This is a genomic window from Synergistales bacterium (genome assembly GCA_021736445.1).
Taxonomy (GTDB): domain Bacteria; phylum Synergistota; class Synergistia; order Synergistales; family Aminiphilaceae; genus JAIPGA01.
In genome coordinates this window covers 1-42661 of the sequence record JAIPGA010000012.1, presented here as the reverse complement: position 1 = coordinate 42661, position 42661 = coordinate 1, and the positions used below count along the sequence as shown (strand labels likewise).

The following is a 42661-nucleotide window of genomic DNA, read 5'->3' as shown; positions in this document are numbered from 1 at the left end:
GATTCAATGCCCGAGCGATGGATTTCCCCAGAGATGTCTTCCCGACACCAGGCGGGCCTACAAAGCAGAGCACTTGCCCTTTCACACCTTGTCTCGCCTGCTTCCGGATGGCCAGAAACTCCAGGATCCGTTCCTTGATCTCGTCGAGTCCGTAGTGGTCTTCGTTTAAGACTTTCTGCGCCCGTGATATATCCAGGATGTCCTTGGACTGCTTTTGCCAGGGGAGGGAGGTGAGCCAATCGATGTAGGTGCGGACCACGGTTGCTTCTGCAGACATTCCAGGCATTTTGGACAGGCGTTCCGTCTCTTTGTAGGCCTTGCGTTCCACATCTTTTGGCATTTTGGCCTTTTTGATATGTTCCTTGAATTCCTGGATTTCCGATGAGCCTTCGCCTGTGCCAAGCTCGTCCTGGATGATCTTCAGCTGTTCCCGCAGATAGTATTCCCGCTGGCTGTGCTCCATCTCCTGCCGGACTCGGTCATGGATGTTATGCTCAAGCTCGAGGATTTCCACCTCGCCCATGAGCAGCTTGAGCAGCTCTTCCAGTCGTTGTTCCGGTGTACCGATTTCCAGAAGACGCTGCTTCTGATCGACCTTTAAAAGGGCATGGGAGGCGATGATATCCGCCAGCTGATCCGTATTGTCAACAGAGCTGACGGAGGCGATGACCTCGTTCGGGATCTTCGGGTGCAGCGAGACATAGTGCTCAAATTGCTCCAGCGCACTCCGTCGGAGAGCTTCCATCTGTCCCTCGTCGTCATCCTCTTCTCTTCCTTCCGCTTGGTCGCCGTTTTCGGGAAGGAAGACCTCATAGTAGTCCCTTTCCAGGGTGTAGTCTTCGGCTTTTCCGCGATACAAACCTTCGACGAGTGCTTTTGTAGAGCCATCGGGAACGCGCGTCATCTGGAGAACCTGACATACGGTGCCCACGGTGAAGAAATCCTCCGGGCCTGGTTCATCCACCTGCATGTCCCGCTGTGCGACGATGAAGACCTTCTTGTCTTTGAGCATGCACTCTTCAAGCGCTTTCAGGGAACGCGGCCTTCCCACAAAGAGCGGGGCAATGACCCCGGGGAACAGAACAATGTCACGTACGGGCAGAACCGGCATCCGTTCGACAGGCTGTTCGCCGGCCATTATCAGGCAACCTCCCTGTTGTTGAGAAACTGCCTCGCTGGATGCTCGGGATCTTCGACCGTATGTTCATCAATCACGATTTTGTTGAGCTTCTTTTCCGATGACGGGATTGTGTACATCAGATCCAGCATAATCTCTTCCATGATGGACCGCATCGCCCGGGCACCTGTATTCTTGCCGGCGGCCTTTCTGGCGATGGCGCGCAATGCTTCATCGGAGAATTCGAGCTCGACGCCCTCCAGTTGAAATGTTTTGATGTATTGCTTGATCAGCGCATTCCTGGGTTCAATCAGGATGCGAACCAGATCTTCCTCGGAGAGGGCCTCTAAGGCGGCGAATACGTGGAGTCGCCCGACAAACTCGGGAATGAATCCATAGCTCATCATGTCCTCCGGTTGGACCTGTTGCAGCAGCGAATACCGATCCTCCCTGGAATTCCCCGTCACCTCGCCGCCAAAGCCGATCACGCGCCGGTCCATGCGGCGTGCGATCTGATCGTCAAGCCCATCAAAGGCCCCGCCGCAAATGAAGAGAATGTTGGAGGTGTCGATCTGAATGAATTCCTGGTGCGGATGCTTTCTCCCCCCTTTGGGAGGGACATTGGCCACGGTGCCTTCCAGCAGGCGCAGAAGAGCCTGCTGGACCCCTTCACCCGATACGTCTCTGGTGATGGAGGTTGACTCGGACTTTCGTCCTACCTTGTCGATCTCGTCGAGATAGATGATGCCGCGCTCAGCGGATTGCACATCGTAGTCGGCTGCCTGCAAGAGGCGGACGAGGATGTTCTCCACGTCCTCGCCGACATAGCCTGCTTCGGTAAGGGTTGTTGCATCGGCCATTGCAAAGGGCACATTCAGCTTCTTGGCCATTGTCTGGGCCAGAAGGGTTTTCCCGCATCCGGTGGGGCCGATGAGCAGTACATTGCTTTTTTGCAGCTCCACGTCATCGGCTTCGCTGGACTGCTTTTGCAGAATCCGCTTGTAGTGGTTGTAGACTGCCACCGAAAGGACTTTCTTCGCTTGATTCTGTCCAACTATATATTGATCGAGGAAGTTTTTAATGTCCTGAGGCCGTGGAACATCCTCAAAATCAGGTTCCGTTGCCGTGTCCTGTGGTTCCGTCGATTCCTGTTCTTCTTTGAGAATGAGGTTGCAAAGATGTACACATTCGTTGCAGATGTACACCCCTGGGCCGGCGATGATCTTTTGCACCTCTTTCTGCCCCTTGCCACAGAAGGAGCAACGGATGCCTTTGTGCTTTCCGTCCCGATTATCCCCATCAAACTGAAACATGAACATCCTCCTTGACGCCGTTATCTGCTGCCAACGGTCTGAATCTGTATCCTAGCGCAAAACGCTTTTCGTCACAATAAGTAACAGGGGAGCAGAGGCTCCCCTGTTGGCAGGGTAACACAAAGGGCTACCGTGGAGGTCTAGCGATTCTCGATTACACTGTCGATAATATTGTATTTTTGCGCTTCCTCTGCCGACATGTAGAAATCGCGATCCGTGTCGGTGGTCACCCGTTTCTTTGTCTGCCCCGTATGGTGGACGAGGATTCTATTCAGGGTTTCCTTGACCCGCAGGATCTCTTTGGTCTGGATTTCAACATCCGTGGCCTGTCCCTGGGCACCGCCAAGCGGCTGATGGATCATGATCCTCGCATGGGGAAGTGCGTATCTCTTCTCCTGGGTACCGGCTCCCAGAAGGACGGCGGCCATGCTGGCGGCCTGGCCGACGCAGATAGTAGAAACAGGACACTTTATGTACTGCATCGTATCGTATATGGCCAGTCCCGCGGTGACGGAGCCACCCGGGCTGTTGATATAGATATTGACGTCCTTGTCAGGGTCCTCGCTCTCCAGAAACAGCAGCTGCGCGACGATCAGGTTGGCTACGTGATCGTCGATATCCTCGCCCAGGAAGATAATTCGGTCTTTGAGGAGTCGGCTGTAGATGTCGTAGGAGCGTTCGCCTCTCCCCGTCTGTTCGATTACATAGGGTACAAGCATCAAGTGCGGTCACCTCTTTCCTTGCGCTGCGGCGGAATGCAATGGGTCGATTGGGGCCGTCAACTCTCTTCCTCGCCGGAATGCGCTTCCTCCGGCGGGGTTTCCTCTATGTCCACCACTTCCATTACCTTGTCCATCGTTTTGTGCATACGGAGTTTATGGACCAACTCTCTGAGCATCTGCTCGTTATCACGGTACGCTTCATACACCTTTTTCAGCTCAAGCCCATTCCGTCGCGCCATGCCGTGGAGGGCACTGTCGATATCGTCCTGGAGCACCTCTATATCAAGGGAGTCAGCCAGGGCATCCATGATAAAGCCATTCCGTACCTGAGCCTCGGCATTGGTCTGCAGGTCGGCTTCGTATTCCTCCCTGCTTTGACCTTTCTGTTCGAGGTACTGTTCGAGTGTCATGCCTCCTTCGTTTTTGAGGCGGTTTTTCTCGTTTTCCTCTAACTGTTTGCGTTGTTGCTCGACTTTGTTTTCAGGGATGCTGTCGATCTCTGCTCTCTCGGTGAGGATCTCAAAGGCTTCGTTGCGAGCGCTCTCCATCGTTCGCCGTTCGCTTTCTTCGTGCAGTTTCCTGGCAACCAGCTCCCGCAACTCCGCTTCCGTTGATGCCTCGTTGTTGGTGAGCTGCTGTATGGTTGTTTCATTGAGTTCCGGTACAATCTCTTCCTGTACCTCATTGACTGTGAAACGGTATTTGGGCTCTTGGCCATCCTCTGTTCCGTCAAGCTCTACAAGGACCTCGTCTCCTGCAGAGGTTCCGATCAGCGCATCGCGGACTTCCTGGCGAAGCTGCGGGGAATTGAGCTGGATCGGGGCGGTTTGTCCTTCTGCCTCCTCCCCTGCTTCAGCCGGAGTGTAGGACACCACTACCGTGTCGTTCTCCTCGGCTGCCTTGCCTTCAACGGTCTTCCCTTCCGCTGCGTTCTGGAGAAGTCTCTCGATAGCCTGGTCGATATCCTCCTCTGTTATCGAGACACCCGGTTTTGTTACGGAAATGTCTTCAAGAGCAGGAAGAGTGATCTCGGGGCGGACTTCGAAGTCTATGTCAAAAGAAAGGGGTTCTCCTTCCGTGACTTCCTTAAAGTCGAAGGAGGGTTCTTCCAGGAGCACCAGTTCGTATTCCTCCACCAGCTGCTGGACTGCCTGGGGGACCACCTTCTCCAGTGCTTCGTTATAGATGGCCTGTTTGCCGTAGTTCATCTCCAGCACCTTACGCGGGATGTGCCCCTTGCGGAAGCCCTTGATGTTGGCTTTCTGGGAAAGCTCACGAACTGTACTCTCCACTGCACGCTGGAACTGGTCGGCAGGAATCTCGGCGTGCAGCCGTATTTGGTTGCTCTCTTGTGAAATGATCTCGGATCGCATTGTGGTAAACCCCTTTCAGATCTCTTCTCTACCAAAATCCAAAGCTTGTTCGGAGAGATCTTGGTCAGAGATGTCCCTATCCGCTGGATAGTAGGCTTTTTCACTATGTCTGTCAACTGGCGATTCCCGAATTATTCTGGGTTATCCTGCCCATAATCTGTGGCCGCGGATTCCGGACGCCAGCTGGATGGATGGAATAACGAGATTCCCTGGAACGGGTCTGGACGAGCTCTGGTTGCGATGGTCAGTTCCTCCTCGGTGAGGACCAACTGCTTGAGAAAGACTGGAAAGGGAAACCGATCCATATCCAGGAGCGGCTGTAACCGCTGGATTGCTTTTCTGGCGACAAACTGAGGCACTGATCGATTGTTGACCGAAAGTGTGTAGTCGGAAAGCCATATTTCCTTCCCTCTTTCCAGCGTCAGTTCACCTGTCAACTCGAGGAGGACGTCGAAGGTAAACAACCAGTCAACTGTAATTAACCCTTTAGCGTAGAGAGATTCCGAGCCAAAGTCAAACAACAGCTCCTTCCATTGATCTTCATCGTTTTCGAACTGTTTCTTGTGGACAGAGTCATTTAAGTCTTTTTCGGTCAATTTGGCGAAGCAATATGTCAGGAGCGTGCTTTCAATTTTATATTTGTTGGGAGGAGCGCCCTGCTTCCGGTCGTTTTCCACCGGAGCAAGCTGGACGTCCATGGCCTCCACCTCGAGGGAGGCTATCCGCACCCCTCCGAGTTCGGCATTCTTGGCAGCAAGGTAGAGATGTCCGATCACATTGCTGCCGTTGGGCGGATGATCAACAATCACGTGGAGTCTTTCAGGTTTAATTTCTTCTACAAGCAGTTGCAATAAATCTTCTGAAGTGGCTACAGCGGGATCAGTCGCTCTGTTGTTGGCCATTATGGGCAAGGTTGAAAAAAAGCATACATGAAAAAAAATAATTATTATAGCTACTTTAGTGTAATTAAATAAACGCGACATTTGCGCCCCCCTTTTAACAAAGAGCGAGTCTCAATAGATAGATCGGTCGCCAGCGATGCCGGCGACCGATGTGTTCTAACGATAGTTTATATACCGGTTCTGCAAGGGTATCTCCCTGGTGCGAGAGGGGGGACTTGAACCCCCACGGCTAAGCCATAGGATCCTAAATCCTACGTGTCTACCAATTCCACCACTCTCGCAGACATTCTGGTGGACCGTATAGGAATCGAACCTATAACCCCCTGATTAAGAGTCAGGTGCTCTGCCAGTTGAGCTAACGGTCCATTCACAAAACATTTGGCGGTAAAGCGAGACACGTCGATGCTCCTATGATAGGTAAGGTTTCGTTTCTGCTTAACCTCTAGAACGTGGCTATGCGTATTTCTTTGCAGATAAATGGTGGACCGTATAGGAATCGAACCTATAACCCCCTGATTAAGAGTCAGGTGCTCTGCCAGTTGAGCTAACGGTCCACATTGGCGCGCCCGGAAGGATTCGAACCCACGACCAACGGATCCGAAGTCCGTCGCTCTGTCCACTGAGCTACGGGCGCCTGTCTGTATACCTTGGGGTGAGCGAGGGGACTTGAACCCCCAGCCTCTGGAGCCACAGTCCAGCGCTCTAACCAATTGAGCTACGCTCACCATATCAAAGGTGCGGATTGGCGCGCCCGGCGAGATTTGAACTCACAGCCTACGGATTAGAAGTCCGTTGCTCTTTCCAGTTGAGCTACGGGCGCCACAGCTGATGTCAAAGCGCCCCTCACTATACTGAGCGCCCCCTGGGCTGTCAAGGGGCCGGAGCCAAGATGGAGCGGGAAACGGGAGTCGAACCCGCGACCTACTGCTTGGAAGGCAGTTGCTCTACCACTGAGCTATTCCCGCACACAACATCCATGGTCGGGGCGAAAGGATTCGAACCTTCGACCCCCTGCTCCCAAAGCAGGTGCGCTAGCCAGACTGCGCTACGCCCCGTATTGTTGGTGGAGCTGGGGGGATTCGAACCCCCGACCTTTTCCGTGCGAAGGAAACGCGCTCCCACTGCGCCACAGCCCCACGAGCGACGACGGTAATTGTAGAGAGGGAGCGGAACCTTGTCAAGGCCGGAATTGCATGCTAGGCTGATTTCTTCATGCACCCCTGCCTGGGAATCCCAGGGAACAGGGACTGTGCGGAGGAGGCGACTATGGCGCTTGGACCGGAACTTGTGACGCAGTGGTGCCGCGAATTGGAAGGGTGGTTCCCCAAACCCCGCAAGGTGCAGCGTCTTCGGGGCGGAGACCGCTGGGTTGTCCTTTCGTTTGCCGCTGAAAGACATCTCTTGCTCAGTTGGGATACAGAGGGATACGGGATTGCCGCTCTTCGACCTGAGATGATCGAGAAACTGGAGCGACACACCCCGGGTGTGTCCCCGCTGTTGCCTGCGTTGCGTGCGCATCTCCTGAGCACCCTGTGCACGGGATCACGGCAGCTCCAGCAGGACAGGGTGGTGGAACTCCACTTCCGGAAGACGATCGGGGCGGGATTTCAGAGCTCCCTGTATCTTATACTCGAAGCTACAGGTCGGTACAGTAATCTTATTCTTCTTGACGGCAGTCGCAACATCATTGAATCGGCCAAGCATGTCTACCCTGATATCAACCGCTATCGAAGCATCCACCCCGGCATCGGCTACACCCCTCCCCCACCTTTCGAAGGGACCCTTCTGGAGAACATTACCGAAGATTCCCCGGAAGCGTTCCTCTCTCTGAATGGATTCGGGAAACCCCTGCTCCGGCATATTCGTGCCTACTGGTCTGCATTCTCCGCGGAACGATGGTACGTTGCGCTGCAACGCACCTCTGATCCGGAGACCCCCTCGGATGCCCTGTTTCCGCAACTCTTGCCCCAGGGCTATCTCACCGCTTTCCCTGTTCTGCTGCCCCAGGCAAGAGTGGAGGAAAACGATGCCCTTTCCGAGAGTAGCGAGATAACAGCGGTCCCTATGCTTGATCGCCGCGCCCGGGCCTACAGGCAGGAACTGTTGCTTTACTTCAACAGGCGACACAGAGCGGTGGAGCAGCAACGCAAGGGACTGGCGAACAAAAGAAGGCGTTTCCAACAGAGTGAGACACTCCGTTTGTACGGGGAGCTGCTTCTGGCTCACAGCAAGCAGATTCCGAGGGGTGTCCGCGAGGTGGCGCTTCCCGATTGGAATCAACCAGGCAACGAGGTTTGCATCCCCATTGATGTCCAAAAAAGTGCCGTTGAAAATGCGCAAGGCTATTTCAGGAAATACAAAAAACACAAAAAATACGGCAAGGTCCTGGAAGAAGAGGAACAGCGGCTCAATAGCGAGATCACCGCCGTGGAGGAGGAAGCGTCTGTCGTCCAGGCGCTTGAGGATCCCGATCCCCTCCTGTCGCTGCGGAGAGAGGTGTTTGGAGCAGCAGCGGGAACGAAGAAGGGGAGTAAAAGAAGGGGGAAAAACAAAGAGCTCCCCCCGCATCTCTCCTACGAGTTTCCGTGGGGGAAGCTCTACATCGGGCTGTCGGCAAAAGGAAATCGCTATGTCACCTTTTCTCTAGCCAACCCAGAGGATATCTGGGCGCATGCCAAGGAGATCCCTGGGGCCCACGTTGTCGTCAAGCCTCACGGAAAGGACCTTCCAGCGGGCGCCGTCGAGCTGGCGTGCACCCTTGCGGCGCACTACAGCAAAGCACGGGAGAGCACACACGTGCCGGTGGACTATACGCTGCGGAAGCATGTCCGGCACATTCCAGGGGGCGGCCCGGCCTACGTTCGCTATGAGGACTACAGCACCCTGATTACCGAACCGACCGGAGCGCTCAAAATGCTTGAAGACGCTCAATCAGCTCCGGAGGGAGGGGCGATCTGAATTGGAGGAAGCGATTGGTTCGAGGGTGGCGGAACCCAAGTTTCCATGCATGCAGAAAAAGCCTTTCAAAATCTAGAAGCCGTGGGAACTCCGGTCCGTACAGTCTGTCCCCCACAAGAGGGTGTCCCTGTGCCGCACAATGCACACGGATCTGATGGGTGCGTCCGGTATGGAGCCTGCATTGCAGCAGGGAGGTTTTCCCGGCATAGCGCAATAGCTGGAATCCTGTTTTTGCGGCCTTTCCCGAGGAAATGACCGTCATCCTGATACGGTTGTGCGGGTCCCGTCCCAAGGGAAGGGCCACTGTTTTTTCCCTCCACTGCACACGCTTCCACGCCAGAGCGAGATAGTGCTTTTCCACCTGGCGGAGCCGAAAGGCCTGTCCCAGCTCCTCCTGGGCGTACTGATTCCGCGCGATGACCAGAAGACCTGAGGTTCCGGCATCGAGTCGGTGCACCAGACCGGGCCGTCGCAGATTGCCCCAGTCTTTTAGATCCGGGAAACGATGGAGCAGCCCCTGTACCAGCGTTCCATGCCAGTTTCCTGGGGCCGGATGGACGACAACACCGGCCGGTTTGTCCACAACGACACAGTCTTCGTCTTCATAGACAACCTGAAAGGGGACCTCTTCTGCTTCCAGCTGGAATTCGGACAGGAGGGGGAACTCGACGGTAACCCGGGTTCCAGAGGGGCATTTCAGTGAGGGCTTGACTGGAAACGCAGGGCTGGTGTGTACATTCCCGTTTCGGATGAGCCGGCCGGCACGGGAACGCGAGATCTCCAGCTTCTCTGCAACGACCACATCCAGTCGTTTTGTCTTATCCTTTCGACCCACAGTGAGGCCGATTTGCTCAAAGTCCTGAGCCTCCTGTTCCGATCTTCCGGTAGAATCGAAACCGCTTTCTCTTTCGTTTGTATTCAGCACAGAGCTGTCTTTTCCAACGAACGTCGTAGGATCTACCTCCTCTGCTCCCGTTTGCTCCGGCAGGAGCTGCAGTAACGGGCCCACGGCTTTACCCTCAGCCGCTCTTCACTGATCTCCTTGCGGCAGATTTCACAGTATCCAACCTCACCCGGTTTGTGAGCAATCTTATGGAGGGCGTGTTCGATTTCGCGGAGTACGTGCCTGAGTGTGGCGACATTACCTATATCGCTTTCCCTGCTGGCCAGGTAGGAGGCACCCTCTCCAAGATGTTCGGAATCAAGAAAGGGGGGATCCCCTGTGTCATCCGCTGCCACCTGCTCTTCAATTTGCTGCAAAAGTCCGTGATTGTGCGCATGCGCATGCTGCAGCCGTTGTTTCAGAGCTTCATAGTCCATTCGAGGAACGCCCTCCTCTCAAACTGCTAATGGGTACGGTATGCACCGTACCCATTATACGTCAGGATATCGTTGTACCAAGCGGTTTGTCACTCAGTCGAGCCGTTCTTCCGAAGAGAGCCTCTCCATGACTTCGGCACATCTCGGGCAGAGTCCATCCGCCGAGGCCTGTTCGGTAAATCGCCAGCAACGGGGGCACTTTTCGCCTTTTGCCGGGCCAATACCGATGATCAGGCCTGTCTGTTCGTCTTCAAACCTTTCCATTGATGCGGCGGGGGGCGCAAACGCCATCTGGGAAACGATGCACAGCTCTTCCCAGAAGCTGGGTTCCCGCCTCTGCATGGATGTCATTGTTTTTCCATCGCCGTCGATGGTAATCCTCGATTCGAGGGGATGTCCGATGATTTCCCGGCTTCTCGCTTGCTCCAGTGCTCTGCTCACCGCTCCTCGATAGGAAAGCAGTGTTTCCCATTCTTCTTCAAGTGCTCGGTCATCCGCCTGTTCCCAGATAGTGGGCCAATCCGCCAGAAGGACACTTTCCTGCATAGTCGGATCGATTTTGCGGAGATACTGCCAGATTTCTTCGGCGGTGAAGCTCAACACCGGGGCCAGCATCCGTGTCAGGGCGTCCAGCAGATACCACATCACCGTCTGAGCACTCCGCCTCCGGGTGTTGGAGGGGTGCTCGCAGTAGAGCCTGTCCTTTCCGGTATCCAGTAACAGGGAGCTGATTTCGTTGACACAGAACTGATGGATGATAAAGGTGGGCACATGGAACTCGTAACGGTCGAAGCTCTGTGTGCTCTTGCTGATGACGCGTTGCAACTTGGAGAGAATCCATTGGTCGATCTCCGTCAGCTCTTTGTAGGGAAGGATATCCGAGGGGGAGAAGCCGCGAAGGTTCCCCAACATAAAGCGCGCGGTATTCCTGATACGACGGTAGGACTCGACGAGGTTTTTGACGATGCTGTCCGAGATCCGGACATCATTGCGATAATCCGTGGACGCAACCCATAGCCTCAGGATATCGGCGCCGTATTTCTGGATGATCTCCTGGGGGGCGATGACGTTGCCCAGGGATTTTGACATCTTCCGTCCTTCACCGTCCACGATGAAGCCGTGGGTGAGAACGCTTCTGTAGGGTGCCCTTCCCCGAATCGCTACGGAGGTGAGGAGGGAGGTCTGGAACCAGCCTCTATGCTGGTCGCTCCCTTCCAGATACATATCAGCCGGCCAGGAGAGGTCGGGCCAGTTCTCCAGTACCGAGAGGTGACTGACGCCCGAATCGAACCAGACATCCATGATGTCCGTGTCCTTTCTCAGCTTCGTGGACCCGCAGGCCGGACAGCTGGCCAGGTCGCCCAGCAGATCCCGGGGACTCAACTCCCACCAGATATTGCTGCCTTCTTTGCGTACCCTGTCCGCCACACGTCTGATCCGGTCTGGCGTCAACACCAATCCGCCACAGTCGGAACAGTAGAACGCGGGGATCGGGACACCCCAGACACGCTGTCTGCTGATACACCAGTCGGACCGGTCCCGGACCATGTTCATGATACGGTCCTGTCCCCAGTGCGGGACCCACTGTACGTTGTCGATCTGTTGCAGCGCCTGCTTCCGGAATTGCGCCACCGAGACGAACCACTGTTCGGTGGCTCTGAAGATCACCGGCTGTTTGCAACGCCAGCAGTGTGGATAGGAATGGACAATCCTTTCTGTTCCCAGAAGACGGTTTCTTGTCCTGAGTTCATCGAGGATGACCTCGGCGCCATCGGAGAGATCCTTGCCGCCAACCAGTGGCGTATCGGGGAGGAATACCCCTTTCGAATCAACGGGATTCGCTACTACCAGGTTGTAGCGCATGCCTGTCTCGAAGTCTTCCACACCGTGACCTGGCGCGGTGTGGACACAGCCTGTTCCCTGATCAAGCTGGACATAATCGGCCAGAACGATGGGAAGCTCCCTGTCGTCGTAAAAGGGATGTCTTGTCATGGCCAGCTCGAGTTCTTTCCCCTTGACCGTGAGCAGAGGCTGGCCGAACTCCAGTCCGGAGATCCGCTCCATTTTTCCCTGGAGTTCCTTGGCGAAGAGATAGATGTGCCCGTCCTCTGTGGGGAAGAAGCCATAGGTGAGGGCAGGATGTATCGCAACAGCCTGGCTTGCTGGAAGCGTCCAGGTTGTTGTTGTCCAGATGAGTACCGATACCTCCTTGCCGGCCAGCGAAGGAAACCGATCCGAGATATCCAGAAGGGGGTAGGCTACATAGATCGAGGTGGACGACTCGTCTTCGTATTCTATCTCTGCCGCAGCGAGCGCCGTCTGGCAATCGGTGCACCAATAGACGGATTTCAAACCTTTGTAGATGAGCTCTTTTTCCGCCATATCGCTGAATGCTTCCAGCTGGGTCGCTTCGTATTCCGGACGGAAGGTGAGGTAGGGATTCCCCCACTCGCCAAGCACCCCAAGGCGTTTGAATTCCTCGCGCTGTACATCGATGTATTTCTCCGCATAGGCCTGGCACTGGGAGCGGAGGGTTGCCCCGGGGATTTCCTCTTTGGTGATGCCTTTCTCCCGTAACACACGGAGTTCAATGGGCAACCCGTGTGTGTCCCAGCCTGGGACATAGGGAGCGTAGTATCCGCGCATCCACTTGTATTTAGGTATGAAATCCTTCAATATTTTGTTAAAGGCTGTGCCAATATGAATGTTTCCGTTGGCGTAGGGCGGACCATCATGCAGTATGAAGGTTTCGTTGTTCGTGTTTTTTTCTCTCAGCTTGTTGTATATATCTTCGTTTTCCCAAAAACTCAAAAAATCCGGCTCTCTTTTAGCGAGGTTTGCACGCATAGGAAATTTTGTTTTGGGGAGATTTAACGTTTTTTTGAAATCTTGAGCCACTACAAGTCCCCCTCAGATTACGGTTAGCCGTCCCCTCAGGAGCAGAGGGGACGGCATGGAAGCGTTGGTTTCTTGACAGACGATGTCACTCATCGAGCCTTTGCCGTGCTTCTTGCGGCTGCGCGATCTGTGCGCAGTTATCCCGTTGTCGGCTTCGCCCGCTTTGCACGTAGTGTTTGGACGAAATGAACGATGACCAGGACGGAAAGCCCACCGATATCGCTCATCCAGCCGGGGATGAGAAGAGAGAGGGCTCCTGCCATCGCGATACCCCGCAGCCAGTAGGGGACATGAACCTTGTAGAACCCGATGGTGCTCATACCCAGGAGGAACACTCCGACTAAGGCGGTTATCAGGGCAACGGCAAAACGGACAGGCTCGACGTCCACCAGAACGAGCATAGGATTGAAGACATAGATGTATGGGATCAGGAATCCGGCGAGAGCCAGCTTTACCGCCGTTATCCCCGTTTTCATCGGATCATCACCCGCAATGCCCGCACCTGCGTAGGCCGCCAGTGCGACAGGAGGACTCAGGTCCGCGGCGATGCCGAAATACAGGACAAACATATAGGCCGCCATGGGCGGGACGCCGAGCTTGAAGAGTGCCGGAGCCGCCATGGTACTGGTGACAATGAAGTTTGCCGTGGTGGGCAGACCTGCGCCGAGCAGTATGCAGGCGACCATGGTGAGCATCAGCGTGGGGAGCATCAAACCGCCGGAGATCTGAACGATAGCATTGGCCAGCGCGAGTCCCAGACCCGTGAGTGTTGCGGTACCCACAATAATACCGACCGTGCCGCAGGCGCAGGCGACCCCCAGAGCGTTCCTGGCTCCCTGCTCCAGTGCGATGAGGAGTTTCTTGGGGGTCAGACGGGTGTCAGCGCGCAGCATGGAGATGGCTACGGTGATCAATATGCCGTTGAAGGCCGCTTTCAGCGGGGTGAGTCCGGTGACGAGGAAGTAGACGATCGCGATAACGGGAATCAAGAGGTGTCCCCGCTCTTTCAGCAGCGGACCAAACTTCGGCAGCTGTTCCCGGGGAAGGCCCCGCAGCCCCAGTCGCGTTGCTTCAAGGTGTACCTGTACGATGACGGCGAAATAGTACAGAAAGGCGGGAATAATGGCTGCCGCCGCGACCTGCAGATAGGGAACCTCCATCATGGAGGCCATGATGAACGCCGCCGCTCCCATGATCGGCGGCATGATCTGCCCTCCTGTGGATGCCACGGCTTCGACCGCCCCCGCAAAGTGGGGACGGTAGCCCACACTTTTCATGAGTGGAATCGTGAACATACCCGTTGTGCAGACATTCGCCACAGAAGAGCCCGAGATGGAACCCATAAAACCGGAGCTGATGACGGCCACCTTTGCCGGGCCTCCTGTTGAGTGGCCGGCCAGCGCCATGGAAAGGTCGATGATAAAGCGGCCCATCCCTGTCTGTTCCAGAAATGTCCCGAAGGTGATGAACATGAACACGAAGGTTGCCGACACCTGTAGCGGTGTTCCGAGGACACCTTCCGTTCCCAGGTACATGTGGTTGATAATGCGGAGCGTATTGTATCCTCGATGTGCGAAGAGAGCCGGGAAATAGCGTCCGTAGTAGCAGTAGAGGATGAACAGGATGCCGATCACAGGAAGGACCGGGTTTGACACCCGTCTGGTTCCCTCAAGTAACATGGCGATGGCCACGAAGCCCACAACAATATCGGCTGTAGTCGGCAGACCGGGGCGCATATTGAGTTCTTGATAAAAGAAGACATGATAGAAAAAGGCAAGAGAAGCGATTGCCGCAAGTACGAAGTCATACCATGGTATTTTTGCCGAGTTTGATTTTTTGAATCCGGGATACAAAAGAAAGACGAGCATCAGAATCATGCCTATATGGAACGAGCGTTGGATCTTTGCGGGATACAGACCAAAACCGGCTGTGTAGAGATGGAATCCGGCCAGGACAACACACAGTATGGTGATCAACCATGCTTGCCACCCACCCAACAACCGGTATCGCGCCTCAGTGTCAAATTGACGACGCAATTCGTCGAGGTCAATCTGATCCTCTCCCTGTTCGTGGAGAACCCCATTTGCATCGTATTTTTCCGTGCTGTCCGACACGCAACCTCACTCCATTCTGTATAAAGCTATCTATCCTGTACGCTTTCTCTGAAAGCGGGGATGATACCCTTCACAAAGCGTTCCTGTCTTTTCGAGAGAAGCGAAAGCCATTTTATTGGGCTGCTTCGAACAAGTTCTGCGTTCTTGCCCAGGGGAATACCTGATACCCTACGTCGATCCGAAGGAGCACATTTGGAATGCGCTGGTAAAGATCGTATCCGCAACACGGCGGTACAAAAAGTTTGTTTCGTCCTAGTTTCTCATTTCCAACTCTATAGTACAAGGGTGAAAACGTGTTTCCTCCCCCTCTGAAGATCATCCATTCATCGGTTTGTAGAAATGTTCCCTGAGGAGAGGCCTCGACGGGCAATCCGGCGTTATGGGAGACAACCCGTTCTTCCCACTGCCACAGGGTGCCGCCGGTCACCTTGTATTCGTCCTCCACTGGTGTCCTTTGTACGGAATGGATGTACCGGAGTACAATCGACTGTCCCGGTGCGATGGGGCGCCGGAAGAAGAGCTTCCCGTCAGGTGTGCCGATGGAAAGCATCGGAACGGGAGCTAGAACAAGAATGAGGACGCTCAACGCAACCGCAATAACAGCAAGGTTCCTTGCTCTGACGAACGGCACCTCAATCACACGCTTTCTGCTAACATGGTATTGTGCTTTTATTGAAAAACGGAAGAGGCCGAGGTACGCTTGGATCGCGATCTCAGCCTCATGTCTTTTCTCCCACTATTGGCGGGCCCGAGGCGATTCGAACGCCTGACCTACGGCTTAGGAGGCCGTCGCTCTATCCTGCTGAGCTACGGGCCCGTTTGGCATGGGTACTATAACGGCATGAAGCTTGTTGTGTCAAGCATCGCGGGCATTCTTTGCCCCGCAGGCCGTCGCGGTTCCAGGCCCCCCGGCGGAAAAGTGGCCGTGTCTCTACCGAAGCCCATTTTTTGGAGGGGGGAAGGTTGACATGACAGGCAGTGCGGCGCAGATTGTAAGCCTCCACGAGTGCACCATGACAGTAGACGAGGCCCTGGATGAGTTCCAGCTTGAATTGAGGGCGAACGGATACGCCCCGCGAACAATAGACGATTACGGCTGTCACGTGCGGCGCTTCTTTGGCCGGCACCACGAGGCGTGGAGCAAACACAAGGCCACGAGGCGGTATGTCCTGACGTACGTAGGCGAAGACGGCCTGGCCCCGGCTGGGGCAGTCACTGTCGTACAAGCTTTTCCGTGAGCGGGTTTTGAAAGGTGCGCCAATGGAGAAAGCTGTGCCGTGCTTGTCTGCAATCCCTTGCCATTTGTTCTTTGAGCTCATTGACGGATGTAAATCGTTGCTCGGGGCGGAGATGCTCCAAAAAGAAGATATAGAGGTGTTTCCCGTACAGGTTTCCATCAAAGTCGAGTAAATGAGCTTCCAGACGCAGGCTTCGGAGTCCCAAAAAGGTGGGATTGAACCCAACATTGACCGCGGCGGGGAGAAAGGATCCGTCAACGCCTGCCGCACAGGCGTATACGCCACTTGGTGGGAGCGCTTTTCCTTCCGGTACGAAGAGATTTGCCGTGGGGAAACCGAGACCGGCACCGCGTTGATCCCCTTCAACGACAGAGGAGTAGAGAAAAAAAGGGTATCCCAGAAACTGTTTTGCAGCCGTGACATTTCCTGAGGTCACAAGTTTCCGAATGCGGGTGCTGCTAATCTGCGTTCCCCCTACGACTACCGGGGAAATGATGTCCAGACTCCACTGGCGCTGCTGACAGGCAGAGCGCAGGAAATCAACCGTGCCAGATCGTCCCCGGCCGAAACAGAAATTGTGACCTACCACTAACCCCTCTACCTCGTGGTTGTGTTCGATGTATTCCAGAAAGTGTTCCGGCGTGCAATCCGCCAAACCCCGGGAAAAGGGGATGTACGCAACGCGGGGAACGGAAAACATGCGGTGAAGCGCTCTCTGTTCTTTGGGGAGGAAGAGGCGCTCGAAGGGAGAAGGCGAAAGAACTTCCTGAGGATGCGGGTCGAATGTGAGAACGCCCCACTCCTTGCCCTTGCGGGTTGCCATAGCACAGGCCCGGGAAAGCAGGAGTTGGTGTCCGAGATGGTATCCGTCAAAGGAGCCCAGGGCAGCAATCATCGCGCATGATCCCCTGCAAGGTGCAACACGGTCTCGGGCTGGAATGTGACGGTTGGTCCTGTTCTGTCGAGGGCGCCGAAGGCGTAGCAGTCTTCCCCTTCCACCACCAGCGGGGAATCAGAGGTCACCGATCCCCAGCCCTTTCTGGTCAGTCCCGAGAGAGGGATGGCCGATCCGTTCCGCAGCGGTTTCTGCCAGTTCCAGCTCGGTGCAAACCGGGTAAATTGGGACGCCAGGGTGTGAACCGGCAGCATGGAATGCTCCACTTCCCGGGAAGAACAGAGTCCATCAACGGACACCGCCTGACCGTTGCGGAATGCTCCTATGCTGGAACGCTCAAGCGACACCACATACCCTCCACATTGGAGCGCTTCTCCCAGATCCCGGGCGAGGCTTCGAATATATGTCCCTTTACCGCAGAGGACCCCGAGTTGCAGCGTCTCTGTTCCGGCGTTGTAGCCGAGAAAATCGATTCGGTTGATCGAGACAAGGCGGGGGGTAAGCCGGACGGTTTTCCCTGAACGCTGTAACGCATGGGCCCGTTCCCCTCCGACACGGACAGCCGAGATTGCAGGCGGCAGTTGTGCCTTTTCACCGAGGAAGGCAGGCAGGGTCGCTTTCAACCGCCGCAGCAGTTCTTCCTCAGGAGGGACGACGGTTGTTTCCAGTACCGTGCCGGTCCGATCGTCTGTATCGGTCACTGCTCCCAGCCGAATGGTGGCCCTGTAGTATTTGGGGAGTTTCATGACATACTGGCTCAGACGGGTTGCCCGTCCAATCAGGAGAATGAGCAGTCCCTCTGCCGGTGAGTCCAGGGTCCCCGCATGACCGACTTTGGTCTTTTTGGGAAGTCTGCGCCGCACCGAGGCAACCGCATCGGTGCTTCTCAAGCCAGCTGGTTTATTGAGGCAGAGAAGCCCGTTCAGCATAGTCCATCTCAATCCGATCACGCAGGGAGCTCCGTACTGTCTCGATAGGTGTGTCCGTCGAAAACGCCGCGGCCTGGAGATGACCGCCGCCGCCCCACTCGGTGGCGATCGCTCTTGCCGAGAGCTCTGTTCGTGAGCGGAGGCTTGCCCGGGTCTCGGCGCTGTTTTCGGTAAGAAGCAGGGCAAATTCAACCGAACGGAGACGGAATGCCTCGTTAACGAGGTTCTCGATGTCATCGCGTGTTGTCTGGGTTGCCTCGAAGTCCTCCTGACGCACCTCCATATAGGCAACCCTGCCCCCTGCCCACAGTGCGACACGTTCAAGCACGCGGCACCAGAGTCGCAATTTCCCGAGACTGTCCTGCGAGTAGAGGTGCTGTGCAATCTTTTCCGGCAGAACGCCGTATTGCAAAAGCTGCGCTGCAACCTGGTGTGTCCGGGGTGTGGTGTTACTGAAGGAAAATGCACCTGTATCGGTGGCGATCGCCACATAGAGCGCTTCAGCCTGGCTCTTCGAAACACCCCATCCTGCCTTTTCAAAGAGAGACCATATGATCTCTCCTGTTGCCGCTGCTTCCTTGTCGACATGATCCATGGTGCCGTACCCCGCATTGTCGCCGTGGTGATCAATCACGATGAGCGGCCTGCCCCCGCACTCCTCCGGGATTCCTGCAACGGCCCGGTCAGGGGTGCTGGTATCCACAACGATGATGCATCCCTCGGGGCCGGGGAAATCGCTGGGGAGTGTGGAGCGTTGTTCGTAACAGTCCACATGCCTGATGAAGGAAAAAACCGCAGGAATGGGGCTCTTCCCTATCCATCTACAGCCTTTTCCCATCATTTGCGCTGCTTCGTAGAGGGCAGCGGCGCAACCCAGGGTATCGCCGTCGGGTTTTTCGTGGCTGATCAGAAGCCAGGTATCCGCTGTTTCCATTGTTTTGATGATGGATGCAAGGTCAGATTGCTTGGGAGCATGCCTAGACATCTTCGTCGGTCTCCTCATTCTTGGAATGACTCTGCGTCTCGGGAAGGGAGTCAAGCAGCCTGTCGATTTCCCGGGCACGTTCCTCCGAAACGTCCACAATAAAGTGCAGTTCCGGGATTTGTCTCAGATGGAGATGTTCGCCCAGCATCCCCCGCAAGACACCGGATACCCCTTCCAGGGCCTGTTTGATTTCTCCTCTCCTGTGTTTATCGATGACAGTAAAAAACACCTTCGCGTGGGCGAGGTCTTTGGAGCATTCCACGTCGGTGATGACCGCTTCCTTAGCCGGCCCCTTCTTGATCCTTCTCTGCAGGGTTTCGGAGATTGCCCTCTGTAGCTGACTGTTGATCCGTTTCATTCTGAAACTCGTCATAACGGAAAACCCCTTGTTCTCTTCGGTACACTTCAAAATCCCCCTGGTCCTCGCGTCTGCCAAGGTACTCATCGAGTGCTGCGATTTTCTCCCGCAACGAAACCTCGGCACTTCCGGCGCTGACAATGCAGAGCACACCCTTTGTCACGGACTCGTCGGGACTCAGGTCGGCCACGGAGACATTCCACCCGCGTCTGAGATGGTCCGTCAAAGATCGTGTGATCTGCCGCCTATCCTTCCTGGTCTGTGCCCAGGGGACGGTGAACTCGGCAATATAGTACCCAAAGAAGGGTCGGTTCGATGCGGGGTGTCTCTTCATTCGAGATTGCGCTTCTCTTCAATCATCTCATAGGCTTCTACAACATCGCCTTCTCGAATGTCCTGAAAGTTTGCAAAGTCCATTCCGCATTCGTACCCTTGCGCAACCTCGCGGACGTCGTCCTTGAAACGCTTTAGGGCCGACAGGGACCCATCCCAGGTAACCACACCATCTCGGACAATGCGCACCTTTGCATTGCGGCGGATCGAACCGTTCGTGACGTAACAGCCCGCAACCTTGCCTGCCTTGGGCACCTTGAATACCGCTCTGATCTCGGCCTCTCCGATGATATGTTCCCGGACTGTCGGGGCAAGCATGCCCTCCAGGGCGCTCCGCACATCTTCGATCAGGTCGTAGATGACCCGATACAGACGTACCTGCACACCTTCTTTTTCTGCGAGTTTTTTTGCATTCGAGTCTGGACGGACATTAAACCCGATGACGATGGCATCCGACACGGAAGCCAGCTGGATGTCCGACCCGGAAAGCCGTCCCACGCCTTCGTGGATGATATTCAGGCCCACCTCTTCGGTCGGCAGTTTCTGAATGGACCCCTTCAATGCTTCCAGAGATCCCTGGACGTCGGCCTTGATGACCAGATTGAGCTGGGGTATCGACCCTTCCCGCATCTGTTCGTAGATCTGTTCCAGGGTTGGTTTGTTGGCCTTGACAACCTGCTGTTCGCGCTTCTCCTGCTGCATGCGGTTGACGGCATCCCGGGCGTCCTTTTCATGAGCTACCTTATGGAATCGCTCTCCCGCGTGCGGGACACCGTTCAAGCCCAGGATCTCCACCGGGGTGCTCGGACCTGCCGTATCCACAGGTGCACCCGTGTCGGAGATCATCGCTCGGATACGGGCCCAGGTGGTCTCCGCAAGGATAATGTCGCCGCGCATCAGGGTGCCTTCCTGTACGATTACAGTGCCGACGGCACCTTTGCCCTTGTCAAGCCGGGCTTCGATAAAAACACCTTTGGGATCTACCGTTGGATCGGCCTTCAGCTCTTCCATCTCGGCGGTAAGGGTGACCATTTCCAGAAGCTGGTCTACCCCGATCCCTTTTTTGGCGGATACCTCGATCATGATTGTATTGCCGCCCCACTCTTCCGGGATCAGCTTGTGCTCGGAGAGCTGCTGGCGGACCCTGTCCGGGTTGGCTTCGGGTTTGTCGATTTTGTTGATAGCAACAACGATGGGTACTCCGGCGGCTTTAGCGTGGTTGATGGCTTCCACCGATTGCGGCATCAGGCCATCCTCCGCGGCGACGACCAGAATGGCGATATCCGTCACTTGTGCTCCCCGGGAGCGCATTTCGGTGAAGGCCTCGTGTCCAGGCGTGTCGAGGAAGACGATTGTACCGCCTTCATGTTGCACCACAGAGGCCCCGATGTGTTGGGTAATGCCGCCGGCTTCGGCGTCAGCAACCTTTGTTTCCCTGATATAATCCAGCAACGTTGTCTTTCCGTGGTCAACGTGGCCCATTACGGTGACGATCGGCGGCCTTGGTCCAAGGTGTTCCCCCGATGGTCTCTCCTTCAGTGTCTTTGCCGGGGTTGCTTCGGTGCTTTCTTCCTCAGGGCCCTTTTTCGATTCAGCTGACTGGACCAGCTTTTTCCCGAAGGCATGGCTGAGCGAGCGGAGGATAGACTCGTCAACCGGAGCATTGGCCGGTACCATCATGCCATCCTGGATCAGTGTGTTGACAGCTTCCCCCGGGCTGACACCAAGGATGCCGGCGACATCGGAAACCGTGCTTTCCATAGGCACGGCGAGGGTTTCTTCCTCTTTTTGATGCTCTTTCACTACCGATGGCTTTCCTGCTTCAAGTACAGTGTCTTCCACAAGCTGTGCGGTTTCGGTATCAATGGAACTCATGTGACTCTTCACTTCTACGTCTAGCGAGTGAAGGATCTCCATAAGCTCCTTGTTTGATTTTCCTAACAGCTTAGCGAGTTCGTAAATGCGTATTTTACTCAAGGCGTTCGCCTCCCTCTGTACATAACGTCTTGATAGGGGATACCAGGTCGTGACCGTGCGGCAAACCTGCGATCTGTGTAGCCGACCTGCCGCGGGAGAGTAGGAGTGCATCCCGGCGTACTGGGAGTACCGTAACGGTGCAGACTCCCCGTTGCCTATACCCGTACAGCTTCCGATGCACATTGTCCGCGCAGTCCGTTGTCACGAACAGTTCGAGTTTCTTCCCCTTCCGGAGTGCCTCAATAACTCTATCTTGACCAATGATCAGGCTGCCGCTTCGTGTAGCAAGCTGAAGGTAGGAAAGAATCCTTTGTGTGTTATTGTTACTCATCCGGGCTTTCCTTTGCCCTGTTAGGGGCTGGACTTGTCATATAATGTTCTAGCAATATATTGTACACTTCCTGCGGCACCCCTGTTTTGAGGGCGCGCGCTAACGCTTTCCGCTTTCGAGCTTTCCTGACACACTCGGGATCGCGGCAAAGGTAGGTGCCTCTTCCCGGCGCTTTCCCTGTCGGGTCGATCCGAACCTCGCCTTGCGGGGTTCGAACTATCCGGATCATCTCTTTTTTGGAATGCTCGCTCCCGCAGCCGGCACAAGTGCGGGGGCGACGTTTTCTTACCCCTCTTCCTTGTTTTCCCATTCCTTTGAGGTGCCTCCCTTTACGATATCCTCAAAGAGGTCCTGCAGCGTGGGCATCCGTTCCGGTTCCAAAACCTTGATATCGATCTTCCAGGAGGTTAAGCGTGCCGCCAACCTGACATTCTGTCCGGCCTTCCCGATAGCCAGGGACAACTGATCGGGGCGAACGAATACACGAACCGCCTTTTCCGTTTCCAGCACAGGCTCCACTTTAACCACCTTAGCTGGAGAAAGGGAATTTTTGATAAACTGTAGTGGATCGTTGTTCCAGATAATAACATCCATGCGCTCGCCGCCGAGTTCCTCGCCGATTGACTTGATTCTGGCTCCCTTGGCCCCCACACAAGCGCCGACGGGATCGACATTTGGGTCAGTTGTATGAATGGCTACCTTGGAACGCGCCCCTGCCTCCCGTACAATCCCCTTGATTTCAAGCGTGCCCTCCTGAATTTCCGGAACCTCGAGTTCCAGAAGCCTGCGGAGTAAGCCGGGATGGGTGCGGGAGACAACGATACGGGGTCCCCTGGTTGTCCGTCGTACATCCAGGAGATAGAATTTCTTTCGGTGACCCGGAGCATAGTATTCTCCGACAATGCGCTCATCACGTGGAAGGATTGCCTCTGTTCGGTCGTTCAGGCGTACGAGGACATGTTCCTCTTCAGCTTTAAAGACAATGCCGTTCACCAGTTCTCCGACGCGTCCCGAAAACTCGTCGAAGATCACCTGTCGTTCGGCGTCCTTCAAACGTTGGATGATCACCTGCCTGGCTGTTTGTGCAGCGATTCGGCCAAAACCTTGGGGATACACCTCCATCCTGATGAGGTCGCCAGTATGGATGTCATTGTACCCCTTTTCCCTGGCCTCCTCTAAACTGATCTCCGTGTCGGAATGTTCAACCTCTTCGACAACCTGACGTACCTCGTGGAGCGAGAACTCCCCGTTTTCCAGATCGAGATGAACCTCAACATTCTGATTGCCGCCCTTGTGCTTTCGGTACGCCGACACGAGTGCGGCTTCCAGGCTCGCCTTGATGGTTTCTGTGGGCAGCCCCTTTTCCTCTTCTATTTGCCTTAACGCCCGAACGAAATCGCGACCTAAAGACATCTTTTCGTACCCCTCCTTCACCAGCGCTCTTTCGAGGGTTGCTCAAAAACAAGTCTGGCTTTGTTAATGCGACCGATCTCTATCTGTTCTTCTGTTCCGTCGTCGAGTTGCAACGTTATGGCTGTGTTGTCCGCAGCGACGATGACCCCCGTGAGGCGCCGCTTTTTCGGGCTGTCTTGTCTGGAGATGCTCAGCCTCGCCTTTTTGCCGGTAAAGCGCAAAAAATCCTTTGGTCCATGTAACGGTCGCTCTACCCCCGGCGAGCTGACCTCAAGGAAATATCGGGCCTCAAAGATCTCAGGTCTGGCGTCCAGGAAGGAGCTGATGTGTTTGGAGACGGTTTCGCAGTCCTCCACACCGACACCGTCAGGGGTATCAATCAATATGCTGAGCACCTTCCTGCCCTGTTCAGTGCGGGCCTTGATTTCTACACATTCATAACCCATTTCTTCAACCAGAGCAGATACTCTATCAGTAGGCAGTGGTTTTCGTGTCTTTTTTTGTTTCATCAGTTATCCCCCTACCGAGGCATATTGGGTGTATGCGAAAAAAGAAAGAGTGGGACGCGCCCACTCTTTCGATCGTTCCGCATTCCACCTGTGACCAATGAGGAAGTATAGCATGAAGGCTAGTGCGAAACAAGTTCCTCGATCCGCTCTGTGACCGGGCCGTGATCGTGTCACTTTGATCCGGAAGGGAGATGACGTCACTCTTTGACAGGGAATACTCGGCATCCTTCCAACCAGGCGGATTGTGTCTGAACCGGCGGATCGGCGCATTTGGCTTTAGGGAACGGACAATCTTTCACGGTTCGTGGCGACCATATAGCATGGCTATGGTATAATTCCGCTGATTTCCACTATATTGCAACACATTCCGGCTTGCTGGACTCAGACGCGGAAATCGTTGAGGTGGATGCATGCGGCAAAAGAGGACCCCTTCCTCACGCGAACAAGAAAGACACGCACAGTCGAAACCCCCCAGAAAACGCCGGGGTTTGCTCTCCGGCTTCCTCCTTATGATGCTTCTCCTTGTGTTGATCGCTATTGGAGCTGTGTCGGTATGGCTTGCTCTGTTTGTGAAGGAAATCAGTGCGGATCTTCCCACAACAGATGAAATCATCAAGCAGAAGCCGAGTCTTGCCTCTATCATTTACGACAGGGATGGTGAAGAGATAGCCACGCTGTTCCAAAAAAACAGGGTATGGGTGCCCTATCACTCCATTTCGCCCTGGCTGCGCAAGGCTGTCATCGCTGCCGAGGATGCCACGTTTTACGAACACGGCGGGCTTGATTTCTCCGGCATACTCCGTGCGCTCTGGATTGATATACAAAAGGGAGGAATACATCAGGGGGGCAGTACGATAACACAGCAATTGGCGAGGAATCTCTTTCTTTCCAGAGAGCAGACTATCACCAGGAAAGCCAAAGAGGCCATTCTTGCCATGCGGATCGAACGCCTCTTCTCCAAGGAACAGATTCTTGAGATGTACCTGAACACCATCTATCTCGGTCATGGGACCTGGGGTATTGGGGCTGCTGCCAAGCAATACTTCGGCAAGCCCGCCGGCTCGCTGACGCTGGCTCAAGCCAGCGTGATCGCTGGTTTGATCGCTGCCCCCGAGCGTTTCAGTCCCTTCAAGCATCCCGAGCGTGCACGGGAGCGGCAGCGTTATGTGCTCCAGCAGATGGTGGATATCGGCTACATCAATCCACAGGAGATGCGCCGTACCCTGGAACAGGATCTCCATCTCGTCCAGGAATCGAAGCGCAAGGTCGGACTGCTTTCTTCGAGAGCCCCTTATTTTACCTCCTATCTTCTTTTTAAAAAGCTGCTCCCCGCCTACGGGACCGACCAGGTTTACGAAGGAGGGCTCCGTGTTGAAACGACGTTGGATCTGGAGCTCCAGCAGGTAGCCCAGGAGGCAGTGAGCAAACTCGACTCGGAAGGGGCGCTGATCGCCCTTGCTCCCAGCACCGGAGAGATCCTCGCCATGGTTGGAGGGAAGGACTTTGCCGAAAGTAAGTTCAACCGTGCGATCCAGGCCTTCCGGCAGCCCGGCTCCGCCTTCAAGCCGATTGTGTACACGGCGGCGCTTCAGGAGGGGATACGTCCTATTGATCGCGTGCTGGATGCGCCTTTGGAATTCGGAAATGGTTGGAAGCCAGGTAATTACAGTGGGGAATTCCATGGCGAGATGACCATCGCCAATGGTCTCGTGCATTCCTACAACGCTGTCGCGGTTCGGGTGGCCAATCTCACAGGCATTGACAAGGTCATTACCATGGCCCGCAAACTGGGGATCACGTCCCCCCATCTCCCCCATGATCTTTCCGTGGCGCTGGGTTCCGCAAGTATCACGCCTCTTGAGCTGGCTCGATGTTACTGTGCCTTTGCCAATGGGGGGTACAAGGTGACGCCCTATGCGATCCAGAAGATTCGGACCTCGGAAGGGCAGATGCTTGAGCAAAACGGGCCTTCCATCGTGGCGGCCATTGATCCGCAGCATGCCGTCACGATGCGTTCGCTGCTCCGCCAGGTAGTGCTCCAGGGGACTGGAAGGCGGGCCCGTATCCCAGAACAGTATACCTTCGGGAAAACGGGGACGACCAATGGCTTTATCGATGCCTGGTTTGTAGGAGGGGCACCGGGGCTGGTCGTCGCCGTGTATGCGGGAAAGGACGATCACTCGAAGCTGGGTTACAAGGCTACGGGAGGGAAGATTGCCGCACCGGTATGGAAGGAGTTCGTCAGCCAGGCTATCGAGATCCTCGATCTCCCTTCCTCCTTTGTAGGTCAGGAGAGCATCGATGAATCCGTTTCGATCTGCACCGAAACCGGGTTTCTTGCGACCCCCCAGTGTTCATCGCTCCAATTGCTGCTCCCGAAGGAGGAAGTGCCGGAATCAAGCTGCCCCCTGCATGGAGGCGACTTCTTTCTGGCGGAGCAGGATACCAATGCACCGAAACTCTATCTTATCGATGACGACGACACGAAGATGGCCAAGTATTCTATCGAGGTTGCGCAGGCACCCAATATCCCGGCGGAACAGCGGCATGGACAGGTGCAGAAACAGGATATTCCGGACGATGCCGTTCCCTCTCTGCAACAGGATGCCTACCAATCCGATCCCAGTCCGGCTTCGCAGGTGGAAAAGCGCTATCAGGACCTGTTGCAGCAGTACGGGCTTTCCAACTAGACCCTCAGTCCGGGAACCGCTGTAGCGGCCAGGGGGATGGCATGGCGATCTGCTGGAAGTAGTGGAGAGCGTAACGGTCCGTCATGCCTGAAAGAAAATCGATGAGCTCCTGTATGGCCGTAGCTGTCTCCCTGCTCTCTCCCTGGAGGAGATGGAAAAACAGTGTCCGCAGGACGTGCCGCACCTTGGGGCGTTCCCTGTTGGCCCGTTGCCCCGAATAGACCTGTTCGTAGAGGAAATGCCGCAGCTGTTCGACGGTCTCCATGATCGGGGCGCTCATAGTTATGCCTTCCGCTCCGCTCTGTTGAATGATGTCGGTAACAATCGTATCGATCCGGTCGCCGTGACTGTCTCCCAGATCTCTGATAATCCCGGAGGGTACCTGGGCTGTACGCAGAATTCCTCCCCGCAGCGCATCGTCCAGATCGTGATTGAGGTAGGCCACCGAATCAGCAATGCGGACCACCCAGCCTTCGTGGGTTGCCGGAACGTTCTGCGTAAAGCCATGGCGCACGTTTATCTGACCTTTGGAATGGTAGAGGATTCCATTACGTACTTCCCAGGTGAGATTGAGTCCCTGTCCTTTCTTTTCCAGGTGTTCCACTACCCGAAGGCTCTGTGCGGCATGGCGGAATGGGGGGAGCCCATATTCCTCCGCAAGCTCCCGGAGCGTCCGTTCCCCCATATGTCCGAAGGGCGTATGGCCCAGATCGTGGCCCAGGGCGATGGCCTCGGTAAGGTCTTCGTTCAACCCAAGTGCCCTTGAGATGGTCCGTGCGATCTGCGCGACCTCCAGTGTATGGGTTAATCTGGTCCGGTAGTGGTCGCCCTCGGGGAGCAGCAGTACCTGGGTCTTATGTTTGAGGCGCCGAAAGGATTTGCAATGTATGATACGGTCCCGGTCACGCTGGAAGGCGGTACGCACCGTACATTCCGGTTCCTCGCGTGCCCTCCCGCGGGTCTCCGCGCTCTTTGTCCCCCAGGGGGAGAGGATCTCCGCTTCGAGCTGTTCCCACCGTGTCCGCAGATTCATCCTGCATATCACCTCATTGGCAGGGCCCGGGTACAACGGGCCCTGCGCGGTTTGCCTTGCTCATTGGCTTGCCGGGTTGCTCTGTTTTCCTATGCCGGTTCGGCGGCGGCCTGGGCGGCTGCAAGTCTGGCTACAGGTACACGGAAGGGGGAGCAGCTGACATAGTCGAGGCCCAGCTGGTGGCAGAATGTAATGCTGTCGGGGTCGCCTCCGTGCTCGCCGCAGATACCCAGCTGGATATCCTTGCGGGTCTGTCTCCCCTCTTCGACGGCAATCTGCATAAGGCGTCCGACCCCCGAAACGTCGAGGCTGTGGAAGGGATTATTGTCGAGAACGTGCTGTCTGACGTATTCGGCCAGGAATTTGCCCTCTGCATCGTCACGGGAGTACCCGAAGGTTGTCTGGGTCAGATCGTTGGTCCCAAAGCTGAAGAAACTGGCGAACTCGGCAAGCTCCGAGGCCACAAGCGCTGCCCGGGGTACCTCGATCATTGTTCCGATCAGATAGGTGAGGTCGGTGATCCTCTGTTCCTGCAGAACTGTCTTCACTGTCTCCTCTACGGCTTCCCGAAGGCGGCGCATCTCCTCCCGGGTTCCGATCAAGGGAAGCATGATATCGGGAATCACCTTCCGCCCCTCTTTATGCAGCGTGCAGGCGGCTGTCATGACCGCACGAACCTGCATCTCGTAGATCTCAGGGTAGATGATGCCCAGCCGGCAGCCCCGGAAACCGAGCATAGGGTTGGCTTCCTGCAACGTGAGGACATTGTCGAGTTTCTTCTGGAGTTCATTCCTCTTTGTCTCGGCATCCGCCGAAGAATCGTTTTCCAGCGAATGCAACTCTTCGCGGAGCTCCACCTCGTCGGGGAGGAACTCGTGCAGCGGGGGATCGAGCAACCGTACCGTTACGGGGAAGCCCTCCATGGCCCGGAAGATGCCGGTAAAGTCTTCCGTCTGCATTGCCTCCAGCTCATTGAGGTGGGTGATACGATCCTCTTTCCTGTCGGCCATGATCATCCGCTGCACCACCGGAAGGCGTTCCTGGGCCATGAACATGTGTTCCGTTCTGCAGAGCCCTATTCCAACGGCGCCGAAGTCCCTTGCCTTGGCGGCGTCATCGGGGGTGTCGGCATTCGCCCATACCTGAAGTCTGGCCACCTTGTCTGCCTCCCGCAGAAGCTTTCGGAAGTCTTCGTCGAAGGAGGGCTGGACCAGTGGCACCTCGCCGAGCATCACCGTTCCTTCGGTTCCATCGATGGTGATGGTTTCCCCCTTCTTGACGACCGTTTCTCCAACCGTGAACCGTTCGTTTTTCAGGTCGATTTCCAGCGCATCGCAGCCCGAGACGCAGGGTTTTCCCAGGCCTCTGGCGACCACGGCGGCATGGCTTGTCATGCCGCCCCGGCTGGTCAAAACCCCCTGTGAGGCGAACAGACCGTGGATATCGTCGGGTGTTGTCTCGGGGCGGACCAGAATGATCTGTTCCTCGGCTTCGCCCTGATTTTTCGCGTCATCGGGATCGAAGACCACCTTGCCGACGGCGGCGCCCGGTGACGCGGGAAGGCCTTTGGCGAGAACGGTGATGTCCGCATCGGGATCGACCTGTTTGTGCAGAAGCTGTTCGACCTGAGTCGGTGTCACGCGGTGGACGGCCTCGGCCCCCCGCAGCACGCCTTCGTCCAGCATGTCCACGGCGATCCGGACGGCGGCCCGGGCGGTACGCTTGGCGTTCCTGGTCTGGAGCAGATAGAGTTTGCCCCGTTCCACAGTGAATTCGATATCCTGCACATCCTTGTAGTAGCTCTCCAGCTGTTGTGCTGTCTGCGTCAGCTCCCGGGCCACCTCCGGCATCTCATCGCTGAGCTGCTGGATATCCTCGGGGTTGCGTATCCCCGCCACTACATCTTCTCCCTGTGCGTTGATCAGGAACTCGCCGTAGAGCTTCGGTTCCCCCGTCGAGGGGTTTCGTGTGAAGCAGACACCGGTTCCGCAGTCGTTGCCAAGATTTCCGAAGACCATGGAAACGATGTTGACCGCCGTACCCAGATCGTGGGGGATCTTGTTGATGTTGCGGTAGGTGTAGGCGCGCTGGGTGTTCCAGCTGTTGAAGACCGCCTCGATCGCCTTGTAGAGTTGGTCCCAGGGGTCCATAGGGAATGGCGAGCCTGTGTTGGACTTGACGATGGTCTTGAACTTTTCGATCAACTCTTTCCAGGCCCCGGCGGGCATCTGGTAGTCGAAGTCAAGCTGCAGTTCCCGCTTTTTCTGCGTGATGAGAAAGTCGAACTCCTCCGCGTCGATGCCCAGCACCACGTCGGAGAACATCTGGATAAAGCGGCGGTAGCTGTCGTAGGCGAATCGTTCGTCGGAAGCGACATCGGCAAGCCGTTGCACACTTTGGTCGTTCAACCCCAGGTTGAGCACCGTGTCCATCATACCGGGCATGGAGATCGCGGCGCCGGAACGCACCGAGACCAGAAGGGGCGTTCCTTCGCCGTCAAAACGTTTTCCCGTCTCCTTTTCGAGCTCACGAAGGTGGCTCTGTACGCCTTGCCAGATCTCCTCCATCAGGGCGTTGGGGTTTTCCAGGAAGCGGTTGCACGCCTCCGTGCTGATAATGAATCCAGGAGGAACGGGCAGGCCCAGCTGCATCATCTGGGCCAGGTTGGCCCCCTTTCCTCCCAGCAGCGATTTCATGGATGCGTCGCCCTCTGCAAACCGGTAGATATACTTGGTACGTGCACACATGTCTTTTCCCCCCTATGCAGGACTCTGCCTTCCGGCAGGCTCCAGAATCACATCGATGATCTCCTGTGCCGTCTCTTCGGTCGCTCTGTTGGTCACGTTCAGTACAGGGCAGCCGATGCGTCTGAATATGTTCTTGGCGTACCGCAGCTCCTCTTCGATACGTTCCCACTGTGCATAGGTCGATATGTCTGCTTCAAGACCCATGACACGGAGTCGTTCCCTGCGGATTTGCATCAGTTTCTCCGATCTGATGGTCAGACCGATGACGCGTTTGGGATCTACCTCGAAAAGCTCCTCCGAGGGTGTCATCTCCGGGAAAAGGGGGATGTTCGCCACCATAAATCCCTTTTGGGCGAGATACATGGAAAGCGGCGTTTTGCTCGCTCTGGATACACCGATGATGATGACATCCGCCTGACTGAGCAGTTCGGGGCTACGCCCATCATCACATTTTATCGCAAACTCTATCGCCTTGACTCTCCTGAAGTATTCTTCGTCCATACGCCGCAGAAGCCCCGGGGTCTCCAGGGGTGGGCTTTCGAGACGCGACTCGAGGATATCCAGGATCGGCCCCAAAAGGTCTACAAGGTCCAGCTCCAGCTCCTGGGCCTTGGTGACGAATTCCTGGCGCAGCTGCTGATCCACCAGCGTGCAGATGATCACAGGTCGCTCGGCAACGGCCTCCTCGAGCACGTGCTGCATTCGTTCCACGGTGTTGACATACTTGTACCGTGAAATGGTGGTGGCGCCCCGTCCGAACTGACTGGCGGCGGCTCTGGCGACATGTTCCGCTGTCTCTCCGGTAAAGTCCGAAACCACAAAGATTTTTAGCGACATACTCTTCTCCTTTCGAGTATGCAAAATAAAGGAGAGATGAAGCCTCAGCTACATCCCTCCCTATTGTAACGGTTCAACGGCGGTAAGAAAACAACGACTGAGCCTTCGCTGCGCTTATTTCGTTTTCATCCGCCCCAAGTCGCCAATCTGATCGAACAGACGTTTGACCCGATACAGGAGTCCGAGGCGGTTTTGACGTTTCGTTGCGTTCTGGTCCATCACCATGACCTCGTCGAAGAAACGCGAGATGTGTGGTTCCAGCTGGGCGAGTTGTTCCATGAGCAGCTGCCACCTGTTCTGCTCCACAGCCTTGTTGACCTCGTCGGCGACCTCATCAAGAGAGCTGTGGAGGGCCTGTTCCGCCTCTTCATCAAAGAGAGCGGCATCGTATTCCTGAGGTACGGGTTCCGCCTTGCTCAAGATATTCCCAACCCTGCCTGCCGAGAGAGCCAGGCCCTGGAACCACTCCTTGTCCCGCACCGATTCGAGTGTCTTGGCCAGGGCGAGGGTTTGGACAGGTCGCAGGGGGGCCACGGCGAGAGCTACTGTGGCGGAGTCATGGCTGATGTCCTTCTGTTTGATCTGGACAAGCAGTCTCTGTTGCAGAAAGGCACGGACCTTCTCCCGGGTTTCTGCGGAACCGCCCACGAGTGTGCAGGCTTCCTCGATCAGCGTCCCCAGATTCAGGTCGATATTCAGCCCCCAGAGCACCTCGTTGATGCATCTGGCTGCCCGCCGCAAGGCATAGGGGTCCTGTGAACCTGTCGGTTCCAGGCCGACACTCATGCATGCCACGATCGTGTCCATACGATCTGCGATACCGAGCAGTGCTCCCAGTTCGCCTCTGGGCAGCTCTCCTCCTGCAGCGGCGGGAAGGTACTGCTCGTAGAGAGCGGCGGCGATATCCCTGGGTTCGCCACTTTGCAGCGCGTACTCCCTACCCATGATGCCCGTCAGTTCAGGGAGTTCATAGATCATGCTGGTGACCTGATCGGCTTTGGACAGCAGGGCAACCCGATCCAGCTTGGACAGGAAAGCCGCGTCCCTGTCGAGAGCGCGCCCCACAGAAGCGGCCAGACGGCGGACCCGTGCCGTCTTTTCCCAGACCGAACCAAGCTTCTCCTGGTACACTACGTTTTTCAGCGCCTCGGTTTTCCCTTCCAGGGGGGTTTTGAGGTCTTCCTGCCAGTAGAAGGCGGCATCGGAGAGTCGGGCTTTCAGGACACGTTCGTTTCCTTCGCGGACCACCTTCATGTTCGAGGCTCTGTTGTTGCTGACGCCGATAAAGTAGTGCTGGAGATTCCCCTGATCGTCTTCAACCGGGAAGTAGCGCTGGTGGTGTTGCATGGTTATCTTCAGCACCTCCGGCGGCATTTCGAGGAACGCCTCGTCGAAGTTGCCGTAGAAGGGGACCGGGTACTCCACAAGAAAGAGGTTCTCCTGAATCAGGTCTTCCTCCAGTGATGCCCGTACTCCGAGTTCCTTTTCAATCGCGGCAATGCCGCTCAGCATCTTTTCTCGACGCTTCGCCGGATCTACGATGACATAGTTATCATACATGCGGTCGAGGTAGTCTCTGGGAGAGGGGATGGGGACCCGTTTTTTGCCCAGGAAACGGTGCCCCCGGGAGACATTGCCGGCGGTCACACCGGCGATTTCGAGCGGGAGCACCTCTTCCCCCAGGAGGGCTACAATCCATCGGATCGGACGGGCGAATCTGAAGGAAGGATCATTCCAGTACATATTCTTGGGGAAGACGAGACGCCTGATCATTGATTGCAGGATACCGGGAAGCACCTCCCGGGCCTCGGCCCCGGAGTGCCGAGCGTGAGCGAAGGCGAACTCGTCGTTCCCCACTGTTTGCATGACAAGATCTTCAACGCTGACGCCCTTGCTGCGCGCAAAGCCCTTTGCCGCCTTGGTGGGCATCCCGTGCGTGTCGAAAGCCTGGCTCCACCTGGGCCCCTTGAACTCCTCCACGGCATCCTCCTGACGGAGAGCGACACCTTTCACCATGAGGGTGATACGGCGCGGCGTGCCCGCGGTGGAGATCTCCCCGTGAGGGAGGCGCGACGAACTGAGCTCCTCCTGGGCCACTTCCTTGAGTGCTTCGAGCACCCATTCCATGTATCCGGCGGGAATCTCCTCGGTTCCGATTTCCAGCAAGACGTTTGTCTTTTCCATAGCGATCACCCTACCATCTATCCAATGAACTTTTCGGCAAGCGGGTGTTCCAGCTCCGCTCTCTGGTTGACATAGGCTTCACAGCAACGGGCGGCGATTGCCCGTACGCGGGCGATATACCCGGTGCGTTCCGTTACGCTGATCGCACTCCGTGCGTCCAGCAGATTGAACGTGTGGGAACACTTTAACACGTAGTCGTACGCAGGGAGGACCAGCCCCAGTTCAGCCAGACGTCTGGCTTCCTGTTCGTACTTGGAAAAGAGGAGAAAGAGCATCTCTACATCGGATTGATCGAAATTGTAGGTCGAATGCTCCACTTCACCCATGAAATGAACGTCTCCGTAGGTGATGTCATCAACCCATTTCAGATCGAAGATGCTGTCCACCTTCTGGACGTACATAGCGATGCGTTCGATCCCGTAGGTTAACTCAACAGGCACCGGATTCATGTCGATGCCACCAACCTGCTGGAAGTAGGTGAACTGGGTGATCTCCATCCCATCAAGCCACACTTCCCAGCCCAGTCCCCAGGCGCCGATCGTCGGTGACTCCCAATCATCCTCGACAAACCGGATATCGTGCTCGAGCGGGTCGATCCCGAGGGCCGTCAGGCTCTCCAGGTAGATCTCCTGGATATCATCAGGGGTGGGTTGCAGGATGACCTGATACTGATAGTAGTGCTGGAGTCGATTGGGGTTTTCTCCGTATCTTCCGTCGGTCGGCCTTCTTGAAGGTTCCACGTAGGCGACCTTCCACGGTTCCGGGCCGAGCACCCGAAGCGTTGTCGCAGGGTTCATCGTTCCGGCTCCGAGCTCAATGTCGTAGGGTTGTTGGATGATACATCCCTTTTCAGCCCAAAAGCGCTCCAAGCGTAGGATAATCTCCTGGAGATTCATACCCAGCCTCCTTATCGGTATATATAAATATAATGTAATGTTGCTTTTTTCGGATGCCTGTGTGCTTCCCCGGGCAGGTCTTATTGACTTTCCAGTATTGTACGGGCGAATCGCGACCACAAACCCCACTCTACGGCGAGCGCCCTGCATTGGTGGTGCCAATAAAAGAAATCCTGACGATTGAGTGTGGTCGCCTCTCGGAGTGCCTGGAGCGTAGCGGGGTCCACCCAAATCGCTTTGGCATGCCCAGGACACCGTTTTTTGCAGGGAGAACACACAAAGCCCTCCGTTGTCCAGTATCCCTTTTCGACCCTTTGACCACAACGGACACAACGCGTGAAGTCGGGTGCCACGCCCCATGCCTTCATCCAATACCAGAAAAAACGCCATTCCAGACTGGGGATATTTTCGCTTGAGCCAAGCATTGTCAGATGCCAGTAGAACTGGCCCAGCAATTCGTTGGTTTCTATGCCTGCAGGGAGATACCTGTCCATCATGGCTGCCCACGAGCATGCGACTCGGAGACGTTCCGGGGCGGATCGGACTCTCCACAACACGTCCTTTTCCGCCATATCCTGCAGGATTATCCCGCGCGGACTCCGATAGAGATAGAATTCCGCCCAGACCAGGGGTTCCGTCCCCCCTCCGAAACGCACCTTCCCCCTGGCGGCCCCGGGAGCGCGCACGTAGATTTTCCCTTTTTTGCGCACAACGAGGCAGATCCGCATATCCCCCTCAGGTGTGGTGGTCCGTTTGAGCACGACACCCTGAACGGCGAGAAACCCCTGTGGTTCCATGATTCCACTACTTTACAGGTACCCGAGTTCCTGGAGTCTCCGGGGGTTTGTTTTCCAGTCCTTGCGGACTTGTACCCAGAGATCCAGGTAAACCTTCTGACCGAATTGTTGCTCCAAAGCGGTTCTGGAGGTCTTCCCTATGTTTTTCAGCATAGCGCCGTTTTTGCCGATAAGTATGCCTTTTTGACCGGTTCGGCGTACCAGAATGGTGGCGCGTATGTACAGGACCCGACGTTCCGGATATTCCTCAGGCGATTTGAATTCTTCGATTTTGACTGCCGTGTCATGCGGTACCTCCTCTTTGGCTACGAGGAATATCTGTTCCCGGATCAGCTCCCCGGCGAGGAAACGTTCGCTCTGGTCGGATAACTGCTCTTCAGGATAGAGCGGAGGCGATTCGGGAAGATAGGCGATGCATTGACTCAGGAGTTCGTCGCAACCATCGCCACGCAGTGCCGATACGGCGACGACCTCCCGGGGGTTCAGTTCCGACCATGCTTTGCGTACCTTTTCCAGGAGGTCGCTTTCTGTACAGATGTCGATTTTATTGAGTATGAGCAGTACGGGAACCCTGACCGAACGCAGTGTCTCCCGGAGTAGCCGTTCTTCCTCTCCGCTTCGCGAACGTGTAGCGTCGAGGATGAGACCTATACAGTCAATGCCCTCGGTGGCAGTGTGGACCTGCTCTACCATGTGTTCCCCAAGGACGTGATGCGGTGTGTGGATACCAGGGGTGTCGATAAAGATGAGCTGGGCTTCCCCGGTCGTGATGATAGTACGCGCATTTTTCCTTGTTGTCTGGGGAACATGAGAAACGATGCAGGATTTCTCACCTGCCAGACGGTTGATCAACGAGGATTTCCCGGCGTTTGGGCGACCGATCAGGGAAATGAATCCGCAACGGAATGGGATACTCATGGACGAAATGGATAGGGGTACAGATCCTGCATGGGAAGAAGCAGCGGTTTCTTTCCGTTCTCCCAATCTTCGAGCAGGACCTTTACATCAGGCGCAAACTCCTGCAGAACCTGGCGACATGCCCCGCAGGGGTAACAGGGACCGATATCCGCGGCTACTATGGCTATCGCCAGGATGGGTGCATCGGATCTGCATCTCCAGTTTCCTATCGCTACGCGTTCGGCGCAGATCGTGAGACCGTAACTCCCATTCTCGATATTACAGCCGCCGAACACCTCCATTTTTTCGGTCAGGAGTGCTGCGCCAACGGGGAAGCGGGAGTAGGGCGCATAGGCCCGCTGTACAAGGCTGCGGGCTGTTTCCAGTAACTGTTCAGGCGATACAGCCCAAACAGAAGGCCAGTCGACATTGTTCTGCACAACCACTCCTCCTCTTTATTCCTTCTCTGCATTTTCGCCAGACTGAAACCGATCTTCGTCGTACTGCAGACGGAGCAGTTTGATCCGGTGGTCTTCCACCTCGAGAACCTCGATCACCCAGGGCCCGTAGTAGACAATATTCCCCTTTTCGGGGAATCGTCCGGTGAGGGAGAGAATCAGGCCGCCCAGGCTGTCCACATCCTCCGATTGAAAGGAGTAGCCCAGGCGCTCCGAAAGCTCCTCGAGATTTACATATCCCTCGGCCAGATAGCTGGACTCCGATTCCTTCTGTATGGCGGGGGCTTCCTGATCGTACTCATCCTGGATCTCGCCCACGATTTCCTCAAGCAGATCCTCCAGGGTAATAAGGCCGGCTGTTCCCCCGTACTCATCCACCACGATCGCCATATGGGTCCGTTCGCGTTTCATGAGCTCAAAGAGCTCGCTGGTCCGGACAACCTCGGGAACGAAGAGGGCCACACGCTGGATTTCGGAGATATGTGCGTCCATTCTTCCTCCCGAAAGCGCACCGATGATATCTTTCACGTAGAGGATGCCCGAGATCTTGTCCAAACCTTCTTCAAAAACAGGAATACGGGAATGCCCGTATTCCTGAAACACCGCCACCGCCTCATGGATGGTGCGTTCGGAAGATATGGCCACCATGTCCATTCTCGGCACCATGATTTCGCAGGCCCTGGTTTCTTCAAACGAGATGATGCCGTGGATCATCCTCCGCTCTTCCGTCTCCAGGGCACCCGAGGCCTCCCCCATGCGCACGAGTTGTTCCACCTCTTCCCGGGTTACAAACGTATGCTGTGGGGAGAGGTCGATGCGGGTTAGAATACCCAGGAATCTCACAATCTTCGTGAGGCCCCACAAAATCGGCAAGAACACGAGATAGGTCAATCGCAGTACAGGCAACGTAAAAAAGAGAATGTGCTCAGAACGGATGATGGCGACACTTTTGGGAAAGATTTCTCCAAAGATGACAATCAGTGTCGTCATGCCGATAATAGCGTAGAGTACACCCTGATTTCCAAAGAGCCTTACCGAGATGGTCGTTGCGAGAGCACTTGCAGCGATGTTGATCAGGTTATTTGCCACAAGGGTAGCCGTCAACGCACCCTGGGTGTCGTTCATCAACCAGCTGTAAAATCTTTTGAGTATTGGATGTCGCTCCTGAAGCGATGTCAGCTTTGCGCGACTTGTTGCAGTGATGGCCGTTTCGGTGCTACTGAACAGTGCTGAAAGAACGAGCAGAACAACAAGCGATGCCAGATTGCCGGTTATGTCATCTCCCACAGAGCCATCAGACCTCCCTATCACTGTGAGGGAACGTGAGGCCTAATTGCTTGCCTGCCTCGTCCAGGTATCTCTGCTGCACCTTCCACATAGCAGCCTCACGTTCTGAAGTATCGTGATCCCAACCCAACAAATGCAAAAAACCGTGTATCAGCACAAGCAGACTCTCCTGTACAAGCTGAACCTGATGAAAGGCCGCATTCTCCCGGATAACGGCGGGGCACAGAACGATATCCCCAAGCGGTACCTCGGCCCAATCCAGGGGCGGAGAAAAGCTCCCGTTATTTTCCCAAAGGGGGAAGGACAATACATCCGTCGGTTCATCAAATCCCCGGTACTGCTCGTTGATATCCTGTACTTCCGCCGGCGGGAGGATAACAAGCGCGACCTCCACTGTGGGTATCTGAAGAAGCTGGGGGTGCTCTTTACGTACAATGGTATCGTAGAGTGCCGCGATGTTGTCGAGGTGCACCCCGGCATCCTCCAGGCCTAGTTCGGCTTTATCCAGGTGCTCTATACAATCCAACTCGATATTCATTATACAACTCCCTGCTCTACCGATGCGGTTTCCTCTTTGCGTTCCTGCGGGAAATTCTGAATCTTCCTGGAATGATACATAGATCGGAGCGTATTGGTGAAGCTGAATTTTATGGCGGCGAGGTCGGCAAGGGTAAACTGGACATAGTCAAGCTGTCCTTCGGAGATCTTGGCTTGAACGACGTCATTCACCAACTCCTCAAGCTCTCCTACTTGGGCGATGGAGCTTCCAGCTCCACGCACCGCTGCCTCTACCGAGTCGGCCAGCATGACAATGGCTGTTTCCCTGGAGCGTGGCCGCGGGCCGGGGTAGGTAAACTGTTCCGGCTGGATGGAGACGTTCTCCAGCTTCGCCTTTTTGTAAAAGTAGGAGAGCATGGTTGTCCCGTGATGCTCCGTAATGAAATCGCACAATTTTGCCGGAAGCTTATAGTTCTTTGCCAGCTTTTCTCCATCGCGAACGTGAGCGATAATGACCAGCGCAGAGAGGGTCGGTGCCATTTCATCATGCGGGTTGGTTGTGAACAGCTGGTTTTCGACAAAATAGTCCGGGCGTTTTAGCTTTCCGATATCATGATAGTAGGCTCCAGTACGCACAAGCAATCCGTCCAGGCCCACCTCGTCGGCGGCATTTTCAGCCAATGTCCCCACCATGAGCGTGTGGTGGTAGGTACCCGGAGCCTCCAGCTGGAGCCGTTTCAGGAGTGCACTGCCCGGCTGGCTCAGTTCCATGAGACGTAAGGGTGAAAGCACGTCGAACATCTTTTCCCAGAGTGGCAAAAGTGCGATGAGCATCGTGTCCAGCAATAAGGCCAGAAAGGGATATAATAGGAGACGTAGCCACGACAGCTCTTCCCCCCGGGTCCATAGAGCGGCAATGGCCATCGCGACGGCGCCTACAGTGAGAAAAAAGAGTTCCTTCCATACCTGAGAGCGGCTCTGTATACTCCGAAACAGAACGAGACCGGCTCCGCTTGTCACTGCCGTCACCAGATAGATAATGGCGGTTGCCGCCAGGGAAAAGTCCGTGGCCACTATTCCGGCGATCAGCCCGCCACCGATGATCACCACATGTGCCAGCGAGTGAGGAAGAGTGAGATAGCCCCAGCCGGCAAGCAGGATCATGCCGAGCCCGTAGAAGCCGAATCTCGCAGAGGATATCTCCACACCCCATGTGATGCAAAAGAGTACAAGGGTAAAACTCCGAAACAGACTGCGCTGTTGCGGAAAAAGTGTTTTCCATCCGGAGATGAACCAGGAGGCCCACAGGAGCGCTACCGCAATGGCGAGCACCATATGCTCAACAGGGAAATGGCTCGGGGGATATCCCTGCCGTGCAAGGATTGTGCCGATAAAGGGGGTGACCGTTTCCCCTTTTTCCACAATTACGTCGCCAGGGTGCACGCTGCGTTCCACTGGTGGAACAGAACCGCGCAGCTCCTGCCTGACTTCGTCTGTCAGTTCCCTATCCTCTCTTTGAGCCTGCGTTACAAGGTGATCGATAAGCTGGTACGCAAGATTGCGCTGTGCCGGCGAGAGATCCCGTTTTTGGATACGTGACCAGACGTCGCGTTTGTCTTCATTGCTGTAGAGTCCCTGCCTGATCACCCCGGAGCCGATTGACGAAGCGGCTCTGAGGAGCGTGAGTCGATCCTCAGACGGCAACCGGTCCAAACGGAGCCGGAGTGCTTCCGGAAGCAGTTTCCCTTCCTCTTTCCTTTCTCCCCCCTGGCGGAGGTATTTCCCCTGGGAGAGAGCTTCCACGGAATCCGTAAACTGTGAGGGGCTTCTGATCACTACGCCGGCCACCCGGTCTGAGACATAGTCTTTGAGGATATTCGTGATCCGTTGATCGGGAAACCGCATTGAAGAGAGAGCCAGATAGGTTTTGGGGGCAGCCCTCCCAATCTGGAATCCGTTCTGTCCCGCACGAAGTTGCCAGTTCACGATAAGGAGTAACAGCGCCATCACAACCAGCACAAGGCAGAAGGTGCTGGTTGAGGACAGAAACTTCCGTGCTATAGAGAGCGAAGACGCCCAATGGGTTCTACCGTTCGAAGTTTTCATAGGCCTGAACTATCCGCTGCACAATTTCATGGCGCACGACATCTTCCTTATCAAGGGACGTGAACGCGATTCCCTCCAGCCCGTAGAGGATTTTATGCACGATTTCCAGTCCCGAGCCCTTTCCGGAAGGGAGATCAACCTGTGTGATGTCCCCTGTTACCACGACCTGGGAGCCGAACCCCATCCGTGTTAAAAACATTTTCATCTGCTCAGGTGTGGTATTTTGAGCTTCATCCAGGATGATGAAACTGTCGTTCAGCGTACGCCCTCTCATATATGCCAGCGGGGCGATTTCTATGACATTTTTATCTACATATCTCATGAACCGCTCGGGAGTGAGAAGGTCATAGAACGCATCATACAGAGGTCGCAAGTAGGGTTCTATCTTTTCTTTCAGATCTCCAGGGAGATACCCAAGGCTTTCCCCCGCTTCCACTGCAGGCCGTACCAGGATAATACGGCTGATCATTTTTTCCTTGAGCGCCGCGACCGCCATGGCCACGGCGAGATATGTCTTGCCTGTTCCGGCGGGGCCAATACAGAATACGACGTGATTTGCACGGATTGCCTGAAGGTAACGCTGCTGGCCGGCGGTTTGGGGTCGGACAGGCTTCCCTCTTGTGGTGAAACAGATGATTTCTTCATGCAGCGAAGCCAAGTCTAAAGCCTCTCCCTGAGCGAGGGTGTCCATGCCATAGCGCAACTCCGAGGCGGTGATACGGTGGCCCCGCTGCGCAACGGTTTTCACCTCTTGAATGAGGCGTCCTACAATGGCTACAGCATGCCGGTCAGGCCCCTGTATGGTGATCGTTTCTCCTCTCGCTACAATCTGTACGGGATACCGTTCTTCGATAAGCCGGAGATTCGAATCGTTTTGCCCCAATATCCGCATGAGTGGTTCAGCGGGGATCGATTCTACCCATTGGTAGGATCCGTCCACGTATTCCAGTTCTTTCTTTGAGTCTTCTCTGTGTGTCACGCCTACCTTCGCCTAACCCTGCACAACCGCCTTCACATCAGGCAGTTCCGAGATCAGGATGGCCTCTACGTGTCCACGTAACGTTTCCCGGGCAAATGGGCAGGAGCCGCAGGCTCCCGTCAGCTCTACCTGTACAACGCCACTCTGCTCGTCATAGGACTTAAACTCGATATCACCGCCATGGCTCTGCAGGGCGGGTCGGACCTTTTCATCGATGAGATTCACGATATCTTGCTTATTAATCATATAGGTTATCCTCCAATAGAATAATCTCTTCGCCTCTCTGTGGTGGTTGAACCTGTGTAGCGTACAACCTCACAGCCGCTTATGCAACGTTCGATACCACGGCAGGAAACCACCGGAAGGGCCTATTTCTGTTTGCTTTCTTTCCAATAGGCTTCAAGCTCTTCCAGTTCATGCTGTACCCATCCCCCTGCTGTTTCTTCCACTCTCTGTTCCACATATTCAAAGCGTTTGGTAAACTTTTCGTTGGCCTCCTGCAGCAGGAGTTCTGCATCCATGTCAAGTCGTCTGCTAAGATTTACAAGAGCAAAGAAAAGATCTCCGAGTTCCTCTTCTATGTGTTGTTGGTTCTCATGCTGCATTGCTTCCTGCACCTCTTGAAGCTCCTCTTCGATTTTGCCAAAAACGGCTTCCTGATCACCCTTTGGCCAGTCGAATCCAACTTTTGCCGCCCGTTCCTGCAGCTGGTGGGCGCGGATAAGGGCAGGAAGGGATTGTGGAATGCCACTGAGTCGGCTCTTCCGGGTTGTTTTTTTCTTCTCTTCAGCTTTGATCTCATCCCAATTCCTGCTGACGTCACTGCTGGTGTCCACGTTCACATTGCCAAACACGTGCGGGTGGCGTCGCACCAGTTTCTCTGAGATGGCGTCAAGGACACCCGAAATATCAAACCACTGGTGCTCTTTGGCGATTTGGCTGATAAAGATAACCTGAAGCAAGAGATCCCCGCACTCTTCGCGTATATCTTCTGCATCTTCTTTATTGATGGCCTGAATGAGCTCGTAGGCCTCTTCAATGATGTATGGTCGCAATGACCGGAGATTCTGCTCTCTATCCCAGGGACAGCCGTCGGGAGCACGGAGCTGCTCCATGATTCCCGCCAATCGGTCAAAGGGATGTTCCTTCGGTTCCCCCAAGGTGTGACGCCTCCTCTCAATGGGTCGTGGTGGCTTTATCTTCTTTCTCCGTAAGGTATCTCTTGAATATCCTGTTCAAATCTTGCAGACCAGCGGTTCCTCCCGGCCCGTGGAGCCACTGCGCCCCGCTCTCCCGTATCCACCGCTGCTTTTCTGCACCAAGCGCAACCAACAGCTCTGCCGGACCCTTTACCCGTACTGCCTCCGGGGATATGGAAATGTTTTGTATGTCCAGAGCTGTTGCAAGGATTCGTGCTGTGGTTGCGTCCAGCAGGGTCTTGGTATCCGGTGGAAGGGCCCCGAATCTGTCCGCCATCTCGGAGGCAAGCTGTTCAACCTCCGCTGTTTCCCGAGATTGCAAGAGCCTTCTGTAGAGCGCGATCCGCACATTTTCCTGAGGGATATAC

Annotated in this window: 36 protein-coding genes and 10 tRNA genes; 2 read left to right on the top strand and 44 right to left on the bottom strand. The window is 55.4% G+C overall.

The window, feature by feature from the left end; all coding sequences use genetic code 11:
• From K9L28_03625 to K9L28_03560, 14 genes are all read right to left on the bottom strand, one after another.
• Positions 1-1111 (bottom strand): LON peptidase substrate-binding domain-containing protein (locus K9L28_03625; protein ID MCF7935412.1); only part of this gene is annotated, 1111 nt, incomplete at its 3' end.
• Between the two features lie 29 nt (positions 1112-1140).
• Entirely contained in the window at positions 1141-2430 is a 1290-nt protein-coding gene (clpX, locus tag K9L28_03620; GenBank protein MCF7935411.1) for an ATP-dependent Clp protease ATP-binding subunit ClpX, read from the bottom strand.
• 140 nt (positions 2431-2570) lie between these two features.
• On the bottom strand, positions 2571-3149 hold the full coding sequence (gene clpP, locus K9L28_03615) for an ATP-dependent Clp endopeptidase proteolytic subunit ClpP (protein ID MCF7935410.1): 579 nt from the start codon (positions 3147-3149) through the stop codon (positions 2571-2573).
• Positions 3150-3208: 59 nt separating this feature from the next.
• Positions 3209-4525 (bottom strand): trigger factor, encoded by a 1317-nt coding sequence (gene tig, locus K9L28_03610; protein ID MCF7935409.1) that lies wholly within the window; start codon positions 4523-4525, stop codon positions 3209-3211.
• A gap of 131 nt (positions 4526-4656) precedes the next feature.
• Positions 4657-5508 (bottom strand): DUF2993 domain-containing protein, encoded by an 852-nt coding sequence (locus tag K9L28_03605; GenBank protein MCF7935408.1) that lies wholly within the window; start codon positions 5506-5508, stop codon positions 4657-4659.
• A 116-nt stretch (positions 5509-5624) separates the two neighbouring features.
• A tRNA-Leu gene (locus K9L28_03600) sits at positions 5625-5708 on the bottom strand.
• An 8-nt stretch (positions 5709-5716) separates the two neighbouring features.
• Positions 5717-5792: transfer RNA gene (locus tag K9L28_03595), tRNA-Lys, on the bottom strand.
• Between the two features lie 113 nt (positions 5793-5905).
• Positions 5906-5981 (bottom strand) — tRNA-Lys (locus tag K9L28_03590).
• A 4-nt stretch (positions 5982-5985) separates the two neighbouring features.
• Positions 5986-6061: transfer RNA gene (locus tag K9L28_03585), tRNA-Arg, on the bottom strand.
• Positions 6062-6075: 14 nt separating this feature from the next.
• Positions 6076-6152: transfer RNA gene (locus K9L28_03580), tRNA-His, on the bottom strand.
• Positions 6153-6170: 18 nt separating this feature from the next.
• A tRNA-Arg gene (locus K9L28_03575) sits at positions 6171-6247 on the bottom strand.
• Positions 6248-6317: 70 nt separating this feature from the next.
• Positions 6318-6392: transfer RNA gene (locus K9L28_03570), tRNA-Gly, on the bottom strand.
• A gap of 12 nt (positions 6393-6404) precedes the next feature.
• Positions 6405-6482: transfer RNA gene (locus K9L28_03565), tRNA-Pro, on the bottom strand.
• Between the two features lie 6 nt (positions 6483-6488).
• A tRNA-Ala gene (locus tag K9L28_03560) sits at positions 6489-6563 on the bottom strand.
• Positions 6564-6693: 130 nt separating this feature from the next.
• Here K9L28_03560 and K9L28_03555 point away from each other — a divergent pair.
• Positions 6694-8385, top strand: coding sequence for an NFACT family protein (locus K9L28_03555; GenBank protein MCF7935407.1), 1692 nt, complete (start codon positions 6694-6696; stop codon positions 8383-8385).
• Here the strand turns inward: K9L28_03555 and K9L28_03550 are convergent.
• The 15 genes from K9L28_03550 to K9L28_03480 all read right to left on the bottom strand — a co-directional run bounded on the left by K9L28_03550 (position 8336) and on the right by K9L28_03480 (position 23685).
• Positions 8336-9232: an RluA family pseudouridine synthase gene (locus K9L28_03550; GenBank protein MCF7935406.1), complete on the bottom strand. Its 897-nt coding sequence runs from the start codon at positions 9230-9232 to the stop codon at positions 8336-8338. The genes K9L28_03555 and K9L28_03550 overlap by 50 nt on opposite strands.
• A gap of 110 nt (positions 9233-9342) precedes the next feature.
• On the bottom strand, positions 9343-9705 hold the full coding sequence (locus K9L28_03545; protein MCF7935405.1) for a TraR/DksA C4-type zinc finger protein: 363 nt from the start codon (positions 9703-9705) through the stop codon (positions 9343-9345).
• 93 nt (positions 9706-9798) lie between these two features.
• Positions 9799-12603, bottom strand: a complete 2805-nt coding sequence (ileS, locus tag K9L28_03540) for an isoleucine--tRNA ligase (protein ID MCF7935404.1) — start codon at positions 12601-12603, stop codon at positions 9799-9801.
• Between the two features lie 137 nt (positions 12604-12740).
• Positions 12741-14717: a TRAP transporter permease gene (locus K9L28_03535; GenBank protein MCF7935403.1), complete on the bottom strand. Its 1977-nt coding sequence runs from the start codon at positions 14715-14717 to the stop codon at positions 12741-12743.
• 112 nt (positions 14718-14829) lie between these two features.
• On the bottom strand, positions 14830-15357 hold the full coding sequence (locus K9L28_03530; protein ID MCF7935402.1) for a DUF1850 domain-containing protein: 528 nt from the start codon (positions 15355-15357) through the stop codon (positions 14830-14832).
• A gap of 100 nt (positions 15358-15457) precedes the next feature.
• Positions 15458-15534 (bottom strand) — tRNA-Arg (locus K9L28_03525).
• 395 nt (positions 15535-15929) lie between these two features.
• Positions 15930-16850, bottom strand: coding sequence for a riboflavin biosynthesis protein RibF (ribF, locus tag K9L28_03520; GenBank protein MCF7935401.1), 921 nt, complete (start codon positions 16848-16850; stop codon positions 15930-15932).
• Positions 16847-17740, bottom strand: coding sequence for a tRNA pseudouridine(55) synthase TruB (gene truB, locus K9L28_03515; protein MCF7935400.1), 894 nt, complete (start codon positions 17738-17740; stop codon positions 16847-16849). The genes ribF and truB overlap by 4 nt, the downstream gene beginning before the upstream one ends.
• 10 nt (positions 17741-17750) lie before the next feature.
• A complete protein-coding gene (locus K9L28_03510) occupies positions 17751-18764 on the bottom strand; it encodes a bifunctional oligoribonuclease/PAP phosphatase NrnA (GenBank protein MCF7935399.1) in 1014 nt (337 codons plus the stop codon).
• Positions 18757-19137 carry a 30S ribosome-binding factor RbfA gene (rbfA, locus tag K9L28_03505; GenBank protein MCF7935398.1) on the bottom strand — a complete coding sequence of 127 codons (381 nt, stop codon included), beginning with the start codon at positions 19135-19137 and terminating at the stop codon, positions 18757-18759. The genes K9L28_03510 and rbfA overlap by 8 nt, the downstream gene beginning before the upstream one ends.
• Positions 19046-19456 carry a DUF503 domain-containing protein gene (locus K9L28_03500; protein MCF7935397.1) on the bottom strand — a complete coding sequence of 137 codons (411 nt, stop codon included), beginning with the start codon at positions 19454-19456 and terminating at the stop codon, positions 19046-19048. Before K9L28_03500 ends, rbfA begins: the two co-directional genes overlap by 92 nt.
• Complete coding sequence (gene infB, locus K9L28_03495; protein ID MCF7935396.1) at positions 19453-21432, bottom strand: translation initiation factor IF-2; 1980 nt, start codon at positions 21430-21432, stop codon at positions 19453-19455. The genes K9L28_03500 and infB overlap by 4 nt, the downstream gene beginning before the upstream one ends.
• Before the next feature lie 323 nt (positions 21433-21755).
• Positions 21756-22073 (bottom strand): YlxR family protein, encoded by a 318-nt coding sequence (locus tag K9L28_03490; protein ID MCF7935395.1) that lies wholly within the window; start codon positions 22071-22073, stop codon positions 21756-21758.
• Positions 22049-23176: a transcription termination factor NusA gene (gene nusA / locus K9L28_03485; protein MCF7935394.1), complete on the bottom strand. Its 1128-nt coding sequence runs from the start codon at positions 23174-23176 to the stop codon at positions 22049-22051. The genes K9L28_03490 and nusA overlap by 25 nt, the downstream gene beginning before the upstream one ends.
• A gap of 17 nt (positions 23177-23193) precedes the next feature.
• The gene (locus tag K9L28_03480; GenBank protein MCF7935393.1) at positions 23194-23685 is read right to left on the bottom strand and encodes a ribosome maturation factor RimP; all 492 of its coding nucleotides are present in this window, start codon (positions 23683-23685) and stop codon (positions 23194-23196) included.
• Positions 23686-24095: 410 nt separating this feature from the next.
• On the opposite strand from K9L28_03480, the gene K9L28_03475 reads away from it, so the two are divergent.
• Positions 24096-26375 carry a PBP1A family penicillin-binding protein gene (locus K9L28_03475; protein ID MCF7935392.1) on the top strand — a complete coding sequence of 760 codons (2280 nt, stop codon included), beginning with the start codon at positions 24096-24098 and terminating at the stop codon, positions 26373-26375.
• Positions 26376-26379: 4 nt separating this feature from the next.
• On the opposite strand, the gene K9L28_03470 is transcribed toward K9L28_03475, so the two are convergent.
• From K9L28_03470 to K9L28_03400, 15 genes are all read right to left on the bottom strand, one after another.
• A complete protein-coding gene (locus K9L28_03470; protein ID MCF7935391.1) occupies positions 26380-27408 on the bottom strand; it encodes a deoxyguanosinetriphosphate triphosphohydrolase in 1029 nt (342 codons plus the stop codon).
• An 89-nt stretch (positions 27409-27497) separates the two neighbouring features.
• Positions 27498-30155: a pyruvate, phosphate dikinase gene (gene ppdK / locus K9L28_03465; GenBank protein MCF7935390.1), complete on the bottom strand. Its 2658-nt coding sequence runs from the start codon at positions 30153-30155 to the stop codon at positions 27498-27500.
• 12 nt (positions 30156-30167) lie between these two features.
• Positions 30168-30992 (bottom strand): kinase/pyrophosphorylase, encoded by an 825-nt coding sequence (locus K9L28_03460; protein ID MCF7935389.1) that lies wholly within the window; start codon positions 30990-30992, stop codon positions 30168-30170.
• Positions 30993-31106: 114 nt separating this feature from the next.
• On the bottom strand, positions 31107-33176 hold the full coding sequence (gene glyS, locus K9L28_03455; GenBank protein ID MCF7935388.1) for a glycine--tRNA ligase subunit beta: 2070 nt from the start codon (positions 33174-33176) through the stop codon (positions 31107-31109).
• A 17-nt stretch (positions 33177-33193) separates the two neighbouring features.
• On the bottom strand, positions 33194-34072 hold the full coding sequence (gene glyQ, locus K9L28_03450; GenBank protein ID MCF7935387.1) for a glycine--tRNA ligase subunit alpha: 879 nt from the start codon (positions 34070-34072) through the stop codon (positions 33194-33196).
• An 80-nt stretch (positions 34073-34152) separates the two neighbouring features.
• Positions 34153-34869 carry a DNA repair protein RecO gene (gene recO, locus K9L28_03445; protein ID MCF7935386.1) on the bottom strand — a complete coding sequence of 239 codons (717 nt, stop codon included), beginning with the start codon at positions 34867-34869 and terminating at the stop codon, positions 34153-34155.
• Positions 34870-34881: 12 nt separating this feature from the next.
• Positions 34882-35787 (bottom strand): GTPase Era, encoded by a 906-nt coding sequence (era, locus tag K9L28_03440; protein MCF7935385.1) that lies wholly within the window; start codon positions 35785-35787, stop codon positions 34882-34884.
• On the bottom strand, positions 35784-36206 hold the full coding sequence (locus tag K9L28_03435) for a cytidine deaminase (GenBank protein ID MCF7935384.1): 423 nt from the start codon (positions 36204-36206) through the stop codon (positions 35784-35786). Before K9L28_03435 ends, era begins: the two co-directional genes overlap by 4 nt.
• Before the next feature lie 15 nt (positions 36207-36221).
• Positions 36222-37511 (bottom strand): hemolysin family protein, encoded by a 1290-nt coding sequence (locus K9L28_03430; protein ID MCF7935383.1) that lies wholly within the window; start codon positions 37509-37511, stop codon positions 36222-36224.
• Positions 37512-37518: 7 nt separating this feature from the next.
• Positions 37519-38049: an rRNA maturation RNase YbeY gene (gene ybeY, locus K9L28_03425; protein MCF7935382.1), complete on the bottom strand. Its 531-nt coding sequence runs from the start codon at positions 38047-38049 to the stop codon at positions 37519-37521.
• Positions 38049-40016 (bottom strand): HDIG domain-containing protein, encoded by a 1968-nt coding sequence (locus tag K9L28_03420; GenBank protein MCF7935381.1) that lies wholly within the window; start codon positions 40014-40016, stop codon positions 38049-38051. The genes ybeY and K9L28_03420 overlap by 1 nt, the downstream gene beginning before the upstream one ends.
• A 79-nt stretch (positions 40017-40095) precedes the next feature.
• The gene (locus K9L28_03415) at positions 40096-41007 is read right to left on the bottom strand and encodes a PhoH family protein (protein MCF7935380.1); all 912 of its coding nucleotides are present in this window, start codon (positions 41005-41007) and stop codon (positions 40096-40098) included.
• Between the two features lie 99 nt (positions 41008-41106).
• On the bottom strand, positions 41107-41340 hold the full coding sequence (locus tag K9L28_03410; protein ID MCF7935379.1) for a NifU family protein: 234 nt from the start codon (positions 41338-41340) through the stop codon (positions 41107-41109).
• 122 nt (positions 41341-41462) lie between these two features.
• Positions 41463-42209 carry a nucleoside triphosphate pyrophosphohydrolase gene (gene mazG / locus K9L28_03405; GenBank protein ID MCF7935378.1) on the bottom strand — a complete coding sequence of 249 codons (747 nt, stop codon included), beginning with the start codon at positions 42207-42209 and terminating at the stop codon, positions 41463-41465.
• 61 nt (positions 42210-42270) lie between these two features.
• Positions 42271-42661: hypothetical protein (locus tag K9L28_03400; GenBank protein MCF7935377.1), on the bottom strand; the 391-nt coding region annotated here is incomplete at its 5' end.

Coding starts and splice junctions, on each gene's coding strand:
- clpX (MCF7935411.1), bottom strand. CDS start 2,430: ATGTTTCAGTTTGATGGGGATAATCGGGACGGAAAGCACAAAGGCATC.
- clpP (MCF7935410.1), bottom strand. CDS start 3,149: ATGCTTGTACCCTATGTAATCGAACAGACGGGGAGAGGCGAACGCTCC.
- tig (MCF7935409.1), bottom strand. CDS start 4,525: ATGCGATCCGAGATCATTTCACAAGAGAGCAACCAAATACGGCTGCAC.
- K9L28_03605 (MCF7935408.1), bottom strand. CDS start 5,508: ATGTCGCGTTTATTTAATTACACTAAAGTAGCTATAATAATTATTTTT.
- K9L28_03555 (MCF7935407.1), top strand. CDS start 6,694: ATGGCGCTTGGACCGGAACTTGTGACGCAGTGGTGCCGCGAATTGGAA.
- K9L28_03545 (MCF7935405.1), bottom strand. CDS start 9,705: ATGGACTATGAAGCTCTGAAACAACGGCTGCAGCATGCGCATGCGCAC.
- ribF (MCF7935401.1), bottom strand. CDS start 16,850: ATGATTGCTGCCCTGGGCTCCTTTGACGGATACCATCTCGGACACCAA.
- K9L28_03510 (MCF7935399.1), bottom strand. CDS start 18,764: ATGTCTAGGCATGCTCCCAAGCAATCTGACCTTGCATCCATCATCAAA.
- rbfA (MCF7935398.1), bottom strand. CDS start 19,137: ATGACGAGTTTCAGAATGAAACGGATCAACAGTCAGCTACAGAGGGCA.
- K9L28_03500 (MCF7935397.1), bottom strand. CDS start 19,456: ATGAAGAGACACCCCGCATCGAACCGACCCTTCTTTGGGTACTATATT.
- K9L28_03490 (MCF7935395.1), bottom strand. CDS start 22,073: ATGGGAAAACAAGGAAGAGGGGTAAGAAAACGTCGCCCCCGCACTTGT.
- nusA (MCF7935394.1), bottom strand. CDS start 23,176: ATGTCTTTAGGTCGCGATTTCGTTCGGGCGTTAAGGCAAATAGAAGAG.
- K9L28_03480 (MCF7935393.1), bottom strand. CDS start 23,685: ATGAAACAAAAAAAGACACGAAAACCACTGCCTACTGATAGAGTATCT.
- K9L28_03475 (MCF7935392.1), top strand. CDS start 24,096: ATGCGGCAAAAGAGGACCCCTTCCTCACGCGAACAAGAAAGACACGCA.
- K9L28_03470 (MCF7935391.1), bottom strand. CDS start 27,408: ATGAATCTGCGGACACGGTGGGAACAGCTCGAAGCGGAGATCCTCTCC.
- ppdK (MCF7935390.1), bottom strand. CDS start 30,155: ATGTGTGCACGTACCAAGTATATCTACCGGTTTGCAGAGGGCGACGCA.
- K9L28_03460 (MCF7935389.1), bottom strand. CDS start 30,992: ATGTCGCTAAAAATCTTTGTGGTTTCGGACTTTACCGGAGAGACAGCG.
- glyS (MCF7935388.1), bottom strand. CDS start 33,176: ATGGAAAAGACAAACGTCTTGCTGGAAATCGGAACCGAGGAGATTCCC.
- glyQ (MCF7935387.1), bottom strand. CDS start 34,072: ATGAATCTCCAGGAGATTATCCTACGCTTGGAGCGCTTTTGGGCTGAA.
- recO (MCF7935386.1), bottom strand. CDS start 34,869: ATGGAACCACAGGGGTTTCTCGCCGTTCAGGGTGTCGTGCTCAAACGG.
- era (MCF7935385.1), bottom strand. CDS start 35,787: ATGAGTATCCCATTCCGTTGCGGATTCATTTCCCTGATCGGTCGCCCA.
- ybeY (MCF7935382.1), bottom strand. CDS start 38,049: ATGAATATCGAGTTGGATTGTATAGAGCACCTGGATAAAGCCGAACTA.
- K9L28_03420 (MCF7935381.1), bottom strand. CDS start 40,016: ATGGCGCTGTTACTCCTTATCGTGAACTGGCAACTTCGTGCGGGACAG.
- K9L28_03415 (MCF7935380.1), bottom strand. CDS start 41,007: ATGCGGATATTGGGGCAAAACGATTCGAATCTCCGGCTTATCGAAGAA.
- K9L28_03410 (MCF7935379.1), bottom strand. CDS start 41,340: ATGATTAATAAGCAAGATATCGTGAATCTCATCGATGAAAAGGTCCGA.
- mazG (MCF7935378.1), bottom strand. CDS start 42,209: ATGGAGCAGCTCCGTGCTCCCGACGGCTGTCCCTGGGATAGAGAGCAG.